Annotated in this window: 46 protein-coding genes and 1 pseudogene (2 of these 47 cut by a window edge); 18 read left to right on the top strand and 29 right to left on the bottom strand. The window is 74.4% G+C overall.

The genetic code is table 11. The annotated features are described in order from the left end of the window. Positions 1-876 carry the 3' portion of a hypothetical protein gene (locus ACF1ED_RS33700; protein WP_391767076.1) on the top strand. It extends 369 nt beyond the left edge of the window, so the window shows 876 of its 1,245 coding nt (coding positions 370-1,245); the start codon falls outside the window, past its left edge; it ends in the stop codon at positions 874-876. Positions 877-1,072: 196 nt separating this feature from the next. Then, a pseudogene (locus tag ACF1ED_RS33705) lies at positions 1,073-1,348 on the top strand (3'-5' exonuclease); the annotation flags it as partial. Between the two features lie 106 nt (positions 1,349-1,454). On the opposite strand, the gene ACF1ED_RS33710 reads toward ACF1ED_RS33705, so the two are convergent. The 5 genes from ACF1ED_RS33710 to ACF1ED_RS33730 form a co-directional block, all read right to left on the bottom strand. Then, on the bottom strand, positions 1,455-1,763 hold the full coding sequence (locus tag ACF1ED_RS33710; protein WP_391767078.1) for a hypothetical protein: 309 nt from the start codon (positions 1,761-1,763) through the stop codon (positions 1,455-1,457). Positions 1,764-1,869: 106 nt separating this feature from the next. Continuing rightward, positions 1,870-3,582, bottom strand: coding sequence for an N-6 DNA methylase (locus ACF1ED_RS33715; protein WP_391767080.1), 1,713 nt, complete (start codon positions 3,580-3,582; stop codon positions 1,870-1,872). 128 nt (positions 3,583-3,710) lie between these two features. Further along, positions 3,711-4,274 (bottom strand): exonuclease domain-containing protein, encoded by a 564-nt coding sequence (locus tag ACF1ED_RS33720; RefSeq protein WP_391767082.1) that lies wholly within the window; start codon positions 4,272-4,274, stop codon positions 3,711-3,713. Between the two features lie 61 nt (positions 4,275-4,335). Beyond that, positions 4,336-5,007: a GntR family transcriptional regulator gene (locus ACF1ED_RS33725; RefSeq protein ID WP_391767084.1), complete on the bottom strand. Its 672-nt coding sequence runs from the start codon at positions 5,005-5,007 to the stop codon at positions 4,336-4,338. Between the two features lie 73 nt (positions 5,008-5,080). Next, entirely contained in the window at positions 5,081-6,265 is a 1,185-nt protein-coding gene (locus ACF1ED_RS33730) for a CaiB/BaiF CoA transferase family protein (RefSeq protein WP_391767086.1), read from the bottom strand. Between the two features lie 291 nt (positions 6,266-6,556). Here ACF1ED_RS33730 and ACF1ED_RS33735 point away from each other — a divergent pair, with 291 nt between their 5' ends. Then, positions 6,557-7,741, top strand: coding sequence for an acyl-CoA dehydrogenase family protein (locus tag ACF1ED_RS33735; RefSeq protein WP_391767088.1), 1,185 nt, complete (start codon positions 6,557-6,559; stop codon positions 7,739-7,741). A gap of 60 nt (positions 7,742-7,801) precedes the next feature. Here ACF1ED_RS33735 and ACF1ED_RS33740 read toward each other — a convergent pair whose 3' ends face one another. Next, positions 7,802-8,305 carry an FBP domain-containing protein gene (locus ACF1ED_RS33740; RefSeq protein WP_391767090.1) on the bottom strand — a complete coding sequence of 168 codons (504 nt, stop codon included), beginning with the start codon at positions 8,303-8,305 and terminating at the stop codon, positions 7,802-7,804. Positions 8,306-8,362: 57 nt separating this feature from the next. After that, entirely contained in the window at positions 8,363-9,832 is a 1,470-nt protein-coding gene (locus tag ACF1ED_RS33745) for a PLP-dependent aminotransferase family protein (protein WP_391767092.1), read from the bottom strand. 135 nt (positions 9,833-9,967) lie between these two features. Between ACF1ED_RS33745 and ACF1ED_RS33750 the strand changes: the two genes are divergently transcribed. Beyond that, positions 9,968-10,132, top strand: a complete 165-nt coding sequence (locus ACF1ED_RS33750) for a hypothetical protein (RefSeq protein ID WP_391767094.1) — start codon at positions 9,968-9,970, stop codon at positions 10,130-10,132. On the opposite strand, the gene ACF1ED_RS33755 is transcribed toward ACF1ED_RS33750, so the two are convergent. The 10 genes from ACF1ED_RS33755 to ectA form a co-directional block, all read right to left on the bottom strand. Further along, the gene (locus ACF1ED_RS33755) at positions 10,117-11,352 is read right to left on the bottom strand and encodes a DUF6777 domain-containing protein (protein ID WP_391767096.1); all 1,236 of its coding nucleotides are present in this window, start codon (positions 11,350-11,352) and stop codon (positions 10,117-10,119) included. The two genes, ACF1ED_RS33750 and ACF1ED_RS33755, sit on opposite strands and share 16 nt — an antisense overlap. A 389-nt stretch (positions 11,353-11,741) precedes the next feature. Continuing rightward, complete coding sequence (locus ACF1ED_RS33760) at positions 11,742-12,305, bottom strand: type 1 glutamine amidotransferase domain-containing protein (protein ID WP_391767098.1); 564 nt, start codon at positions 12,303-12,305, stop codon at positions 11,742-11,744. A gap of 88 nt (positions 12,306-12,393) precedes the next feature. Beyond that, the gene (ehuA, locus tag ACF1ED_RS33765) at positions 12,394-13,218 is read right to left on the bottom strand and encodes an ectoine/hydroxyectoine ABC transporter ATP-binding protein EhuA (protein ID WP_391767100.1); all 825 of its coding nucleotides are present in this window, start codon (positions 13,216-13,218) and stop codon (positions 12,394-12,396) included. Next, positions 13,208-13,843: an ectoine/hydroxyectoine ABC transporter permease subunit EhuD gene (gene ehuD / locus ACF1ED_RS33770; RefSeq protein WP_391767102.1), complete on the bottom strand. Its 636-nt coding sequence runs from the start codon at positions 13,841-13,843 to the stop codon at positions 13,208-13,210. The genes ehuA and ehuD overlap by 11 nt, the downstream gene beginning before the upstream one ends. Continuing rightward, positions 13,843-14,535, bottom strand: a complete 693-nt coding sequence (gene ehuC, locus ACF1ED_RS33775) for an ectoine/hydroxyectoine ABC transporter permease subunit EhuC (protein ID WP_391767104.1) — start codon at positions 14,533-14,535, stop codon at positions 13,843-13,845. Before ehuC ends, ehuD begins: the two co-directional genes overlap by 1 nt. Then, entirely contained in the window at positions 14,532-15,443 is a 912-nt protein-coding gene (gene ehuB / locus ACF1ED_RS33780; protein WP_391767106.1) for an ectoine/hydroxyectoine ABC transporter substrate-binding protein EhuB, read from the bottom strand. Before ehuB ends, ehuC begins: the two co-directional genes overlap by 4 nt. A gap of 26 nt (positions 15,444-15,469) precedes the next feature. Next, entirely contained in the window at positions 15,470-16,369 is a 900-nt protein-coding gene (gene thpD, locus ACF1ED_RS33785; RefSeq protein ID WP_391767108.1) for an ectoine hydroxylase, read from the bottom strand. Between the two features lie 73 nt (positions 16,370-16,442). Next, complete coding sequence (locus ACF1ED_RS33790) at positions 16,443-16,853, bottom strand: ectoine synthase (protein ID WP_391767110.1); 411 nt, start codon at positions 16,851-16,853, stop codon at positions 16,443-16,445. Positions 16,854-16,878: 25 nt separating this feature from the next. Continuing rightward, entirely contained in the window at positions 16,879-18,135 is a 1,257-nt protein-coding gene (gene ectB, locus ACF1ED_RS33795) for a diaminobutyrate--2-oxoglutarate transaminase (RefSeq protein WP_391767113.1), read from the bottom strand. 42 nt (positions 18,136-18,177) lie between these two features. Beyond that, positions 18,178-18,726: a diaminobutyrate acetyltransferase gene (gene ectA, locus ACF1ED_RS33800; RefSeq protein ID WP_391767115.1), complete on the bottom strand. Its 549-nt coding sequence runs from the start codon at positions 18,724-18,726 to the stop codon at positions 18,178-18,180. Positions 18,727-19,101: 375 nt separating this feature from the next. On the opposite strand from ectA, the gene ACF1ED_RS33805 reads away from it, so the two are divergent. Continuing rightward, the gene (locus tag ACF1ED_RS33805; RefSeq protein WP_391767117.1) at positions 19,102-20,448 is read left to right on the top strand and encodes a streptophobe family protein; all 1,347 of its coding nucleotides are present in this window, start codon (positions 19,102-19,104) and stop codon (positions 20,446-20,448) included. A gap of 106 nt (positions 20,449-20,554) precedes the next feature. On the opposite strand, the gene ACF1ED_RS33810 is transcribed toward ACF1ED_RS33805, so the two are convergent. The 3 genes from ACF1ED_RS33810 to ACF1ED_RS33820 form a co-directional block, all read right to left on the bottom strand. Beyond that, the gene (locus ACF1ED_RS33810) at positions 20,555-21,556 is read right to left on the bottom strand and encodes a serine/threonine-protein kinase (RefSeq protein ID WP_391767119.1); all 1,002 of its coding nucleotides are present in this window, start codon (positions 21,554-21,556) and stop codon (positions 20,555-20,557) included. Continuing rightward, entirely contained in the window at positions 21,556-22,302 is a 747-nt protein-coding gene (locus ACF1ED_RS33815; protein WP_391767121.1) for a hypothetical protein, read from the bottom strand. Before ACF1ED_RS33815 ends, ACF1ED_RS33810 begins: the two co-directional genes overlap by 1 nt. A gap of 129 nt (positions 22,303-22,431) precedes the next feature. Next, a complete protein-coding gene (locus tag ACF1ED_RS33820; RefSeq protein ID WP_391767123.1) occupies positions 22,432-24,987 on the bottom strand; it encodes an FHA domain-containing protein in 2,556 nt (851 codons plus the stop codon). A gap of 127 nt (positions 24,988-25,114) precedes the next feature. Between ACF1ED_RS33820 and ACF1ED_RS33825 the strand changes: the two genes are divergently transcribed. Further along, on the top strand, positions 25,115-25,783 hold the full coding sequence (locus tag ACF1ED_RS33825; protein WP_391767125.1) for a TetR/AcrR family transcriptional regulator: 669 nt from the start codon (positions 25,115-25,117) through the stop codon (positions 25,781-25,783). On the opposite strand, the gene ACF1ED_RS33830 is transcribed toward ACF1ED_RS33825, so the two are convergent. Together ACF1ED_RS33830 and ACF1ED_RS33835 are read right to left on the bottom strand one after the other, a co-directional pair. After that, positions 25,747-26,553 (bottom strand): class II aldolase/adducin family protein, encoded by an 807-nt coding sequence (locus tag ACF1ED_RS33830; protein WP_391767127.1) that lies wholly within the window; start codon positions 26,551-26,553, stop codon positions 25,747-25,749. The genes ACF1ED_RS33825 and ACF1ED_RS33830 overlap by 37 nt on opposite strands. A gap of 105 nt (positions 26,554-26,658) precedes the next feature. Further along, complete coding sequence (locus tag ACF1ED_RS33835) at positions 26,659-27,504, bottom strand: DUF3626 domain-containing protein (RefSeq protein WP_391767129.1); 846 nt, start codon at positions 27,502-27,504, stop codon at positions 26,659-26,661. 182 nt (positions 27,505-27,686) lie between these two features. Here ACF1ED_RS33835 and ACF1ED_RS33840 point away from each other — a divergent pair, with 182 nt between their 5' ends. Then, a complete protein-coding gene (locus ACF1ED_RS33840) occupies positions 27,687-28,346 on the top strand; it encodes a ThuA domain-containing protein (RefSeq protein WP_391767131.1) in 660 nt (219 codons plus the stop codon). 126 nt (positions 28,347-28,472) lie between these two features. Next, complete coding sequence (locus ACF1ED_RS33845; RefSeq protein WP_391767133.1) at positions 28,473-29,870, top strand: NADP-dependent succinic semialdehyde dehydrogenase; 1,398 nt, start codon at positions 28,473-28,475, stop codon at positions 29,868-29,870. Positions 29,871-29,886: 16 nt separating this feature from the next. Here ACF1ED_RS33845 and ACF1ED_RS33850 read toward each other — a convergent pair whose 3' ends face one another. Both ACF1ED_RS33850 and ACF1ED_RS33855 read right to left on the bottom strand, forming a co-directional pair. Next, positions 29,887-30,483 (bottom strand): hypothetical protein, encoded by a 597-nt coding sequence (locus ACF1ED_RS33850; RefSeq protein ID WP_391767135.1) that lies wholly within the window; start codon positions 30,481-30,483, stop codon positions 29,887-29,889. 228 nt (positions 30,484-30,711) lie between these two features. Then, complete coding sequence (locus tag ACF1ED_RS33855; RefSeq protein ID WP_391767137.1) at positions 30,712-32,796, bottom strand: SpoIIE family protein phosphatase; 2,085 nt, start codon at positions 32,794-32,796, stop codon at positions 30,712-30,714. A gap of 186 nt (positions 32,797-32,982) precedes the next feature. Here ACF1ED_RS33855 and ACF1ED_RS33860 point away from each other — a divergent pair, with 186 nt between their 5' ends. The 4 genes from ACF1ED_RS33860 (at position 32,983) to manA (ending at position 40,380) form a co-directional block, all read left to right on the top strand. Next, a complete protein-coding gene (locus ACF1ED_RS33860; RefSeq protein ID WP_391767139.1) occupies positions 32,983-36,540 on the top strand; it encodes an ATP-binding protein in 3,558 nt (1,185 codons plus the stop codon). A gap of 168 nt (positions 36,541-36,708) precedes the next feature. Beyond that, positions 36,709-37,887: an acyl-CoA dehydrogenase family protein gene (locus ACF1ED_RS33865; RefSeq protein ID WP_391767141.1), complete on the top strand. Its 1,179-nt coding sequence runs from the start codon at positions 36,709-36,711 to the stop codon at positions 37,885-37,887. Positions 37,888-38,096: 209 nt separating this feature from the next. Then, positions 38,097-39,071, top strand: coding sequence for an ROK family protein (locus tag ACF1ED_RS33870; protein ID WP_391767143.1), 975 nt, complete (start codon positions 38,097-38,099; stop codon positions 39,069-39,071). A gap of 121 nt (positions 39,072-39,192) precedes the next feature. Further along, complete coding sequence (gene manA, locus ACF1ED_RS33875; protein ID WP_391767145.1) at positions 39,193-40,380, top strand: mannose-6-phosphate isomerase, class I; 1,188 nt, start codon at positions 39,193-39,195, stop codon at positions 40,378-40,380. 293 nt (positions 40,381-40,673) lie between these two features. Here the strand turns inward: manA and ACF1ED_RS33880 are convergent, their stop codons facing one another. Together ACF1ED_RS33880 and ACF1ED_RS33885 are read right to left on the bottom strand one after the other, a co-directional pair. Beyond that, entirely contained in the window at positions 40,674-41,720 is a 1,047-nt protein-coding gene (locus tag ACF1ED_RS33880; RefSeq protein WP_391767147.1) for a LacI family DNA-binding transcriptional regulator, read from the bottom strand. Next, positions 41,717-44,116: a glycoside hydrolase family 2 protein gene (locus ACF1ED_RS33885; protein ID WP_391767149.1), complete on the bottom strand. Its 2,400-nt coding sequence runs from the start codon at positions 44,114-44,116 to the stop codon at positions 41,717-41,719. Before ACF1ED_RS33885 ends, ACF1ED_RS33880 begins: the two co-directional genes overlap by 4 nt. Positions 44,117-44,391: 275 nt before the next feature. Here ACF1ED_RS33885 and ACF1ED_RS33890 point away from each other — a divergent pair, with 275 nt between their 5' ends. From ACF1ED_RS33890 to ACF1ED_RS33900, 3 genes are all read left to right on the top strand, one after another. Beyond that, positions 44,392-45,717 carry an ABC transporter substrate-binding protein gene (locus ACF1ED_RS33890; RefSeq protein WP_391767151.1) on the top strand — a complete coding sequence of 442 codons (1,326 nt, stop codon included), beginning with the start codon at positions 44,392-44,394 and terminating at the stop codon, positions 45,715-45,717. Between the two features lie 120 nt (positions 45,718-45,837). After that, positions 45,838-46,812: a carbohydrate ABC transporter permease gene (locus ACF1ED_RS33895; protein ID WP_391767181.1), complete on the top strand. Its 975-nt coding sequence runs from the start codon at positions 45,838-45,840 to the stop codon at positions 46,810-46,812. Then, on the top strand, positions 46,809-47,687 hold the full coding sequence (locus ACF1ED_RS33900) for a carbohydrate ABC transporter permease (protein ID WP_391767153.1): 879 nt from the start codon (positions 46,809-46,811) through the stop codon (positions 47,685-47,687). The genes ACF1ED_RS33895 and ACF1ED_RS33900 overlap by 4 nt, the downstream gene beginning before the upstream one ends. Before the next feature lie 67 nt (positions 47,688-47,754). Here the strand turns inward: ACF1ED_RS33900 and ACF1ED_RS33905 are convergent, their stop codons facing one another. Then, positions 47,755-48,801, bottom strand: coding sequence for a LacI family DNA-binding transcriptional regulator (locus ACF1ED_RS33905; RefSeq protein ID WP_391767183.1), 1,047 nt, complete (start codon positions 48,799-48,801; stop codon positions 47,755-47,757). A 394-nt stretch (positions 48,802-49,195) separates the two neighbouring features. On the opposite strand from ACF1ED_RS33905, the gene ACF1ED_RS33910 reads away from it, so the two are divergent. After that, positions 49,196-50,956, top strand: coding sequence for an ABC transporter ATP-binding protein (locus tag ACF1ED_RS33910; RefSeq protein WP_391767155.1), 1,761 nt, complete (start codon positions 49,196-49,198; stop codon positions 50,954-50,956). Between the two features lie 59 nt (positions 50,957-51,015). Here the strand turns inward: ACF1ED_RS33910 and ACF1ED_RS33915 are convergent, their stop codons facing one another. Beyond that, the gene (locus ACF1ED_RS33915; RefSeq protein WP_391767157.1) at positions 51,016-52,335 is read right to left on the bottom strand and encodes a cellulase family glycosylhydrolase; all 1,320 of its coding nucleotides are present in this window, start codon (positions 52,333-52,335) and stop codon (positions 51,016-51,018) included. A 440-nt stretch (positions 52,336-52,775) separates the two neighbouring features. On the opposite strand from ACF1ED_RS33915, the gene ACF1ED_RS33920 reads away from it, so the two are divergent. Beyond that, positions 52,776-54,125: a diacylglycerol/lipid kinase family protein gene (locus ACF1ED_RS33920; protein WP_391767159.1), complete on the top strand. Its 1,350-nt coding sequence runs from the start codon at positions 52,776-52,778 to the stop codon at positions 54,123-54,125. Between the two features lie 244 nt (positions 54,126-54,369). Here ACF1ED_RS33920 and ACF1ED_RS33925 read toward each other — a convergent pair whose 3' ends face one another. Next, positions 54,370-54,903 (bottom strand): GNAT family N-acetyltransferase, encoded by a 534-nt coding sequence (locus ACF1ED_RS33925; protein ID WP_391767161.1) that lies wholly within the window; start codon positions 54,901-54,903, stop codon positions 54,370-54,372. Positions 54,904-55,116: 213 nt separating this feature from the next. On the opposite strand from ACF1ED_RS33925, the gene ACF1ED_RS33930 reads away from it, so the two are divergent. After that, a protein-coding gene (locus ACF1ED_RS33930) for an ATP-dependent Clp protease ATP-binding subunit (protein ID WP_391767163.1) crosses the window boundary here: on the top strand, positions 55,117-56,909 show its 5' portion. The gene runs 724 nt beyond the window's last position; the window shows 1,793 of its 2,517 coding nt (coding positions 1-1,793); the start codon lies at positions 55,117-55,119; its stop codon lies beyond the right edge, outside the window.

The following is a 56,909-nucleotide window of genomic DNA, read 5'->3' on the forward strand; positions in this document are numbered from 1 at the left end:
CCGGTCACCGGCTCCGTGGGCATCGGGAAGGCGGGCACGTCCCCTTACGGGGAAAAGGACGGGAAGAAGCAGGGGAAAGAAAACCCTCCCCTCCCTCCCGCCGAGGCCGAGCCCCGGCTGCCCGCGCCCGAGGCGGCAAGGGAGGGCGAGAACGACTCCGCCACCGAGCCGGCGCCCACCACCGGGCCGGACCCCGCTCCCGCCCCGGACCGGAAGGCTCCCGGCGAAGCCCAAGAGGCCGAGGCCGCCCGCGTGTTGCGCCGCCTGGCCTCCGTCGACGCCCGGTTGCGGCTGTCCGCACGGCAGGTGACCGGGCTCGTCCCCGCCGTCGCCGACTGGCTCGACCGGGGCGCCACGGTCACCGAGATCATCGACGCCCTGACCGAGGGCCTTCCCCGGAAGCTGTACTCCGCCCGGGCCGTGCTCGCCGACCGCCTCGACCGCAAGCGCCCCGCCCCCAGGCGCCGCTGGAAGTCCTACGCCGACTGCGCCGACGGCTGCGGCGGGCTCCTGCCCGAAGGACAGGACTCCGGCTCCTGCGCCGCCTGTTCGGGGGACGCACCGTCCGACACCGGCCCTTCCGGCACCGCACCTTCCGATACCGCACCGTCCGGCACCGCACCTTCCGGCACCGGACCCTCCGACACCGGCCCCTCCGGCACCGCACCTTCCGGCACCGCACCTTCCGACACCGGACCGTCCGGCACCGCCCGCGCGTCCCTCCCCGGGAAGGCCCCGGGCCCCCTCGCCCCCGAAGGCTTCGCCGTCTTCCGCGCAGCCCGGGGCGCCCTCCTCGGGGACGGAGGGCGCCGTGCGGCGGTGCCCCGGCCCGGACGACCCCTCGCCCCACAGCCCGCCGCCGGTGCCCTCGTCTGATCGTCATTCCGTGTCCCTCGCCCCGTGAGGAGCCCCCGTCGTGCCCCAGCTCGTCTTCGCGCACTCCTTCCGGGAGAGCTACGACGCCCTGGAGAAGCAGGTCAAGGCGGGTGTCCGCAAGACGATGGCCAAGTTCCGGCTGCTGACCGTCGCCGAACTGCACGCGGACAAGGGGCTCCACCTCGAATCCGTCGACAAGGACGGCCCGACGGCCGCCACCGAAGGCGTGCGCCTGGCCGCCATGCACGCCATGAAGGGACTCGAGTTCCGCTGCGTGGCCGTCGTCGGCGTCACCGAGACCGCCGTGCCCTTCGCCCGCGAGATCACCCCCGAGAACGTCGACCGCCTCCAGCACGAGGCGGACACCCTCCGCGAACGCTGCTGCGTCCTCTTCGTGGCCTGCACCCGCGCCCGCGAGTCCCTGCACGTCTCCTGGAGCGGCAGACCGAGCCCCTTCCTGCCGCTCCCCTGAACTCCGACGCCGTCCGGCCCGGTGGCGGCAGGGCGTCCAGTTCGGACAAGGACCCCGCGACGAGCCCCTGGGGACCGGCCGGGGCGCCCCACCGGACGGAGCGGGCTCAGCCGCCGCAGCCTCCGCAGTCCTCCAGGCCCCGGCCGTTCAGGGGGCGATGCTCGGTGTCGGCCCAGGAGGCGGGCTCGCCGGTCCCGGGCTCGCCGGTCCCGGGCTCGTCGGTGCCGGGCTCGTCGAGGACGGCCATGCCCACGCCCGTGAGGGCGAGGGGCGCGATGGCGACGGCGATCATCCACCAGCCGATCGCCTCCTGGAGCCCCTGCAGGTTCTCGTCCACCAGGATCCAGCAGAGCGCCACCCACACCGCGAAGGAGAACCAGCTGCCGAACAGGATCCAGCGGTCCAGCCGGCTCATGCCCCACCCCCGTAGCCTTCGTCTCCGGCTTCGTTCCCCCGGCGGGCCGACGGAACACCCGGCTCCGGCCGGGGCTCGCGCCGCCGGCCGGCCCGCGCCGGCGGTGTCAGCTCGCGTCGGCGTCCGACGGCGGCAGCAGCGCACCGCTGGTGAGCCCGTCACGGGCCAGGACGGCGGCACGGCGGCTCAGTTCCGTGAGCTCGCGCACGCTCTCCTCGAAGGCGGAGAGTGTACGGAAGGCGGCTCCGTAGCGGCGCTGCTCGGCGATCCCCATCTGGGGGACGCGCGCCCCGCGGGCGTCCAGCCGGAACGTTCCGCTCGCACTGGTCGAACGGCGGTTGTTGGCCGCGCTCCGGAGGAAACCGTTCAGGTAGTCGCTGTCGAGCTGCCCGCTCGTCGACCGCGCCGCGTCCTCGGACAGCTCGATCAGACCGGCGCGCGCGAGCTCCGACAGACTCACGGACGCCCCCTCGGCCAGACCGCCCCCCGCCCCCGCCTCCATGGGGGGCAGCAGACCGTCGAGCAGCGCCGTCTGCCGGGCGATCGCCGCCCGGAGAGCCGCGTACTCGCCCGCGTAGTCGGTCAGCCGGGCGGCGACGTGCGCGGCGGGCGTCAGATCGACCGTGTCGTCGAGCAGGTCGATGCGGGGCACCTCGGTGCTCCGGCCCGACCCGCCGTCGAACGCCGCGTCCGCGTCCGGACCGCCGAGATCGGTCATCCGGACCGGGCCCGCCTCCCGTGGGGAGCCCGCGGGCCCGTCCGCGCTCCGGCGGAGCACCCACAGGTGGACCGGGAGGGAGTGCGAGGCCGCCAGGCCGGCCGGAAGCGCGATCACCTCCGTGAGCAGCCCGCGGCGCACGATCTCGGCCCGGATCCGCCGCCCCGCCTTGCGGTAGGCGACCGAGGTCGGCATCACCATGACGACCCGCCCGCCCGGCGCCGTGTGGGCGTAGCAGTGCTGGAGCCAGGCCAGCTCGCTCTCGGCCCGCGACGGCACCCCGAACTCCCAGCGGGCGTCCAGCAGAAGCTCCTCCCGCCCCCAGTCGGCCGCCCCGACCGGCGGTTCGCAGACCACGAGGTCCGCCTTCAGCTCCGGGTACGCGTCCTCGCGCAGCGAGTCGCCCGCCCGCACGGTCACGGAGGTGACGGCCGTGAGCCCCGCGACCCGGGCGCGCAGCCCGGCGAAGCGCGCGTGCCCCGGGACGACGTCCTGTCCGAACAGCCCGGTGGCCCGGTCCGCGAAGGCGAAGAGCAGAGAACCGATTCCGCACGCGGGATCGAGGACCGTCCCGGCCGGCGGACCGGCGGCGTACCGGATCGCCTCGATGAGCCGCGCCGACGTGACCCCCTCGGACCCCGCGCGCCCCGGCGCCTCGACCAGCCGCGCGGTGAGCTCGGCGAGGAGCGTGCCGGGGGAGACCCCGTCGGTGAGCTCGGCCACGAGCGCGCGCAGCGCCCCCGCGCCCTCGCCGCCGTCCGGGCCCGGTGCGACGGTCCCGCCCGCCGCGCCCTCCGCCAGGATCTCGGCGACGGCCGTCAGCCCGCCGAGCGTGTCGTCCCCGTACTCCGCCCGCAGCCGCTCCCACAGCCTGACCTCGGCGGACGCCTCCCGCCCCTTCCGCTGGCCCTCCAGCCAGGAGCGGACCTCCGGCAACGAGAAGAGCGGACTGCCCGTCCCGCCCCCCACCGGAACCGGGAAGTCCCCATGCCGCCTGCGCCAGTTGGAGACGGCCGCGCGCGTGACCCCCGCGAGCCGGGCGATCTCGGCCGCCGTCACGACGCCGTCCGTGCCTTCCGGGCGTACGGGCTCGTCCTTCATGGCCCCCAAGGTACACGCAGGGGTGCGAAGCGCCCCCGAGCTCATGTGTTGGCGATGTAAACGAGTGGTGGAGGCGACGGGGGAGGCGGGAGCCGGGGCCGGGGCCGGGGGCCGGCGGGGCGTGCGGCTCAGTCCGCCGCGGGCCAGGCGCCCCGGTTCGACAGGTCCAGGACCAGCGCCGCGATGTTCCAGGCGTCGTCCTCGCCCCGGTGGTGGCGGCCCTCCAGGGGGAGGCCGGCATGGGCGAGGGCCTGGGCCATGCCGGGACGGCGGCGCAGGGCGTGGGCCTCGGTGAAGACGGCCTTCGCGTTGGTGTGGCGGCGGCCGAAGGGGTACGGAGCGCCCGCCGCCTCGCACTGGCGGGTGAACTGCTTGCGGTCGTAGTCGCCCCAGCTCGCCCAGGGGCGCGTACCGGCCGCGTGGTCGCGGGCGAGGATCCGGCAGGCGGTCGCGAAGTCGGTGCCGGTGTCCACCTCCGCCTGCGTGAGCCCGGTCAGTTCGGTGCAGAAGGCGCTCACGCGGGAACGCGCCGGCCGGACCAGGATCCGGTGGCGGCCCACCCGCTCGCCCGCCGCCAGGTCCACCACGGTCAGCCCGATCTCGATGATCTCGTTGACCTGGCCGGGCGGCGGCGCCGTGTCCCAGCAGGTGGCCTCGACATCGACGACGTTGATCAGATGAGGGGAGTCCATGCCGGGAGCGTAGGAGAGCGGTCCGGTCGCGGGCACCCGGATTTCTCCGGGCGGCGCTCCGTCAGCCCGCCGCCGGGGACAGCACCTTCCGCAGGGCCGCCACGGCGTGGGCCCGGTGGTCGTCGAGTTGGCGCAGGACGGTGTCCCCGCTTCCCCCGCGCAGGGCGGCGAGCACGACCCGGTGGTCCTTGACGGCCTCGATGCGGTGCGCGGGGTCGGTGTAGTAGAGGGAACGGTAGGCGTCCGTGGCGTCCCAGAGCGTGGTGATCATGCGCACCAGCCGGGGCATGCCGCAGGCCTCGATGAGGGTGAGGTGGAAGCGGCGGTTGGCCTCGGCCATCGCCGTCACGTCCCCTGCCTGGGCGGCCCGTTCGACCTCGCGCTGGATGGCCGCCAGGGTGTCGTTGAGCCCCTCCGGCCGGGCGGCCATGGCCCGGCTCACCGCCTCCGTCTCCAGGAGGGCCCGGATCCGGTAGATCTCCTCCAGGTCGGCGAAGGACAGCTGGGCGACGAAGTAGCCGCGGTGGACGTGATGGACCACCAGGCCCTCGGCCTCCAGGGTCTTGAGGGCCTCCCGGAGCGGGACCCGGCTCACCTCCAGGCGGGCGGCGAGCGCGTCCTGCCGTATCGGGGCGCCCGGGCGGAGCGCACCGCTGGTGATGGCGCCCCGCAGCTCCTCCAGGACGAACTGCTGGGCCGTCGGGGGCCGTCGCCTCTCCACCGCTCCGCTCATCGATCCGACCTTCCGCCGCATGTGCTCGTGGACCGGCGGCCTTCGCCGCCGGTGACCGTCATCTTCCTACGGATCACAGACCCGCGTTCGAGTTGTCCACAGGGGTGATTCCGGCCAGGACCTCGTCGGTGTGCTGGCCGAGACGCGGGGGAGCGGAGCGGTACGACGGCGGGGTGGCGCCGAAGCGGACCGGGTGCGCGACCTGACCCGGCCCGGCCGGGTCCCCGGGGAGCCGGGCGCCGAGCCCGAGCCGGTCGGCGAGCGCGAACGCCCCGGCCAGGTCGTTGATCGGGCCGCAGGGCACGCCGGCGGCGGTCAGCTCCTCGAACCAGGCGTCGGCGGTCCGGGCCGCGAGGGCGCCGGAGAGCGCCGCCGTCAGCTCCTCGCGGTGGGCGACCCGGGCGGTGTTGGTGGCGAACCGTTCGTCCGCCGCCAGTTCCGGCCGGCCGATCCGCTCGCACAGCGCCCGGAACTGCCGGTCGTTGCCCACCGCCAGGACCAGCGGCCGGTCCCGCGCCTCGAAGACCTCGTACGGCGTGATGCTCGGGTGCCGGTTGCCCATCGCGCGCGGCACGACGCCCGCGCCGAGGTGGGCGGCGGCCTGGTTGGTGAGGGCGGAGAGCAGCGAACCCAGCAGCGAGACCTCCACGCGCTGGCCCTCACCGGTCCGCTCCCGGTGGCGCAGCGCCGCGAGGACCCCGAGTCCGGCGTGCAGGCCGGTGATGACGTCCACCAGCGCCACCCCCGCCTTCGTCCCCTGACCGCCGGGCTCGCCCGTGACGCTCATCAGCCCGCCCATGGCCTGCACGAGCAGGTCGTACCCGGGGAGCGCGGCACCCCCGTCGCTCCCGAAGCCGGTCACCGAGCAGTAGACGAGCCCGGGGTTGGTCCGGCGCACCTCCTCGAAGCCCAGGCCCAGCTTCTCCATCGTGCCCGGCCGGAAGTTCTCCACCAGCACGTCCGCCCGGTCGACGATCGCCCGCGCCGCCGCCAGACCGTCCGGCTCGGCGAGGTCGAGGGCCACGGACCGCTTGTTGCGGTTGACCCCCAGGAAGTAGGTGGCCTGCCCGTCCGCGAACGGCGGCCCCCAGGCCCGCGTGTCGTCCCCGCCGCCCGGCCGCTCGATCTTGATGACGTCGGCGCCGAGGTCCGCCAGGAGCATCGTCATGTAGGGGCCGGCGAGGACCCGCCCGAAGTCGGCGACGACGATGCCGGACAGGGCGCCGGGGGTGGGCTCGTGGGGGTGGTCGGCGGGCATTCCGGGCTCCCTCGGTCGCGACGTCGGATCCAGTGCGCTGAATCGTGGATCCAGCGCACTGGGTCGTGGATCCAGTCCGTTGGACCGTGGATCCAGTGCCCCGGATCGTGGATCCAGTCCGTTGGAACACGGATCCAACACACTGGAGATTGGATCCCGGAGATTGGATCCAATCGGACCGTAGGGGTCGGGTAATGGATTTTCAATACTGGATCCAAAATCCAATCTGCCGCTACGCTTCGGCTCGCCACGCCGAGCACGACCCTCGTCACAGCCGCCAGGAGGCCGCCCGTGAAGTCCTCGCCGTCCACTCCCACCCACCCCCTCGCCCTCCTCGCCGTCGACGGCCTGCTCAGCGACGAGGAGCGCGAGATCCGTGCCACCGTCCGCGCCGTCGCGGACCGCGAGCTGCGCCCGCACGTCGCCGGCTGGTTCGAGAAGGGCGAGATCCCGGCCCGTGAACTCGCCCGCACGCTGGGCGAGTTGGGGGTGCTGGGCATGCACCTGGACGGGTACGGCTGCGCGGGCACCAGCGCGGTGGCGTACGGCCTGGCCTGCATGGAGCTGGAGGCCGTCGACTCCGGGCTGCGCTCGCTCGTCTCCGTGCAGGGCTCGCTCGCGATGTACGCGATCTGGAAGCACGGTTCCGAGGAGCAGAAGCAGCGGTGGCTGCCGAAGATGGCGGCCGGCGAGTACATCGGCTGCTTCGGCCTCACCGAGCCCGACGCCGGTTCCGACCCGGGCGCGATGCGGACCAACGCCAAGCGGGACGGCTCCGACTGGATCCTCAACGGCACCAAGATGTGGATCACCAACGGGTCCGTCGCCGACGTCGCCGTCGTCTGGGCCCGGACCGAGGAAGGCGTCCGGGGCTTCCTCGTCCCGGCCGGCACGCCGGGCTTCAGCGCCCCCGAGATCAAGATGAAGCTGTCGCTGCGGGCCAGCGTCACCGCCGAGCTGGTCCTGGACGACGTCCGGCTCCCCGCCGACGCGATGCTGCCCGGCGCCCGGGGCCTCTCCGGCCCGCTCGGCTGCCTCAACGAAGCCCGCTTCGGCATCGTCTTCGGCGCCCTCGGCGCCGCCCGCGACTGCCTGGAGGCCACGATCTCCTACGCGCGGGACCGCACCGTCTTCGCCCGCCCCCTCGCCTCCTACCAGCTCACCCAGCAGAAGCTCGCGGACATGTCCGTCGAACTCGGCAAGGGCATGCTGCTCGCCCTCCACCTCGGCCGCCTCAAGGACGCCGGCGAGATCACCCCCGAGCAGATCAGCGTGGGCAAGCTCAACAACGTGCGCGAGGCCATCGCCATCGCCCGCGAGTGCCGCACCGTCCTCGGCGCCAACGGCATCACCCTGGAGTACCCGGTGCTGCGCCACGCCAACAACCTGGAGTCCGTCCTCACCTACGAGGGCACCAGCGAGGTCCACTCCCTCGTCATCGGCAAGGCGCTCACCGGCGAGCAGGCCTTCCGCTGACCCGGGCGGGCACGCGAAAGGGGCGGCCCGTGGGGGCCGCCCCCGTTCCCGTACCGCTCCTCAGCCCGCCGTCACCCGCGCGAGGAACGCGTCCAGGTTCCCCGTGGCGCGCTCCACCCGCTCCGCGACGGACAGGGTCTCCTCCTGCCGGAAACCCCGCAGCTTCGGGACGCGCCTGCCGCGCAGGTAGAGGGAGCAGGCCAGGTCGGCGCAGATGTAGATGCCCACCGTGTTCCCCTCCCGGCCCCGGGCCCCCGCCAGCGGGGCGGCCAGCAGGGTGACGCCCGAGGAGGCGTGCCCGGTCATGCAGATCTGGCACATGCTCGTCTTCACGGCGCTGGTCCGGCCGGTCGCCGGCACCCGCAGGGACACCCCGAGCGGGCCGTCCTCGCGGCGCACCACCAGGTGGGCCCGGAGCGGCGCGCCCGGATCCACCCACCCCAGGAAGTCCAGGTCCTCCCAGGGCGTCCCGGCGAAGTCCAGCGGCAGCCGCAGCCGTGCGGCATCCCCCTTCGTCGCGTTCACGAACGACGAACGGATCTCTTTCTCAGTCAACGGTTCCACTCGTTGGACCGTACAGGCATGTCCGCCGGCCGGGCATCCGGATATTCGACCCGAGGCTCAGGCCACCCACTCCGGCAGCGCCGGATCCGTGAACCGCCCCGGCGCCCCCTCCAGCGCCGCCGCCAGCCGCTCCGCCGCCGTCTCGTACACCTCCTCCGGCAGCGTGTACGGGATCCGCAGCCGGTGCTCGTGCGTCCCGGGATCCACCCCGAACCGCGCACCGCCCTCCACCCGCACCCCGTGCCGCAGGGCCCGCGCCGCCAGCTGCGTCGCCACCGGCCGCCCCAGGTCGATCCACAGGCACATCCCGCCCGGCGGCACCGACCACCGCCACTCGGGCAGATGCCGGGCCAGCGCCGCGCCGAGCGCCTCCCGCCGCTGCCGCAGCTCCGCCACGCGCGCGTGCACGATCGGCTCCAGGCGCCGCATCAGCGCCACCGCCACCAGCTGGTCCAGCACCGAACCCGACAGGTCGGCCGTCACCCGGGTCCGCGTCAGCTCCGTCACCACCCGCGCCGAGGCCCGCACCCAGCCCACCCGCATCCCGCCCCAGCAGCTCTTGCTCAGCGAGCCGATCGACACGATCTGCTCCCCGGCCCCGACCCCCGCCGCCGAGGCGAACGGCGCCGGGGCCGGCACGTCGAGGGCCATGTCCGTCAGCGTCTCGTCCACCACCAGCCACGTCCCCGTCGCCCGCGCCGCCCGCGCCAGCTCCCGGCCCTGCTCGCGGGGCATCAGCCGCCCCGTCGGGTTGTGGAAGTCCGGGATCAGATACGCCAGCCGCGGCGCGGTCTGCCGCAGCGCCGCGTCCACGAGCCCCGTGTCCCAGCCGCTCTCCGTCACCGGCACCGGCGTCACCCGCATCCCCCGGCCCCGCATCGCGTCCAGCGCGTTGGTGTACGAGGGGTTCTCCGCCAGCACCCGGTCGCCCGGCCGTCCGAACTGCGCGAGCACCAGCGACAGCGCCTGCTGCGCCCCCGTCGTCACCAGGATCTGCTCGGGCCGCGTCGGCAGCCCCCGCTCGGTGTACCGCTCCGCGACCGCCGCCCGCAGCTCCGGCAGGCCGTACGGGTGGTAGCCCGGCGCGGAGGCGTACCGCGGCAGCTCCGCGGCGGCCTCCGCCAGCGCCTCCGCGAGCTCGGCCCGCGGCCCGGGCGGCGCGGCCAGCGCCAGGTCGATCACCTCGTCGGCGCCGTCCGGGAAGGCGCCCAGCGAGGTCGGCGTCTGCCCGTCCGGCAGCGCCGTCCAGGTCCCCGCGCCCCGCCGGCTGTGCGCGTACCCGCTCTCCCGCAGCAGGTCGTACGCCCCCGTCACCGTCGTCCGGCTCACCTCCAGGACCTGCGCCAGCTCCCGCTCGGCGGGCAGCCGCAGCCGCAGCGCCACCCGCCCGTCGAGCAGCGCCCCCCGCACCGCCCGCGCCAGTTCGCGGTAACCGAACCGGCCCTCTGGCGGCCGGGTGAGCAGGGAGGCGAGCTGACGGCCGGACAAGGTCCGGTCCGCGGTGTGGACCACACGGCTCTCCGCCATGCCAATCACTCCTTATTGGCTCTGCTGTCCGGGCCAATAAGGCTACAGAATCCCTTTCAGTGGCCTGGTGGTGCGTCCGAGGAGGCGCCACCGGTCCACGTCTCCCGCACCACGCCCACCGAGAGGACCACGACGATGACCCCGCGTTTCACCGACCGTGACGAGCGCCTGTGGCAGCGGCACGCCGAGGAGCGGCCCGCCCGCCCCCTGCCCGTGAGCGCCTGGCTGCGCACCCTGCGCGCCACCCTCCGGACCCACCGGCCCGTGCCGGAGGGGCCGGGGCGTCAGGCCACGGGCTGACGGCCCGGGCCCGGGGCCGGGGCCGGCGGGGAGGCGGAGCCGGAGGAGCTCAGCGGCGCCAGGCCGGAGGGCGAACCCGCCGAGGCGGACCGGCCGTCGGTGGCCCTACCGTCGGTGGCCCCGCCGGTCGTGGCGTCGGTCGTCGTGCCCGTCGTCGTGTCGGTCGAGCCGGTCGAGCCGGTCGTGCCGTCCGTCGTCGTGTCGGCCCCGCCGGTCGTCGTGCCGGGGCTGTCCGAGGGGGAGTCCGGCGGCGGGTCCGAGGGGGAGTCCGACGGGGTCTCGGACGTCGGTGACGTCGTGTCCGTGGAGGGCGACGGCGTGGGGGTCGTCTGCGTCGGCGAGAGCGTGGACGGGCAGGGGGACGGCGTCACGCACGGCGCCGGCGAGGTCGTGGTGGCCGACGGCGACGTGGACGACGTGGACGGCGACGGGGAGGTGGTGGTCGGCGTGGGCCGGGGCGGCGGCGGGGTCGGCTTGTCGTGCCGGCCGGTGTCGCCGTGCTTCCGCGCGAACCAGGCGTCGTCCTCGGGGTCGTACACGACGAAGACGTTCACCACGGTCACCGACGGGGCCACGACCACGACCTGGGAGGCGTTGTAGCCCTGCCACGGGGTGCCGGTGGTCCGCGGCTGCCGCTGGGCCACCGGGTCGGTCAGCGGGTTCCCGCAGGCGCAGCGCACCCGGGGCACGCCCCGCCCGTCGACGAGGACCGCGGTGCCCGCCTGGAGGACCGCCTGGTAGGTGGTGGCGGAGCCGTCCTTGTAGCCGTGGTTGGTCACCCGGGTGTCCACCCGGAGCTGGAGCGGGGTCAGGGAGCGGAGGTAGCCCGGCACGGCGTCCGCGTCCAGGCCCAGGACCCCGGCGAAGGCGGCGTTCTTGGCGGGCTCGGCGCCGAGGAAGCGCACCTGCCGCTCCACGTCGCAGCTCGCCGTCCGTCGGGTGCCGCCGTACAGGCCGGGCGTGGAGCCCGAGACCTGGGGGGTGGCGCTCTCCGCCGTGCCGGTGCGCGGGGGCAGCGAGGCGGTTCCCGAGGCGTCGTCGGTGCGGGCGGTGGAGGCGGTGAAGGGGTCGGGGCCGGAGGCCGAGGTGTTCTGCAGGAAGACCTCCCCGCCGCCGCCCGAGCCCGCCGTGTCGCCCTTGTCGTCCGACCGGCCGACGAGGACCACGGTCAGCGCGACGGCCGCCACGACGGCGGCGGTCAGCGAGGCCACCTTCGGCACGGACCGCCACCACGGCGTCTTCCCGCTGCCGCCGCCCATGGTGGAGCCGCCCCCGCCGGAGCCGCCTCCGCCGGAGCCGCCTCCGTCACCTCCGCCGCCCCCGCCGGAGCCGTCGTGCGGCGGCGCGGGCGGAGCCGGGGGGCCGGCGACCCCGGGGCGGGTGGCCGCGCCGGAGAGCGGCCCCGAGGGCGGTCCCGTGGGCGGACCGGAGGGAGGGACCGACGGAGGACCGGACGGCGGCGGGTGGGAAGTCACTTTTTTCCCTTTCTTCCGTTCGGCGCCATTCTCGGCGCCGAACGGGCGCCCCGCACCCGCAGGCTCCGCCGACGGGATGGCGGGGGCGCGGGCCCCGCGGGGAGCCCTGAGGCGCCCGCCGGGACGGGCGGTCCTCAGGCCGCCGCGTCCCGGACGGCCTCGACGAGGGCGGCGGAGAAGGCCTCGACGTCGTCCGGCCTGCGGGAGGTGATCAGCGGGAAGGAGCCGTCCGTGTCGACGACGACCTCCCGGTCGACCCAGCTGCCGCCGGCGCCGGAGAGGTCGGGCCGCAGCGACGGGTAGGAGGTCAGTTCGCGGCCCGGGAGCAGGCCCGCGTCGGCCAGCAGCCAGGGGCCGTGGCAGATCGCGGCCACCGGCTTGCCCGCCTCGGCGAGCGCCGTCACGAGCCGCCGCGCGTCCTCGTCGGTGCGCAGGGTGTCGGCGTTGACGGTGCCGCCGGGCACCACCACGGCGTCGAACCCCTCGGGCCCGACGTCCGCCATGCGCGCGTCCGCCGGGACCTCGGCGCCGGGCCGGCGGTCGGAGACCAGGGTCTGTACGGGCTTCTCCTCCTGGGCGGCGACGGTGACGCGGGCCCCGGCCTCCCGCAGCACGGCCACGGGCTCGCGCAGCTCCTTCTCCTCCGTGCCGTAGTTCGTGGTCAGCACCAGGACGTGCCTTCCGTCCAGCAGAGACATGACCGACTCCTCCCGTGGATGGTGTACGAGGTCGTCCCAGCGCCTCACCGCTCCCACCGGCCTCAAACACCGGCCCCGGCCACCGCCCTCACCCGATCGACCGGAGGAAGGCCCGGGTCCGCTCGTGCTCCGGGGCGTCGAGCAGCCGCCCCGGAGCGCCGGACTCCAGCACGCGGCCCCCGTCGAACATGAGGATCCGGTCCGAGACGTCCCGGGCGAAGCCCATCTCGTGGGTGACGCAGAGCATCGTGATGTCGGTGGCGTCGGCGACGTCCCGCAGCACGTCCAGGACCTCCGCCACCAGCTCGGGGTCGAGCGCGGAGGTCACCTCGTCCAGGAGGAGCAGCTCCGGGCGCATCGCCAGGGCCCGGGCGATGGCGACCCGCTGCTGCTGGCCGCCGGAGAGCCGGGTCGGATGCTCGTCCTCCTTGTCGGCGAGGCCGACGAGCCCCAGGAGGTCCCGGGCGCGGGCGGCGGCCTCGTCCGCGTCGAGGCCAAGGACGTGCCGGGGCGCCTCCGTCACGTTCGCCAGGACGCTCATGTGCGGGAAGAGGTTGAACTGCTGGAACACCATCCCGACGCGCCGCCGGCGCGCCGCCAGATAGCGCTCGTCGGCGGGGACGAGCCCGCCGCCGGCACGGCCCGACGGCATGTGGGAGTACGGCTCCCCGTCCAGGTGGACGACGCCGTCCGTCACCCGCTCCAGCGTCATCAGCAGCCGCAGGATGGTCGTCTTCCCGGAGCCGCTCGGGCCGATCAGGGTCACCCGCTCGCCCGGCGCGACCGTCAGGTCGAGCCCGTCGAGCACGGTGTGGTCCCCGAACCGTTTCGTCACCCCGGTGAAGCGGACCTTCTCCGCGGCGCGCGCGTGCGCCGCCCCGGGGACGGATCCGCGTTCGGTCTCAGTGGGCAAGGCGGGCCTCCAGTCGGCGGACGAGCACGGACGTCGGCCAGCTCGCCAGCAGGAAGACGGCGGCGGCCAGGGTGAAGCTCTCCAGATAGGCGAAGTGGGTGCTGCCGAAGGTGCTCGCCTCGTGCACCATCTCGTTCACCGTGATGACCGAGAGGAACGGCGTCTCCTTGAACATGGAGACCGCGTAGTTGCCGAGCGACGGCAGCACCTTCCGCACGGCCTGCGGCAGCACCACGGCCCGCCACACCCGCCGCCGAGGCAGCGACAGCGCCGTGCACGCCTCCCACTGCCCCTTCGGTACGGCGTCGATGCCGGCGCGGTACACCTCGGAGAGGTACGTGGCGTAGTGCAGGCCCAGGACCAGCACCCCGAGCGTCAGCGGGTCCAGGCCCGGCACCAGCACCCAGGCGGCGAACAGCTGCACCATCACCGGCGTCGAGCGCACGAAGGAGGCCAGCGCGCCCACCGGCAGGGCGATCCACCGGGCGCCGGAGCGCTGGACCAGGGCGACGCCGAGCCCGGCGACCAGCGCGACGGCGAAGCCGAGCACCGTCGCCAGCAGGGTGACGCCGAAGCCGGACAGCACGACGGGCAGCGCGGCCCGCGCCGCGTCCATGTCCCACATCACGCACCACCGCCCACGACGCCGAGCCGCGCCTTCGCCCGCCGCTCCAGCGCGTTCATCCCCGCCCCGAGGAGCGCGGCGACCGCGAAGTACAGCAGGAGCAGCAGCAGGTAGGCGGCGGCCGTGCCGCCGGTCGCGGACCGCAACTGGTCGATCTGGAAGGTGAGGTCGGTGACCGTGACCAGGGACAGCAGCGGCGTCGCCTTGAGCAGCTGGATCAGCAGGTTCTTGAAGGGCGGGACCATCAGGGCGTACGCCTGCGGCAGCACGATCCTGCGCAGGCGCAGCCCCGGCCCCATGCCCAGCGCGACCGCCGCCTCCGTCTGGGCCGCGGGCACGGCCGCGATCGAGCCGCGCACCACCTCCGCGCCGTACGCCCCGTAGTTGAGGCCGAAGGCGAGCACTCCGCAGGCCATCGGCTCCAGCCGGAAGCCGAGCATCGGCAGCGCGAAGAAGAGCCAGAACAGCTGGACGTACAGCGAGGTGCCGCGCAGGAACTCCACGGTGACGCGGGCCGCGCCGCGCACCACGACGGAGCGGGAGCGGGAGGCCAGGCCCAGGGCGAAGGCGACGAGCAGCGCGAGGGCCGCGCCGAGCACCGTCGCCTCCAGGGTCACCAGGAGCCCCTCGCCGATGCCCGGCAGCGCCCGGCCCAGCTCGGAGAGGAACACGGCCGTTCCGGATCCGGTCATCCCGCGCACAGCTCCGCGGTGCGCAGGGTGCGCGGCGGCACCTCGCGCTCGGTGAAGCCGTACTTCCCGATCAGCTCCACGTACCGGGCGGGGTCGCCGGTGATCCGTGCGAGCTCGTCGTCGAAGGCCTCCCGCAGCGAGACGGCGCCGGTGCGGAAGACGGCGCCGCCGGGGCTGTACCGCTTCACCCCGTCGACCACCGGCACGAACGGCTCCAGGACCTCCACGGCGGCGCCGCCGTTGGTGCGGGCGAGCCAGCGCAGCGAGATGCCGGTGAGCGCGAAGGCGTCGATCCGGCCGGCGAGCAGGGCGTCCAGTCCGTCCTGCTGCTTGCCGACCGTCACCACGGACCCGTCCGGGACGCCCGCCGCCTTCGCGTACCCGCTCTCGACGGCGGCCGTCAGGACGCCGACGCGGGCTTTCCTCCGCGCGCAGGACACCAGGTCGCTCAGGTCCTCCGGGTTCCCCCTGCGGACCATGAGCGCGGTGGGGGAGATGAACTCCGGCTCGGAGAAGGCGACTTTGGCGCAGCGCTCGGGGGTGATGGCCATGCCGGCGCTCACCACGTCGAACCGTCCGGCGAGCAGCCCGGGGATGAGGGCGCCGAACTCGGTGAGGGTGGGCCGGAGTTCCGGGACGCCGAGGGCGGTGAAGATCTCCCGGTGGAGGGTGGGGGCCTCCCCGGCGAGTTCGCCGCCGTCCTGGAAGCCGTACGGCGCCTCGCCGGCGAAGCCCACCCGGACGTGGCCCTGTTTCCGCAGCCTCGCCAGCAGGTCCGCGTCGCCGGCCGGGGCGCCGGTGCCGGCCTCCGTCCGGCTGCACGCGGCGAGGGGGGCGGAGACGGTGAGCAGCCCGCCGAGCACGGCGGCGCGGGCCAGCAGGCGTCTGCGGGAGGGGTGCGTCGTCATGTGCGTCCTTTCGCGGGGTCCGGTGTTCAGCCGAGGGGCGTGGTGTCCCGGGCGGCGATGTAGGAGGGCCGGCGGACGGGGGCGGCGAAGGGCAGCTCCGGGGCGTTCTCCACGCTGTTGAAGACGAGGAAGACGTTGCTGCGGGGGAAGGGGGTGATGTTGTCGCCCGACCCGTGCAGCGCGTTGCAGTCGAACCAGACCGCCGACCCGGCGTCGCCGGTGAAGTGCTCGATCCCGCAGGCCTCGGCGAAGGTCGTCAGCGCCTTGTGCGAGGGGGTGCCGGCGTCCTGCATCCGCAGCGACTGCTTGTAGTTGTCCTTCGGGGTCTCGCCGGCGCAGCCGAGGAAGGTGCGGTGCGAACCCGGCATGATCATGAGGCTGCCGTTGGTGGTGAAGTTCGGCGTCAGCGCGATCGACACCGACACGGCCCGCATCAGGGGGAGTCCGTCCTCGGCGTGCCAGGTCTCGAAGTCGGAGTGCCAGTAGAAGCCGCTGGCGCCGAAGCCGGGCTTCACGTTGATCCGCGACTGGTGGACGTAGACGTCGGAGCCGAGGATCTGCCGCGCCCGGTCGACGAGCCGGGGGTCGGCGGCGAGCCGGGCGAACACCTCGCTGATCCGGTGCACCTCGAAGACGGAGCGGATCTCCTGGGAGCGGGGCTCGACGATCGCCCGGTCGTCCTCGCGGATCCGCGGGTCGGTCACCAGCCGGTCCAGCTCGGCGCGGAGTTCGGCGACCTCCTCCGGGGAGACGAGGGCGTCGACGGCGAAGAAGCCGTTGCGCTCGTAGTCCTCCAGCTCGCGCGGCCAGAACGGGCCGGGCGTGCCGGGCTCGGACCAGACGACGGGCTCCTTGCGGTAGACGAGGGCCTCCTCGGTGCCGCGGGTGGGGTACGGGTCGACGGGGCGGGCGGGAGCGGTGGTCATCGCGGTGCTGGCCTTTCTCGTACGTACGGTGGAGGGGGTGGGGGCGAGGGGGGGAACCGGCAGGGGCCGGGGCTCAGGCGCCGTCGGGCCCGGGTTCGGTGAGCAGCGGGTAGACGCCGTTCTCGTCGTGGTCCTCGCGGCCGGTGACCGGCGGGTTGAAGACGCACAGGCAGCGGAAGTCCTCCTTGACCCGGAGGGTGTGCCGCTCGTGGCCGTCGAGGAGGTACATCGTCCCGGGGGTGATCGTGTACGTCGTCCCGGTCTCGTGGTCGGTGAGCTCGGCCTCGCCCGCGGTGCAGACGACCGCCTCGACGTGGTTCGCGTACCACATGGCGGTCTCGGTCCCGGCGTACAGGACGGTCTCGTGGAGGGAGAAGCCGACGCGCTCGCGGGCGAGGACGATGCGCTTGCTCTCCCAGGTGCCGGAGGCGGACCTCACGTGCCGCTCGGTGTTCTCCAGCTCCGCGAAGGTGCGGACGATCATGAAGGTGGCCTTTCCGTACGGGGTGTCAGGCGGTGTGGCGGACGGCGCGCGCGAGGATGCCGAGGCCCTCGTCCAGCTCGTCGTCGGTGACGGTCAGCGGGGGCAGCAGCTTGACGACCTCGTCGCGCGGCCCGGACGTCTCCACGAGCAGGCCCAGCTCGAAGGCGCGCCGGCAGACGGCCCGGGCCCGCTCCCCGTCCGGGAACTCCAGTCCCCACACGAGCCCGCGCCCGCGCGGCACGGAGCCCGGGACGAGGTCGCCCAGCGCGGCCTCGACCGTGGCGGCCCGCCGGAGGGTGCGCTCGCGCAGGGCGGAGTCCCGCCAGTACGCGTCGAGGGCGGCGGTGGCGGTGACGAAGGCCGGGTTGTTGCCGCGGAAGGTGCCGTTGTGCTCGCCTGGCTCCCACACGTCGAGCTCGTCGCGGAACAGGCAGAGGGACATGGGGAGTCCGTAGCCGCTGATGGACTTGGAGAGCGTCACGACGTCCGGGGTGATGCCGGCCTCCTCGAAGGAGAAGAAGTCGCCGGTGCGGCCGCAGCCCATCTGGATGTCGTCGACGATCAGCAGCATGTCCCGGCGCCGGCACAGGTCGGCGAGGCCGCGCAGCCACTCGGCGCGCGCCACGTTGACCCCGCCCTCGCCCTGGACCGTCTCGACGATCACGGCGGCCGGGTGGTCGAGGCCGGACCCGGAGTCCTCCAGGAGCCGCTCGAACCAGAGGAAGTCCGGGGTCCTGCCGCCGAGGTAGTGGTCGAACGGCATCTGGGTGGTGTGCGTCAGCGGCACGCCCGCCCCGGCGCGTTTGCCGGCGTTGCCGGTGAGCGCGAGGGAGCCGAGCGACATGCCGTGGAAGGCGTTGGTGAAGGAGACGACCGTCTTCCGGCCGGTGACCTTGCGGGCCAGCTTGAGCGCCGCCTCCACGGCGTTGGTGCCGGTCGGGCCCGGGAACATCACCTTGTAGGGCAGGCCGCGGGGTTCCAGGACGGCCGAGCGGAAGGTCTCCAGGAAGCGCCGCTTCGCCGTCGTCGACATGTCGAGGCCGTGGGTGATGCCGTCGCTCCCGAGGTAGTCGAGGAGCGGGCGCTTGAGCGCGGCGTTGTTGTGGCCGTAGTTGAGCGAGCCCGCGCCGGCGAAGAAGTCGAGGAAGGGACGGCCGTGCTCGTCGAACAGGCGGCTCCCGGTGGCCCGTTCGAAGACCGTGGGCCAGGCGCGGCAGTAGCTGCGCACCTCCGACTCGACGGTCTCGAAGACGGTGGGGGCGGATCCTGCGATGAGCGTCATACGGGACTCCAGTACGTGGGGTGTGGTGGAGAGGGGGCCGGGTCAGAAGGCCAGCGGCGCGATGCGGTGCAGCACCTCGGCCTCGTGGCCGGGCGCCGGGAAGGCGGCGGAAGGGAAGAGGACCGTCCGGCTCACCCGCGCGCCGTGCCGCCGGGCGTAGGAGCTGAACAGGCGCTCCGAGGCCTCGTTGTCCGGGGTGATGGTCGTCTCGACGGCGTCCAGCGGGTACGTGCCGGCGACGCGCTCCGAGAGGTGGTCGAGCAGCGCCCCGGCGATGCCGTGGCCCCGGTACGCGGCGTCGACGGCGACCTGCCACACCAGCAGCGTCCCCGGCGCGTCGGGGCGGAGGTAGCCGGTCACGAAGCCCAGTGGCCGTCCGTCCGCGTCGCGGGCGACGGCGGAGGTCTCGGCGAAGTCCCGGCACCACAGGAGGTAGCTGTAGGAGGAGTTGACGTCCAGGGTCTCGGATTCCCGTGCGAGCCGCCAGAGTTGGGCGCCGTCGCCGACCCTGGGCCGTCCGATGGTCCAGTCCCGGGCGGAGACCGGCGCCGCGAACCGGACCTGTTCCGGTGCTGTGTGAGCTGTGGTCATGGGCGCCGAAGTTACCCAGCGCAGCCGTGAACTTCCTGGCCCTGAGGGGTTCCGGAAGGAGGCGGTCCGTGGTATGGCCCGAGGCTCATGAGTCGAAGGGTGGACGACCATCTCATGGATTCGGGGGTGAGAAAGTCGCGCGAAACGGACCAAATCTTCCGTTTATAACGACGACGTAACACCTTCGATCCGTCTCGCGTCGTTGTCGGAGCGTTACCGCATCGTCGGTAGACGGCCCGTTTGGCGGAGCCGTATCCGGTTAGGGATGCCTCCTATGGGCCCACGTTCACGCAGTGTCACCGGCGCCGTGACACCTCCTCACCCCCCGTCCGGACGGACCGCACCCGCAGGCGGAGCCGCCCGGGCCGGACTAGCGTGGGCAGAGTGAGCACCCGGCTCCCCCACACCCCGCCCCCCGCCACCGGCCCGGGCGCCCCCCGCGGCGCCCCGGCCCCCGCGGGGCTCCGCATCGCCGCCCAGGCCCTCGCCGCCGTCCTCGCGGGCTACGCCGCCATGGGCGTCACCGCCGCCCTCGGCCTCTGGGCCGCCGGCGCGGCCGACCTCCCCGGAGGCTTCGCCGCCGTCCTCGCCGCGGTCGTCGTCATGGCCGCCGGCGGACAGGTCGAGATCGCCGGCTCGGCCGGCTCCCTCGCCGGCACCCAGGGCGAACTCACCGCGATGCCCCTCACCGTCACCCTCGTCGGCGCGCTCGTCACCGGCGCGGTCTTCCTCCGCCCGCTGCGCCACCACGCGGTCGCCAGGACCGGCGACCTCGCGGCCCGCGCCGCCGCCGTCACGGTCCTGTGGCTGGCTGCCCTCGCCGGGCTCTGCGCCGCCGCCCGCCACGACTTCCCCCTCGACCTCGGCGTCGGCGACTCCCAGGAACCCCTCGCCGACCTCTTCGGCGAACTCATCGACGCGGCCGACCCCAGCGTCGGCTTCCGCACCCTCGTCGGCCCCACCCTCGGCCACGGCCTCCTGTGGATCCTCGGCGTCCTCCTCGTCGCCCTCCTCGTCTCCCGCCGCAGCCCCCTGCCCGCACGCGTGCTCCGCCACCAGGAGGCCGTGCGGCCCGCCGCCTCGGCGATGCTCCTGCTGCTCCTCGCGTACGTGGCCGTCGGCCTGGTCATCGGCCTGGTCGTCGCCGCCACCAAGGGGCACGCCGCCGAGACCTTCGCCGTCCTCCTCCTGGGCCTGCCCAACGTCAGCTGGCTCGCCCTCGGCGTCGGCATCGGCGGCTCCTGGGAGGGCAGGGCCGACGGCCCCTTCGGCCTGCCCATGCCACAGGTCCTCGACGCCGTCCTGCGCGGCGGCGACGGCGCCGACCTGTCCACCGTGGACCTGTCCTCGCTCGCCGCCCAGGACGGGCGCGCCTGGTGGCTGCTGCCCGTCGCCGCCGTCCTCGTCCTCGGCGCGGGCTTCGTCGCCGCCGTACGCTCCCCGGCCCGCGTCCGGCCCTGGCGGCACGCCCTGCACCTCGGCGTCGCCTTCGCCCTGACGATGCTCGCCGTCGCGCCCCTCACCCTCGTCGAAGCCCGCTTCGGCCTGTCGATCCTCGGCATCGGGGACCTGGGAGGCCTCGGCGGCGAGGTCGTGCTCCGCCCCCACGTCTGGCGCACCGCCGGCCTCGCCCTCCTCTGGGGCCTCGTCGCGGGCTTCCTGACCGGCCTGCTCGCCACCCGCGTACGGCACCGGGGCCAGGTACCGCCGGACGACGACTGAGACGACGGCCGCGCGGCACCGGCCCCGCCCGGGTCCGGCCCCACCGCCCCGCCCGGGTCCGGCCCTACCGCTCCGCCCGGGCCCACCGCCCAGCCCGGGCCCGGCCTCATCGGCGGTGGAACACCGGCCGCGCCCACGCCGGGGGTTCCGGCGGCGGACCCGGCGCCCGGGGACCCGCCCCGGACGTCGGCACCGGGCCCCCGCCCGGCACGCGCGCGAGTGCCGCCCGCAGCTCCGCGACGAACTCCAGGCACGTCCCGTACCGCTCCTCGGGCGTCTTCGCGAGCGCCCGCGCGAACACCGCGTCCACCGCCCCCGGCAGCCCCGGCCGGCGCTCGGCCAGCGGCGGCGGAGGGTCGTACTGCTGGGCCCACAGCACCGCCCAGTCGGTGTCCCGGCGGAACGGCGGCGCCCCGGCCAGCGTCTCGAAGACCACGCACGCCAGGCTGTAGACGTCACAGCGCCCGTCCACCGGCTTCCCCGAGATCTGCTCCGGCGCCACGTAGTCCAGCGTGCCCACGAACTCGCCGACCGTCGTGAACCCGGTCAGCGACAGCGACTTCTTCGTCAGCCCGAAGTCGGTCAGGTAGACGTGCTCCGGATGGTCACGGTCGGTGCCCTCCGCGACCAGGATGTTCCCCGGCTTCACGTCCCGGTGGACCAGGTCGTGGGCGTGCGCCGCGTCCAGGGCCGACGCGACCTGCGCCGCGATCCGGCCCGCCGTCGCGGGCGGCAGCGGACCCTCCCGCGCCAGCAGCGCCACCAGGTCCTGCCCGGCCACGTACCGCATCGCGATGTACAGCACCCCCTCCGTCTCGCCCGCCTCGAAGACCGGCACGATGTGCGGGTGGTCGATCGAGGCGGCCACCCGCGACTCGTGCGCGAACCTCTTCCGGAAGGTGTCGTTGCGCGCCAGCTCCGGCGCGAGCAGCTTCAACGCGACCGTCCGGTCCAGCCGCAGGTCCCGCGCCCGGTACACGACGGCCATCCCGCCGCGCCCGATCTCGGCCTCCACGCGGTAGCCCGCGATCTCCTTCCCCGCCAGCCCCGACGGCCGCCCCGCCGGGAACCCGGCGTCCCGCGCCCCGCCGGCGTCCGCGCCCGCCATCAGCGCCCGCCCTCCGCGTCAGGAGGCCGGTCGACGACCTGCGTGGGCGGCGGCCCGGCGGCCACCGCCGGGTCCACCTGAGGCACCACCTGCGTCGGCTCGTACGCGACGGGCGCCGGCTCCGCCTCCGGTACGGGCTCCGCCTCCCGTACGGGCCCCGCCTCCGCCCCGGGCTCCGCCGCCCCGGGCTCGGGTTCCGGCTCCGGGCCCGGGTGGAGGTCCGGGGCGGCGGTACGGGACGGGCCGGAGGCGGCCGCGTACGTCGTCAGGCCCACCCCGTCGCAGAACACCCAGCGCTCGTGCTCCGCGTCGTACAGCCACACCGACTCCCCGTCGACGACCATCCCGACCCGCAGCCCGCGCGTCCGCCGCCGGAAGCCCTCCCCGTCCGACCGCCCGGCCGCCAGCTCCTCCACGGCCCGCCGGTACCGGCCCAGGGCGTCCTCGGCGCGCGCGATGAGCGGCCGCGGATCCGCCGTGCGGGCGGGCGCCGGGCCCGCCGCCGGCGGATCGTCGGGGACCGTGACCAGGAGCCGCGCGTCCACCCACGCCGTCCAGCCGTTGGAGCAGAGCACCCGCCCCCAGTCACCTGTCCGTTCCACGAGCCGCACCGGGAGGAAGGCGTCCAGCGGCACCGTCGGGTACGCCGGGTCGGGCGCCTGCCAGGTGGGGAGGCCGCCGCGCGGGACGACGTGGGTGGGGCGGAAGTCGACCGCGTACATGACGTCGGATCCAATATTCGACATGTTGGATCCGTTGTCCGACAGGCTGGATCCAGTATTCGGCGTACTGGATCCAGGGTTCTGCATATTGGATCCGGATCCGATGTCCGATCCGGGGCCGGGAACGCTCACCGCCTCACCTCCTGCTCGCGGTCACCGGCGCATCACGACGGGTTCGTGACGGCGCAGCAGCCGGGACACGGCGAGGCCGAGGAGCAGGCAGAGCACGACCAGCATGCCCATGTCGAAGAGCCAGGCCGCCGCCGTGTGGTCCATCAGCGGATCGGCGGTCTTCTCGCTCGGCGCCACCGCCCCGATGTCGATCGTCGCACCCATCGCCGCGAACGCCCACCGCGACGGCACCAACCAGGCCAGCTGCTCCAGCACCGGGGTGCCCCGCACGTTCAGCAGGGCGCCGCAGAACACCACCTGGACGATGGCGAGGAGCACGAGGAGGGGCATCGTCACCTCCTCCTTGCGGACCAGCGCCGACACCAGCAGGCCGAGCATCATCGCGGTGAAGGCGAGGAGGGCGACGGCGAGCGTGATCTCGACGAGCGGGGGCATCAGCACGCCCTTGCCGTCGGGCACGTTGAGCGGCACGCCGACCAGGGCGACCAGGGTCAGCACCACCGCCTGCACGACCGTCACCGTGCCGAGGACGACGACCTTGGAGGCGAGGTAGGCGGAGCGGGACAGGCCGACGGCTCTCTCCCGGCGGTAGATCGACCGCTCCTTCACCAGCTCGCGGACGGCGTTCGCCGCGCCGGTCAGGACCCCGCCGACGCAGAGGATCAGCAGCACGTTCAGGGTGGACTCGGGGTTGAGGCTGCCTTCGGACAGGGCCCGGGCCATGGCGCCCATCACGAACGGCAGCGCGACCATGATGGCGAGGAAGGTGCGGTCGGCGGCGAGCGCGGCGGTGTAGCGCCGCACCAGCGTCCGCAGCTGCCCGCCCCAGCTCTGCGCCTTCGGCGGCGGGGCCGGCGCTCCCGAGGGCGCCGCCGAGGCCCCGGCGCCCCCGGCGGCGGGCACGGGGGCGTACGGCCGGACCGTCGCGTCCTCGATGTACCGCCGGTGGGAGCGCGACTCCCGGTACTGCCCCGCCCAGTCGCGGTCCCGCTCCGTCTCGAACGCCTCGAAGGCCTCCGGCCACTGCTCGAAGCCGAAGAAGGACAGGGCGTCGCCAGGCGGCCCGTAGTAGGCGACCCGGCCGCCCGGGGCGAGCACGAGGAGCCGGTCGCAGACGTCGAGGCTCAGCACGCTGTGGGTGACCACGACGACCGTGCGCCCGTCGTCCGCGAGCCCGCGCAGCATGTGCATCACCGAGCGGTCCATGCCGGGGTCGAGGCCGGAGGTCGGCTCGTCGAGGAAGAGCAGCGAGGGCTTGGTCAGCAGCTCCAGGGCGACGCTGACCCGCTTGCGCTGCCCGCCGGAGAGGCTGTGGATCGGCTGGTCGGCCCGCTCCGAGAGTCCCAGTTCGCCGATCACCTCCGCCACGCGCGCGTGGCGCTCGGCGGGCGCGGTGTCCCCGGGGAAGCGCAGCTCCGCGGCGTACGCGAGGGCGCGCCGGACGGTCAGCTGGAGGTGCAGGATGTCGTCCTGGGGGACGAGTCCGATGCGCTGGCGCAGCTCGGCGTAGTCCCGGTAGAGGTCGCGGCCGTCGTAGAGGACCGTGCCCCGGTCGGCCGGCCGCTGCCCGGTGAGCGCGCCGAGCAGCGTCGACTTGCCGGCCCCGGACGGGCCGACGACCGCGAGCAGCGTCTTCTCGCCGACCGGGAACGACACCTCGTCGAGGAGGGTCTTGCGGCCGTGGTCGACGGTGACGGCCAGCTCCTGCACGTCGAGCGAGATCTCGCCGGTGTCCGTGAACTCGACCAGCTGCCCGCCGGCCAGGCAGAACGCGCTGCGTCCGATGCCGACGATGTCGTCGGTCGTGACCCGGACCGGCTCGACGACGGGACGGCCGTTGAGGAAGGTGCCGTTGTGGCTGCCGAGGTCGTGGATCCAGTACGTCCCGTCGGGCCGGGCGAGGAGTTCCGCGTGGTGCCGTGAGACCACGAGGTCGGCGACGACGACGTCGTTGTCCGGCGCCCGCCCGATCCGCACGGTGTGCTCCGGCAGCGGCCGCACCGCCGTCGGCCGCCGGAAGGTCCCCGTCGCCCCCGGCCGCGACACCCCCGCGGGCCGTGGCGTCCCCGCCTCCGCCCCGCCGCCGCCCCGCACCGCTTCTTCCCCTACGGGCTCCGCGGGTGCGGGTGCGGGTGCGGGCGGGGGCGGCGCGGGCGCGGGCCGCTCGGGAGGCGGCGCGGGTTTCAGGGGCCGCTCCACGGGCCGCTCCACGGCCGCGGCGGGCCGTCCCGGGGCGGCGGCCCCGGGTTCGCCCGGTGGCGCGGCGAGGACCCCGCGGGGACCGTCCTGCGGGTGGCCGAAGCGGACGACCGTGCCCGGGCCGACGACCCGGGGGAGCCGCACCCGCACGCCGTCCGCGTAGGTGCCGTTGGTGCTGTCCTCGTCCGTGAGCGTCCACTGGCCGCCCGCGGCGCGGAGCACCGCGTGGTGCCAGGACGCCCGGGCGTCGGCGAGCACGATGTCGCTGGTGGGATCACGCCCCACGCGATAGACCCGGCCCGGGTCCATCCGCGTCGTGATGCCGTCGACGAGGAGGACCAGACCGGGTGCGGCGGGCGCGACCGGCCGCTCTCCCATGCGTGAATTTTATCCGCCGGGGCCCGGGACCGCCCGGCGCCGGAGCCTGGGGCGGGGTGCCGCACGCGGGTAGGGTGGGCGCCGGGCGGCGCGGGGAGCGGCGCCGGACGGACACAGGGAGGCGGACGTGCCGAAGGGCGTCACGAGGCGGCGGCCGCGCACTCGGGCGGCGCTCCTGAAGGCCGCGCTGGAGGCCTTCGCCGAGCACGGTTTCCACGCCACCACCATCGAGCAGGTCTGTGAGCGCGCCGGCTACACCCGGGGCGCGTACTACTCGAACTTCGCGAGCAAGGAAGAGCTCTTCCTCGCCCTCTTCGACGAGCACAGCGAGCGCACCGTGGCCCGGCTCGCCGCGTCCATCGACGCCCTCACCGCGGAGGAGTACACCCTCGCGCGGCTCGCGGAGCTGGCCGCCACGATCGAGCCGGACGAGCGCGACTGGTACCTGGTCACCACCGAGTTCACCCTGCACGCCATCCGCGACCCGCAGGCCGCCTGGGTGCTGGCCCGGCACGACGAGCGGCTGCGGGCCGAGATCGCCCGCGGCCTCACCCTCGTGCTGCGCCGGGCGGGCCGCGAACTGACCGTGGACGCCGACCGGTTCGCCCGGCTCCTCATCGCCCTGCGCGAGGGCGGCCTCGCGCAGAGCTACGTGGAGCCGGAGGCGCTGCCGCCGGGCGACCTGGAGCGGGAGTTCCTGCCTCCGCTCCTGGAGGCATCGACCCGGCCCGCGCCGCCGTCCCGGCCGAAGTCGCCGTCTCAGTCGAAGAGGTCGGGGTCGGACGCCACGATCTGATCCCACAGCGGCCGGGCCTGGAACCAGCCGGCCAGGTGGCCGCCGACCTGCCCGCGGGTGAGCAGCGCCGTCTCCCGGTCGATGAGCCGCGGCGTGCCGGCGGCCATGGCGAGCAGCTGCGCCTGGCAGGACCGCTCCATGGTGACGAACCACCAGACCGCCTCGGCGACGGAGTGGCCCACCGTCAGCAGCCCGTGGTTCTTCAGGATCACCGCCTTGTGGTCGCCGAGCGCCTTGGCGACCCGCTCGCCCTCCTCGGTCTCGTTCACCACGCCCCGGTAGTCGTCGTAGATCCCGTGGTCCTCGAAGAACGCGCAGGCGTCCTGGGTGATCGGGTCGAGCGGGACGCCCAGGCTGGAGAACGCCTTCCCGTGCAGCGAGTGCGAGTGCGCCGCCGCGACCGCGTCGGGCCGGGCCGCGTGCACGCGCGAGTGGATGACGAAGGCGGCCCGGTTCACCGGTCGGCGCCCCTCCAGGACCCGTCCCTCGTGGTCCACGAGGATCAGGTCGGAGGCCTTGATCTGACTGAAGCTCATACCGAAGGGGTTGACCCAGAAGGCGTCCGGGTCGCCGGGGTCCCGGACGGTGATGTGCCCGGCGACCCCCTCGGAGAACCCGAACCGCCCGAAGATCCGGAATCCCGCGGCGAGTTGCTCCTTGCGGTACCGGCGCTCCTCCTCGACGCTCTCGAAGGTCGGCGGGAGCGGCAGCTCCACCCCGTCGGGCAGCGGTCCCACGGCGGCGGCGAGGGCGGGCGGCACGGTGCTCATGGCGACTCCAGGGGATGCGGAGGAAGGTGCGCGGCGCGCCGAAAAGATACAGCGGTGTATCCGATACATCAATGCATCGCATGCGCCGGAGGCCGCCGGCCGGGGTCAGGCGTCGGGCGCCCCGAAGCGGGCCAGGTAGTGCCAGACCTTCTTGACGTCCTGGGGGTCGTACGCCCCCGAGAGGGACGCGTCCTGGACGATCCGCGGGTCCAGGTGGCCGTCGACGGCGATGCGGGCGCCCAGCTCGACGTACTCGGGGCCGCGGAAGTCCGGGTGGCGGCGCAGCTCGGCGACGGCGAGCCGGAAGCCGCCGTGCCACTCGACGGGGCACGGCAGGCGGCGGGCCGCCTCCTCCACCTCGGTGCCCCGGTGGCTGGGGTCCAGGACCAGCGCCTCCACGTCCCGCGCGAGTTCGACCGGTCCGTGCACCTGCGCCTCGACGTAGTCGTCCAGCAGGTCGCTCTCGTCCGCCTCCGCCAGCGCCACCAGCGCCATCCGGGACGCCACCCCGAAGTCCGTGGGCTCCAGGAAGCTGTCGGGGTAGCAGAAGCTGGTCCGGGTCGTGGCCTCCGGCGTCAGCCGCAGATGGGCGGAGCCGAAGCGGGGCGCGGCGCCGTACGGGCGGCGGCGGAAGTCCAGCGCGCCGTAGACCGGCCGTTCGTGCGCGGGCGCCTCGTCGTACGCGCCGCCGAAGATCCGGCTCTCCCAGTTCCAGCGGTCGCCGCCGGGCCGGGCGGTGAGCCCGCCGTTGCCGGTGCCGGTCACGAACTGCGAGCGGTAGACGCCTTCGTCGGCCAGCCGGTCCAGGAAGTGCGGGTGGAAGTTGAGCGTCACGCGCAGCGCCGGGTCCACCGGACCCCCCGACGAGCGTGCCTCCACGTGTGCCAGTGCCCGCCGGGCCGTGTCGTGGAGCGGGGGAGGGGCGAGCCGGGATGCGGAGGTCGTCGTCATGTGGTGAGTCTGCCCGAGCCGACAGGCTTGCGGCGCGGGGTTTTCGCTGGTTACGGTCGCACCGAGGGGAGGGGAAAGCGCTTACCGTCGAGCTTCCGCCACAGACGCCCGCCGCCCGTGGACCCCGCCCGCGCCGGGCCCGTCCCCCCGCCCCCGCCCCCGCCCCGACCCAGGAGCCCCCCGTGCCCACCGCCGACGTCCTCGTCTACACCCGCACCGCCGGGTACCGGCACGACTCCATCCCCGACGGCGCCGCCGCGCTCGCCGGGCTCGCCGCCGCGCGCGGCCTCACCGCCGAGACCACCGAGGACCCCGCCGCCTTCTCCGGCGCGGGACTCGCCGGCCGGGCCCTCGTCGTCCTGCTCTCCACCACCGGCACCGTTCTCACCCCGGAGGGCCGCACCGCCCTGGAGGCGTACCTGCGGGCGGGCGGCGCCCTGCTGGCCGTCCACGCCGCCGCCAACGCCGAACCCGACTGGCCCTTCTACGGCGAGCTCCTCGGCACCCGCTTCGCCGGCCACCCGCCCCTCCAGCCCGGCGCCGTCCTCGTCGAGGACGCCGGTCACCCCGCCTCCGCCCCGCTGCCGCGCCGCTGGGAGTGGACGGACGAGTGGTACGAGTACACCTCCCACCCGCGCGCCTCGGGCGTCCACGTCCTGCTGTGCGCCGACGAGGCCGCGTACGAGGGCGGCACGCTCGGCGACGACCACCCGCTCGCCTGGTGCCGGACCGTCGACCGGGGCCGTTTCCTCTTCACCGCTCTCGGCCACGCCCCGGAGGCGTACCGCGACCCCGTCCTCCTCGCCCACCTCGACGGAGCGCTCGCCTGGCTCCTCGGCTGAGCCACGCGCGTGCGCCACCCCACTGGGCCACGCGCGCGTGCGTCACCCCACCGCACCCGTCCCCCTTGCGCCCCGGCCCCGGAAGCGGGAAGTTTCCCGTGGGGGCCGACGCATGAGGAGAAGGCCATGGCCATCGCCACGGTGAACCCCGCCACCGGTGAGACGCTGCGCACCTACGACGCGCACGGACCGGAAGAGGTGGAGCGGCGGATCGCGGCCGCCCACGAGGCGTTCCGCCACTGGCGCACCACCCCCTTCGCCGAGCGGGCCCGGCTGCTGCGCGCCGCCGCCACGCTCCTCGACGAGGACACCGAGGACATCGCCCGCACCATGACGCTGGAGATGGGCAAGCCGCTCACCGCCTCCCGCGCGGAGGCGGGCAAGTGCGCCAAGACCATGCGCTGGTACGCCAAGCACGCCGAGGAACTGCTCGCCGACGAGCACCCGGCCGAGAGCGACGTCCGGGACTCCGGCGCCGACCGGGCCCGCGTCCACTACCGACCCCTCGGCCCGGTCCTCGCCGTGATGCCGTGGAACTTCCCCCTCTGGCAGGTGATCCGCTTCGCCGCCCCCGCCCTCATGGCCGGCAACACCGGACTCCTCAAGCACGCCTCCAACGTGCCCAGGACCGCCCTCTACCTCGGCGACCTCTTCCGCCGCGCCGGCTACCCCGACGGCTGCTTCCAGACCCTCCTCATCGGCTCCGCCGAGGTCGAGGACGTCCTCCGCGACCCCCGGGTGGCCGCCGCCACCCTCACCGGCAGCGAGCCCGCCGGCCGGGCCGTCGCCGCCGTCGCCGGGGACGTCGTCAAGAAGACCGTCCTGGAACTCGGCGGCAGCGACCCGTACATCGTGATGCCCTCCGCTGACATCGTCCGGGCCGTGAAGACCGCCGTCACCGCGCGCGTGCAGAACAACGGCCAGTCCTGCATCGCCGCCAAACGGTTCCTCGTCCACGAGGACGTCTACGAGGACTTCACCGAACGCTTCACCGCCGCCATGAACGCCCTCACCGTCGGCGACCCCCTCGACGAGTCCACCGACGTCGGCCCGCTCGCCACCGAGAAGGGCCGCGCCGACCTGGAGGAGCTCGTCGACGACGCCGTACGCCTCGGCGCCACCGTCCTGTGCGGCGGCCGCCGCCCCGAGGAGCCGGAGTTCGCCCGAGGCTGGTACTACCGGCCCACCGTCCTCACCGGCATCACCCCCGCCATGCGGATCCACCAGGAGGAGACCTTCGGCCCCGTCGCCACCGTCTACGCGGTGCGGGACGCCGAGGAGGCGGTCGCCGTCGCCAACGACTCGCCGTTCGGGCTGAGTTCCAACGTGTGGACCCGGCGCGACGAGGACGTCGACTTCTTCGTCCGCGACCTCCAGGCCGGCGGCGTCTTCGTCAACGGCATGACCGCCTCCCACCCGGCGCTCCCCTTCGGCGGCGTCAAGCGATCGGGCTACGGCCGCGAGCTGTCCGGCCACGGCATCAAGGAGTTCTGCAACGCCACCACCGTCTGGCAGCGCGCCTGACGCCGCCCGCCGGGCGTCACGCGAACCACTCCCGCACCACGTCCTTCGCCCCGTAGTGCTCGCGGAACTCCCGGCGCCGCTCCTCGCACGGGCTCTCCAGCCCCTCCGCCTCGGCGACCGCGCGCCGCCACCGCGCGTCGCCCGAAGCCCGGTCGGGCAGCTCCTCCGCCGCTCGCACGTCATAGGACGACTCTCCCGTGAACCTCGGCGGGGACAGCGACAGGGCGTAGCGGCCGCCCGGCTCCAGCGTCGCCCAGAACTCCTCGTGCTCCCCGGCGGTCCACTCCACCTCCACGGTGCTCCCCGGCGCGAACCCGCCGGCGACCGGGCTCCCGTGCCCGAACCGGGTGTCGATGGTCACCCGGGCCCGGACCACCCGCTCCTGAGCGCCGCCCCCGCCGCCCGGCCGCCGGTACGTCCGCACCTCCCCGACCGTCCCCGCCACCAGGGCACGGGAGTCGGCGGCGATGTGCGCCGCGTCCTCGCGGCCGTACTCGCAGAAGCAGAAGACGACGTCGGTGCCCGCCGCGACCTCGGCGGCGTACCACCACGTCAGGCCGCCGGCGGCGAGGGTGATCCCGAGCGAGGACAGCAGGAGGGCGCGCTTCTTCACGGACCGCTCAACGAGCGGCCGCCGCCCCGGTCGCGCCGGCCGCCCACGCGTCCGGGCCGGCGGCGGGTCCGGGCCGGCGGCGGGTCCGCGCCCCCCCCCGTGCGGACCACCCGTCCGGCCGGTACGCCGCAGCCCTCCCGCACTCCAGCCGAAACGCGCTCCAGCCGAAACGCGCTCCGGCACGACGCGATCCGGCGCGACGCCGCCCCGGGGCCCACGGCCGGCTCCTCAGCCGCCCGGCCCCGACACGTCCGCCCCCACCCGCGCCGGGCCGATCTCGCACCACACCGCCTTGCCCTCGCCGCGCGGCTCCACGCCCCAGCGCGAAGCCAGCGCGTCCATCAGGAGCAGCCCCCGGCCCGAGGTCGCCGCCTCGCCCGGGGTGCGCCGCCGGGGCCAGGCGCTCGACCGGTCCTGCACGGACAGCCGCACCCGCCGCACCGGCTCGGGCAGCACCTCCAGCGTGAGGACCGCCCCGCCCTCGGTGTGCAGCAGCACGTTCACCAGCAGCTCGCCCGTCAACAGCTCGGCGTCGTCGGCGAGTTCAGGCATCCCCCAGTCCCGCAGCGCCTGCCCCACGGCCGCCCGCGCGTCCGACAGGCCCTGCGGATCGGCCTGGTGGATGTACTGGTGGATGCGCGGCGCCCCCTGCGTCCCCGGGTCCGGGCTCCGCCGCAGCACCAGCAGAGCCACGTCGTCGCCCGCACCCCACCGCTCCCACAGCCGTTCCGACAGGTGGTCGGCCAGCGCCTCCGCCTGCGGAGGTCCGCTGCTCACCGCCTCCGACAGGGCCGCCAGCCCCGTCTCGATGTCGGTGCCCGGCTGCTCGACGAGACCGTCCGTGCACAGCACCAGCGTCTCGCCGGGCACCAGGTCGAGCCGGGTCTCCGGGAACTCCTCGTCACCGAACACGGTCGCGAGCCCCAGCGGCATCCCGCCGCGCAGCTTCGGCTGCCCCACCCGCCCGTCGGTGTGCCGGATCAGCGGCCCCAGATGCCCGGCCCGCACCGCCCGCACCGTGCCGCTCGCCAGGTCCACCTGCGCGTAGGTGCAGGTCGCGAACCGGTTGGTGTCCAGTTCGGCGAGGAAGCGGGAGGCCCGGGCGAGCACCGTCGACGGCGCGTGGCCCTCGCCCGCGTACGCCCGCAGCGCGATCCGCAGCTGACCCATGATGGCCGCCGCGTGGGTGTCGTGGCCCTGCACGTCGCCGACGACGATCCCGACCCGGCCGCGCGGCAGCGCGATCACGTCGTACCAGTCCCCGCCGACCTGCCGGCCGCTCCACGCCGCGTGGTAGCGGACCGCGATCTCCCCGCCGGAGATCTCCGGGATCCGGCGCGGCAGCATCGTCTCCTGGAGCCCGGTGGCCAGCTCCCGCTCCTCGTCGAAGAGGATCGCCCGCTGGAGCGACTGGGCGACGATCGCGGCGAGCCCCAGCGCCAGGTTCCGCTCGTCGGCCGTGAACGCCGTCCGGCCGCGGTAGAACAGCGCCATGCCGCCCAGCGAACGCGCCTGCGCCACCAGCGGCAGGTAGCACGCCGCCCGGAACGGCAGGTGCTCCAGATACGGCGCCAGCTCCGGGAAGTCCCGCCCCAGCGAGGCGAACGAGGACGCGAACCGAGGCCGGCCGCTCAGCACCGCCTCCGCCAGCGGCAGCCCCCGGTCGAGCCGCCGCGTCCGCAGCCCGTCCAGCACGTCCAGCGAGTCCCCGCTCAGCGCGATCACGTTCAGCGAGCCGTTCTCGACCAGACCGAGCGCGAGACCGTCCGCCCCCAGCCGCGCCAGGCCCCCCGGCCCCGTCAGCGACGCCGTCACGTCGTCCACCGTCACGGCCCGGGACAGCGCGTGCGTGGTCCGCTCCACGATGCTCGTCTGCAGCTCGCGGCGCTTCTCCAGCTGCTGCACGAAGGCCGCGTGCGACACCTCGGCCGTGGTGTCCCGCACCGCCCCCACGATCCGGTGCGCCCGCCCGTTTCCGTCCCGCAGGATCCGTGCCAGCACATGCGTCCAATGGGGTGTCCCGTCGTCCTGCGGGATCGGGAAGTGCGTGCTGTACGAGGCGTGGCCGCCGGTCACCGCCGTCCGCACCACGTGGTCCAGACGCATCCGCTCCGCCGGGTCGAGCCGCGCCACCAGGCTCGTCGGCCGCCCGTCGAAACCGTCCGGGGGCACGCCGAAGACCAGCAGCCCGGACGCGTCGACATCGATGGTGCCCGTGTCGAGATCCCAGTCGAAGCTGCCGGTCCGGTTCATGGCGAGCCACTCGGCGGGCCCGATCCCGCCACTGTGCGCACGCGGATCGTCGTCGCTCATCCTCCCCATTGTCGAACCCGCGCCCCGCCGACGCCATGGCTGCGACACGGCGTGGCGCACCGGGCACCGGCCCGGCGGAGGAGGGAACGCGGCGCCCGGAGGGGCCGGACGGAGCCGTACGGGCCCGCCCGCCGGCCGGGCCGGAGCGGGGCGGGCCCGCCGGGGCGGCCGGGGCAGAATGGGGCGGTGCAGCCCCTCTACCGCGTCCTCGGTCCCGGGCGGGCCCGCCGCGCCGACGGCACGGAGGGCCCCGTCCGCGGCGCCCGTCTCGCCGCCCTCTTCGCGGCGCTCGCCGCCGCCGGAGGCCGGCCCGCCGCGCCCGCCGCCCTCGCCGCCCGGGTGTGGGCCGACGACACCGCCGTTCCCGAGGACCCCGCCGCCGCCCTCCAGGCCCTCGTCGCCCGGCTCCGCCGGACCCTCGGCGCCGGGGCCGTCGTCTCCGAGCCGGGCGGCTACCGCCTCGCCGCGACGGCGGAGGACGTCGACCTCTTCCGTTTCGAGCGGCTGGCGGCGGAGGGTGCCGTGGCGCTGGCCGCCGGGGAGCCGGGGCGGGCCGCCGGGCTGCTCGACGAGGCGCTGGGCCTGTGGGCCGGGCCCGTCCTCGCCGACCTGCCAGGCCGCACCACCGACCCCCTCGTCGTGCGCGTCGAGCGACGGCACGCGGAGGCCCGCCGCGACCGCCTCGCCGCCGACGTCGGCCTCGGCCGGGCGGTCGAGGTGCTGCCCGAGCTGACCGCGCTCTGTGCCGGCCGGCCGCTGGACGAGCCGCTGCAGGTGCTGCGGATCCGTGCGCTGCGGGAGGCGGGGCGGGCGGCGGAGGCGCTGGCGGCGTACGAGGAGGTGCGCCGGACGCTCGCCGACCGGCTCGGCGCCGACCCCGGTCCCGGGCTCCGCGCCCTCCACGAGCGGCTGCTCGCCGGTGACGGCCCCGAGGCCCCCCGGCGCCGGGCCTCTCCCCTCCCCGCCCGCCTCACCTCCTTCATCGGCCGCGACGAGGAACTCGCCTCTCTCTCCGCCGAGTTGACGTCCGCACGTCTGGTGACGCTGCTCGGCCCCGGCGGCGTCGGCAAGACCCGGCTGGCCCTGGAGGCGGCGGAGGCGTACGAGGGCGACGGCACCGTCCATCTCGCCGAACTCGCCTCCGTGCGCGAGGAGTCGGAGGTCCCGGGCGCCGTCCTGACCGCCCTCGGCGCCCGCGAGACGGTGCTCCGAGGCTCCGACGGACTCCTCGGCGGTGATCCGCTGTCGCGTCTGGTGGAGCACTGTGCGGGGCGGCGGATGCTGTTGCTGCTGGACAACTGTGAGCATGTGGTGGGTGCGGCGGCGCGGTTGGCGGAGGCGGTGCTGGCGCGGTGTGCGGGGGTGCGGGTGCTGGCGACGAGCCGGGAGCCGTTGGGGGTGCCGGGGGAGCGGCTGCGGCCGTTGGGTCCGTTGCCGGAGGCGATGGCGTTGCGGTTGCTGGGGGAGCGGGGCGCGGCGGCGCGGCCGGGGTTCGAGGTGGCCGAGGACGTGGTGTCGGCGGGGGAGGTGGTGCGGCGGCTGGACGGGCTGCCGTTGGCGATCGAGCTGGCGGCGGCGCGGTTGCGGGTGTTGTCGGTGCGGCAGATCGCGGAGCGGTTGGACGACCGCTTCCGGCTGCTGACGTCGGGGGCGCGGACGGTGCTGCCGCGGCAGCAGACGCTGCGGGCGGTGGTGGACTGGTCGTGGGAGTTGCTGGAGGAGCCGGAGCGGGCGGTGCTGCGGCGGCTCGCGGTGTTCACGGGCGGGTGTGATCTGGAGGCGGCGGAGGCGGTGTGCGCGGGTCCGGAGGGTGCGGACGTGCTGGGCGTGCTGGGTGCTCTGGTGGACAAGTCGCTGGTGGTGTCGGCGCCGGGGGAGCGGGGGATGCGGTTCCGTCTTCTTGAGACGGTGGGGGAGTACGCGGCGGAGCGGTTGGCGGAGGCGGGGGAGCGGGAGGCGGTCGAGCGGGCGCACCTGACGTACTACCGCGAACTCGCCCGCACCCGGGACCCCGCCCTGCGCGGCCCCCGCCAGGCCCTCACCCTCGCCCTCTTCGAGCGCGAGCACGACAACCTGCGGACCGCCCTGCGGACGGCCGTCGCCGCCCGCGACGAGCAGGAGGTGCTGTGTCTCGTCCACTCCCTCTCCTGGTTCTGGCAGCTCCGCAACCACCAGCACGACTCCCGCACCTGGTCCGGCGCCGCGTGCCGCTTCGGACCCGACCCCTTCGACCCGCCCGTGCGGCCCGCCGAGCCCTTCCACGGCCGCTGCCACGACGTGCCGCCGCCGTGGACGGGCGAGCGGCTGCGGGAGGCCCGGCGCGGTGTCCGGCTGTACGCGCTCGCCGCCCAGGGCGGGTCCGGGGCCACCGCGGTGGAGCAGGACGCCGGGGCCCGCGAGCGGCTCCACCGGGTCGTCGCCGCCTACCGGCCCGGCCTGCCGCAGACCTGCCGCCAGCCCGGCGCCGTCTGGTTCTTCGCCCGCCTCATGACCGGCGGGCTCACCGGCCTCGACACCACCCTCGCCCTCGTCGTCGCCGCCTGCCGCGCCCACGGCGACCCCTGGGACCTGGCCTTCGCGCTGCTCATGCGGTCCCGGCTGGCCGGCGACGGACCCGAGGAGGCCGCCGAGGCCCTCGCCCTCTTCGAGGCGGCGGGGGACGCCTGGGGCATCGGGGAGTCGCTGGCGGCCCGCGGCGAGGCGTACGAGAGCGCCGGGCGGCTCACCGAGGCCGCCGAGGACTTCGCCCGGGCCGCCGCGGCGGCCGGGGAGGCGGGCGCCCGCTCCCAGGTGCCGGTCTTCACCGCCCGCCTCGCCGCCGTACGCCTCCGGCTCCGTCCCGACGGCGACGAGGAGGCGGAACGGCTCCTCGCCGCCGCCGCCGAGGAGGCCGCCCGCTGGGGCGCCGAGGCCGTCGGCAGCGGCCGGCTCCTGCTCGCCCAGCACTACGCCCACACCGGCCGCACCGGTCTCGCGCAGGAGCAGCTGGGCCGTGCCGAGGCCGAGTTCGGCGACCACGTCCCCGCCCTGTTCCGGGGGATCGTCGGCGGGATGCGGGCCTGGACCGACTGCCTGGACGGCGCCCACGACCGGGCCCTGGCCCGGCTCGGCCGCGCGGTCGAGGACCTGGAGACGCTGGCCCACCTGGTGGCGCCGTACCTGCTCGTCGCCCAGCTCGCCACCGGCGCGTGGGCGCTCGGCGGCCGCGGCGGCCCCGGCGACGCCCGCACGGCCGCCCGGCTCCTCGGCGCGTACGACGCCCACGCCGGAGCGGGCCCGGGCGGCTTCCGCGCGTACACCCCGCAGACCGAGGCGCTGATCCGGCGGAGTGCCGAACCCGCCGTGCGGGCCGCGCTCACCCCCGAGGAGTACGCCGGCGCGCACGGGGCCGGCCGGGCGCTCCCGGTGGCGGAGGCCGTCGCGCTGCTGCGGCGGGCGGCGCGGGGAGCCGGGCCCGCGCCGGGCGCCCGGATGCGGGGCGCGGGGGCGGACACGAGAATGGCCAGTGCCGGGACCCACCCGCAGAAGCATGGAGGAGACGGCATGAACGCTGAGCCCGACGAGAAGTCCCGGGGGGACCGACCGACCCCCGACCGGCTGCTGCACTCCGGTTCGGAGGGCGATTTCACGGCGGAGGACCTGGTGCTCGCCTCCGGCCGCGACGTGACGCCCCAGACCCTGGCCTGGGCCGAACGCAGAATGGCGGAGAAGGGCCGCGCCTCCCTGGACGAACTCCTTCCGTAGACACCCGCGAGACCCGTGGGTCCTTCCCGGGGCCCCGTACGGGCAGGGGCCCGGAAGCGGCGCGGCACCCGGCGCCGCCCCGGGCCTTCCACATTTGTGGAACACGTTCTACCGTGACCGCCGTCGTGCCGAGGACGCCGACGCCGACAGCCGTCACGGGAGGCCGGGATGCACCTGCAGTACACGCCGGAACAGAACCGCCTGCGCGCCGAGCTGCGCGCCTACTTCGCGGAGCTCGTCCCCGAGGACGTGCACGGCCGGTACGGGGACCCGGCCGCCCAGAAGCGCTTCTACCGCGAGACCATCCGCCGGCTCGGCGCCGACGGCTGGCTCGGCGTCGGCTGGCCCGTGGAGTACGGCGGGCGCGGGCTCACGCCCATGGAGCAGTTCATCTTCTTCGACGAGGCGGCCCAGGCGGGCGTCCCGCTGCCGCTCATGGCGCTGAACACCGTCGGGCCGACGATCATGCGGTTCGGCACGGACGAGCAGAAGGCGTTCTTCCTGCCCGGCATCCTCTCCGGCGAACTGGACTTCGCCATCGGGTACAGCGAGCCCGACGCCGGCACCGACCTCGCGGCCCTGAAGACCCGGGCGGTGCGCGAGGGGGACGCGTACGTCGTCAACGGGCAGAAGATCTGGACGACCAACGGCGACACCGCCGACTGGGTCTGGCTCGCCGTCCGCACCGACCCCGACGCGGCCCCCCACAAGGGCATCACCATGCTCCTCGTCCCGACGAGCGACCCCGGCTACTCCTGCACGGTGATCAACACCCTCGCCTCGCACGACACCACGGCCAGCTACTACGACGACGTCCGCGTCCCCGTCACGCGCCGCGTCGGCGAGGAGAACGGGGGCTGGCGGCTGATCACCAACCAGCTCAACCACGAACGCGTCACCCTCGCCGCCCACGGCACCATGGCGATCCGCGCCCTCCACGACGTCCGCCGCTGGGCCGCCGACACCCTCCTCTCCGACGGCCGCCGCGTCATCGACCTCCCCTGGGTCCGCCGCGCCCTGGCCCGCACCCACACCCGCCTCGACGCGATGAAGCTCCTCAACTGGCGGATGGTCAACGCCGTCCACCACGGCACCCTCACGCCCCAGGACGCCTCCGCCGTCAAGGTCTACGGCTCCGAGGCCCGCCGCGACGCCTACGCCGCCCTCATGGAGGTCGTCGGCGCGGCGGGCGCCCTCAAGGAGGGCTCCCCGGGCGCCGTCCTCCACGGCGAACTCGAACGCGGCTACCGCTCCGCCGTCATCTTCACCTTCGGCGGCGGCAACAACGAGATCCAGCGCGAGATCATCTCCTGGATCGGCCTGGGCATGCCCCGAGTCCGCCGCTGACGGGGGACGCGCCGTCGGCGTGCGCGGGTGATGACGGCGCGGGTGACGACGGCGCGGGCGCGGGTGAGGAGTGCTCTCACCCGCGCCGGTCGGGCCGGGCAGGCGTCGTGTCCGTTCCCCAACCGGCTCCGTTCCTCTCTAGACAACGTTGTCATGGCTCGGCAGAGTAGTGCTCGCACAGTTCGGACGGTTGTGGAGAGGTTGGGCGGATGGTGTACGGAGCGCTGGACATCGGCGGCACGAAGATCGCCGGGGCGCTGGTCGACGCCGAGGGGCGCGTCGTGGCGAGGGCGCAGCGGCCGACGCCCGCGCGCGGGTCCGCCGAGGCGATGGCGGCCGCGGTGACCTCGGTGGTGGACGAGCTCGCCGCCCGCCCCGAGTGGGCCTCGCTGTCCTGCCTGGGGATCGGGAGCGCCGGCCCCGTGGACACCTTCGCGGGCACGGTGAGCCCGGTGAACATCCCGGCCTGGCGCTCCTTCCCCCTGGTGCAGCGGGTGCGGAGCCACCCCGCCGTCCCGGAGGGCATCGAGCCGGTGCTCGTCGGCGACGCGGTCGCGATGGCGGCGGCGGAACACTGGATCGGCGCGGCGAAGGACGCGGCGAACGCCCTGTGCATGGTCGTCTCGACCGGGGTCGGCGGCGGCCTCGTCCTGGGAGGTTCCGTCCACGCGGGGACGACGGGGAACGCCGGTCACATCGGGCACATCACCGTCGACCAGAACGGCCCCGTGTGCCCCTGCGGCGCCCGGGGATGCGTCGAGCGCTACGCCAGCGGCACGGCGATCGCCGCCCATGCGCTGGAATCGGGCTGGACGCCCCCGGCCGGCCTCCCCGCCACCGCCCGCGAGGTCGGGGCCTCGGCCCGGGCCGGCGACCCGAGGGCGCTCGCCGCGTTCGACCGGGCCGGCCGCGCCCTGGCCGCCGCCATCGCGGCGACGGCCGCGCTCGTCGAACTCGACCTGGTCGTCGTCGGAGGCGGGGTCTCCCAGGCCGGCGACGTGCTGTTCGCGCCGCTGCGCCATCACCTGAAGTCGTACGCCGTCCTCGACTTCACCCGTGACGTCCCGGTGGTGCCCGCCGGACTGGCCCTCGACGCCGGACTGATCGGCGCGGCCGCCGCGGGCGTCGCCGCCTCCGGGCCGCCCCGCGCCGGCGCCGGCGCGGGGGGCCGGACGGCCACCTGAGCCCCGGCCCCCCGCCGCCGCGGGCGGGCCCCTCCCGAGGCGCCCGCCCGGGCGCCGGGCGCCCCGGCGCGTCACGGCGCCCCCGCCCGTCCCCTCACCGCACGCACTCCGGGAATCGACCATGGACCTCCTCCACAACACCGTCCGGCCCTACGACTGGGGTTCCCCCGCCCTGCTGCCCGAGCTCATGGGCGTGCCGCCCACCGGGGCGCCCCAGGCCGAGCTCTGGATGGGCGCCCATCCGGCGGCGCCCTCCCGGCTGTCCAGGGGCGGGGTCCCGACCTCGCTGGACCGGGTGGTCTCCGAGGACCCGGAGGGCGAACTCGGAGCGGGCACCCTGCGCCGGTTCGGGCCCCGGCTCCCGTTCCTGCTCAAGCTCCTGGCCGCCGACGCCCCGCTCTCCGTCCAGGTGCACCCCGACCTGGCCCAGGCCCAGGCCGGGTTCGCCCGGGAGAACGCGCTCGGCGTGCCCCTGGACGCACCGCACCGCAACTACCGCGACGACCAGCACAAGCCCGAGATGATCGTCGCCCTCACCCCCTTCCGGGGGCTGTGCGGCTTCCGGAGCCCGGCGGACACCGCCGACCTGCTCGCCTCCCTGGAGGTGCCGGCGCTGCGGCCGTACGCCGAGACCCTGCGGGCCGTTCCCGGACCCCGGGCGCTCGCGGAGGTGTTCCGGGCCTTCCTCCGCCCCCCGGACGGTCTGGTCGACGCCGTCGCCCGGGCGCTGGCCGTCGCGGCGGCGGGCGCGGACGAGGCCCGCACCGCCGCCTACGCGGACATCGCCCGGTCCTGCCCGGGCGACGCCGGGCTGCTGTCCGCGCTGATGCTCCGGTACGTCGAACTGGGCCCCGGCGAGGCGCTGTTCCTCGGGGCCGGAGTCCCCCACGCGTACCTCTCCGGGCTCGGCGTGGAGATCATGGCGAGCTCCGACAACGTCCTGCGGTGCGGGCTGACCTCCAAGCACGTCGACGCGGAGGAACTGACCCGGGTCGTCCGCTTCGACGCGCCCCCGGCCCGCGTCCTGACCCCTCGGGAGGAAGGGGGTGAGGAGGTGTACCCGGCGCCCGTGGACGACTTCCGCCTGTCGCGGTACCGCCTCCGGGCCGGCGGGCCGCGGCGGCGCGTCACGTCGGACGCCCCGCAGATCGTCCTCTGCACCGCCGGGACGGCGACCGTCTCCTCGGCGGGGGAGGACCTCGCCCTCGGCCCCGGGCGGGCCGTGTACGTGCCTGCCGGCGCCGAGGCCGTACTGGAGGGCGCCGGCACGGCCTTCCGTGCGACGACGGGCACCGCCGAACACCTCTGACGAACGGCGGGGGATGAAAACCCCACTGAACTTAACCGGTTATGCGTAGGCTATTGTTCTCGGCCGCCGCGGCCTCTAGCCTCGACTCGGCCGCCAGGAAACGGCAGGAGAAATCGCCGAAAGAAGAAGGCGACGACCTGAACCGCGTCCGTGGCCGATCCCCACCGCCCGGGACCGAGCCGCAGCAATTCCCGGGCGGTGGGGCCCGGCGGCGGCCCGTCCGCCGCCCCCGGGGAGGCACGACGTCGAGGGGCCGCCCGCACGGGCGGCCCCTCGACGTCGCGCCCGAGCGCCTACGCGCGCCGGGGCGGGCCCGTCGACCCCCTCGGCGTCAGGGACGGCGTGGGCACCTGCCGGGCGCCCTTGTGGGTGCCCTCGATGATCCCGAACAGGGCCCGGGCGACCTCCTCCCCGAAGTGGTGCACGTCGTGGCTCATCGCCGACAGCGGCGGGTGGGTCAGCCGGCACAACTGGGAGTCGTCCCACGCCAGGAGGGACACGTCGTCGGGGACCGAGAGCCCCATCTCCGAGGCGACCGCCGCCCCGGCGACGGCCATGATGTCGTTGTCGTACACGATCGCCGTCGGCCGGTCCGGGGACATCAGGAGGCTGCGGGTGGCCCGCGCCCCCTCCTCCCCCACGAAGCCGGTCGCCACCTGCCGTCCGCCGTCCAGGCCCAGTTCGGCCATGGTGGCCTCGAAGGCGGTGGCCCGGATGCCGCTGTGGCCGAGGCCGGCGGGACCGCCGACGCGCGCGATGCGCCGGTGCCCGAGCGCGGCCAGGTACCGCACCGCCTCCGCCGCCGCCGAGGCGTCGTCCGTCCAGACCGACGGGAACCCGCCGGTCAGCGACGGGTGTCCGACGGCCACCGCGGGCATGCCGAGGGCCCGCAGGGGCGGGATCCGCGGGTCGTCCCGGTGGAAGTCCACCAGGATCGCCCCGCCGACCGTCCGGCTGCGCCACCACTCCTGGTAGAGGGCGGTCTCCTCGTCCAGGTTGCGGACGAGCCGGAGGAGGAGGGAGCAGGAGTGCTCGGCGAGGACGTCCTCGATGCCGGAGATGAACTCCATGTAGAAGGGTTCGAGGCCGAGCAGCCGGGCCGGCCGGCAGATCGCCAGGCCGACGATGCCCGCCCGCCGCCCGGAGAGGTTGCGCGCGGTCTGGTTCGGGCTCCAGCCCAGCTCCCGGGCCGCCGCGAAGATGCGCTCCCGGGTCGTCGGGGACACCCCCGGACGGTTGTTGAAGGCGATGGAGACCGCGCCTTTGGACACCCCGGCCAGCGCGGCCACGTCGTTGATCGTGACGCGCCGGCCGGGGGCCGGAGAGACCGGGGCGCTCACACCGCTCCCACGCTGAACAGGGCAGCCCGTACGGCCTCCGGGTCGTCGCCCGCCCAGCCGCGCACCGCGATCCGGACCTCCTCGCCCGGCAGCAGGGTCACGAGTCCGCGGTCGGCGCTCGCCGCCGGGGCCAGCCGGTCGGCCTGGAGCAGGAGGTCCCGCACGAGGGTGCGGGCGGTGACCGTCACGACCGCGCCGCCGTCGCCGGCCGGCTCGACCAGGACGTCGTACACGGGCGCCGGGTAGGCGAAATCCTTGTCGAAGACCGGGAGGTGGACCGCCCGCAGACCGTCCGCGTCGGCCACCAGGAGCTCCTTGCCGGAGTCGGCCGAGGGCAGCAGCGAGGCCGGGACGACCATCCGCACCACCGTCCGGGGGGCGGCCTCCAGGTCGAGCGGGGCCTCCTTCAGCACGGTGCCGTCCGCGGCGAGCCGGCGCAGGGTGACGGTGGTCCGCCAGGTGGTGCCGGACTGGTTGTCGAGGGCGAGCACGGGGCCGCCCTCCGCGGGGACGAGGCCGAGGAGCCGGTCGGCGTAGACGCGGCGCAGCTCGTGGTAGAGCGGCTTGAGGTGCCCGTCGCCGTCGATCGCGGCCCAACTGCTCACCGGCCAGCAGTCGTTGAGCTGCCACACGACCGAGCCCGCGCAGACCGGCCAGTGGGAGCGCCAGTGCTCGATGCCGGCCGCCACCGCGCGGGCCTGGACGACCTGGGCAAGGTAGTGCCAGCGGTCGAAGTCGCCCTCGGGCAGGCCGAAATGGCGCTCGATGCCGCGGTTCAGCTTGCCGTTGCCGTCCTCGGCCTTCTGGTGGTGCAGCATGCCGGGGGAGCCGGGGGCCAGCTCCTCGCCGGGCAGGGCGCGCCGCAGGGTGCTGATCGCGGGCGGGGCCTGCCAGCCGAACTCGGCGCAGAAGCGCGGGACGTCGGCCCGGTACTCGGCGTAGTCCTGCCGGTTCCACACCTCCCACGAGTGGTGGGTGCCGTGCCGGGGGTCGTTGGGGTGGTGGTCCCAGGAGCCGGACCAGGGGCTGCCCGCGGCGTAGGGGCGGGTGGGGTCGAGCTCGGCGACGATCCGGGGCAGGACGCCGAGGTAGTAGCCCTCGCCCCAGGAGTCGCCGGCCAGCGGGGCCTCCCAGTCCCAGTCGCGGAAGCCCCACAGGTTCTCGTTGTTGCCGTTCCACAGGACGAGGCTCGCGTGGGGCATTAGGCGGACAACGTTGTCACGCGCCTCCGCCTCCACTTCCCCGCGCAGCGGCTGCTCCTCGGGGTAGGCGGCGCAGGCGAAGAGGAAGTCCTGCCAGACCATCAGGCCCAGCTCGTCGCAGGCGTCGTAGAAGGCGTCGTCCTCGTAGATGCCGCCGCCCCAGATCCGGACGAGGTCGATGTTGGCGTCGGCGGCCTGGGTGAGGCGGGCGCGGTAGCGCTCCGGGGTGACCCGGGAGGGGAGCACGTCGTCCGGGATCCAGTTGACCCCGCGCGCGAAGATCCGCACGCCGTTGACGACGAAGGTGAAGCCGGTGCCGTGCGCGTCGGCGGAGCGGTCGACGGTGACGGTGCGGAAGCCGATCCGCCGCGACCAGGAGTCCAGCGGCGCCCCCCGTCCGTCCAGGAGTTCCACGTCGAGCCCGTACAGCGGCTGCGCGCCGTAGCCCCGGGGCCACCACAGCCCGGGCTCGGGCACCTCCAGGCGCAGGACGGCCTCGGTCCCGTCGAAGGCGGTCTCGGCGGCCGTGCCGGCGACGGCGGCGCGGAGGGTGAGCGGCCGTCCCGTCCCGCTCGCGGTGCGCTCGACGCGGACCCGGAGTTCGACGTGGCCGGCCGTGCCGTCCACGGTGACCAGCGGGCGGACCTCGGCGAGCCGGGCGGTCGACCAGCGCTCGATCCGCACCGGCCGCCACATGCCGGCGGTCACCACGGTGGGGCCCCAGTCCCAGCCGAAGGAGCAGGCCATCTTGCGGATGTACTGGAAGGGCTCGGGGTAGACGTTGGGCCGGTCGCCGGTGAGGGCGCGGACCCGCTCCGCCTCGTCGTAGGCGGAGCCGAAGCGCACCTCCAGCGGGCCGCTCCGTCCGGTGACGTCGAAGCGGTGGACGCGGTGCATGTTGCGGGTGGAGCCGAGCGGTTCGCCGCCGACCAGGACCTCGGCGGCGGTGTCCAGCCCCTCGAAGACCAGCTCGCTCCGCTCGTGCCCGCCGTCGCCGGCGGCCAGGTCCGTGACGTACGACCAGGCCCGGCGTCCCACCCAGGCGATCCCGGTCTCGTTCAGCCCGAGGAACGGGTCCGGTATCACTCCTGCGGCGAGCAGGTCGGTGTGGACACAGCCGGGCACCTGCGCGGGGAGCAGTGCGTCCTCGTGGCGCAGGCTCCACCCTTCGTGCAGCGGGGTGACGTCCTTCATGGTGTGCGGCTCCAATCGCCTGGCGGCGGGCGGGATGCGGGTACGGGCCGACAAGTTAGCCCTACATTTACTTAACTGTCCATGAACCGGTGAAGCGAACAGCTCATGGAAAGCGTGATGCCCGGGACGCGGGGATTCGCCGGGCTTTTCGGCGGGTCGGTCCGGTAACGATTGGGCATCACGCTGGAAATCAGCACTTTACCGGTTCACGACTGGCTGACATAGTGCCGTCATCCCACCGATGACCTGAGCCGTGACTTTGAAGGAGTTGGGCCATGGGGAACAAGAAGACGACCGCGTTCTCGGCCGCCGTGCTGGCCGCCGCGATGCTCGCGCTGTCGGCGTGCGGCGGCGGAGGCGGCGGTGCCACCGGAGAGGTGGCCGCGCCTCCGTCGGACCCGAAGGAGGTCTCCGGCGAGATCAAGGTCCTGACCCAGCGGACCGACCTGGTGCAGAGCGGGGCGCTGCAGGAGTACGCGGCCGAGTTCAACAAGGTCTACCCGAAGGTGAAGGTCAAGTTCGACGGCATCACCGACTACGAGGGGGAGGTGAAGATCCGCATGAACACCGAGGAGTACGGCGACGTGCTCCTCATCCCCGGCGCGGTGGCCAAGAGCGACTACCCGAAGTTCTTCGCCCCCCTCGGCACCACCGCCGAGCTGTCGAAGTACCGGTTCGCCGACAAGACCGAGGTGGACGGCAAGGTCTACGGCATCGCCCAGTTCGGCACCGCCAACGGCTTCGTCTACAACAAGGAGCTGTGGAAGCGGGCGGGCGTCACCGCCTGGCCGAAGACCCCCGACGAGTTCCTGGCCGGCCTCCAGGCGGTCAAGGACAAGACCGGCGCCACCCCGTACTACACCAACTTCAAGGACGGCTGGCCGCTGGTCCAGTGGACCAACAACCTCGGCGTCGTCGGCTGCGACGCCGAGGCGGGCAACGCGCTCGCGGGCGCGGTCTCGCCCTGGAAGACCGGGAGCGAACTGCACGCCATCGACGGCCTGCTGTACGAGATCGCGAAGCGGGGCCTGTCGGAGAAGGACCCGACGACCACCAACTGGGAGACCTCCAAGGCGCTCCTCGGCGAGGGCAAGATCGCCACGATGATGCTGGGCTCCTGGTCGATCACGCAGATGCGGGACGCGGCGAAGAAGGCGGGCGGCTCGGCGGACGACATCGGCTTCATGCCCTTCCCCGTCCAGAAGGACGGCAAGCACTGCGCGGCCCTGGTCTCCGACTACCAGCAGGCCGTGAGCATCCACTCGCACAACAAGCCGGCCGCCCGCGCCTGGGTGGACTGGTTCACCGAGAAGTCCGGCTTCGCGGAGAAGGAGGGCGTGGTCTCCGCGGTCAAGTCCGCCTCGATGCCCGCCACGCTCAAGGACTTCGTTGACAACGATGTCACCTTCTTCGACCGGTCCGAGGCGAAGACCGCCGCCGTCAACGACATCGACGAGGCGGCCGAGATCGGCCTGAACAAGCAGGACTACCGCCAGAAGCTGATCGACACGGCCCGCGGGGCCGCGAAGGGCAGCCTGGAGGACTTCTTCGCCGACCTGAACAAGAGGTGGGACGAGGCGGCGAAGACCGCCGGTAGCTGATACCGGCGGAGCGGGCCCCGGCCGCACGACACCGGCCGGGGCCCCCTGGACCTTCCGCAGTCGCGGACACGAAAGGCCGACATGACCCAGACCACCGACACCGCACCAGAGGGCGCCGCCATGACAGGGCGATCCAGCACGGACACGAAGACGGACCCCGGGAGCCGGGCGCGCCGCACCGGGCGCCGCCGGAGCGGTCCATCCGCCGGACGGACACGGTCCTGGCGCGACTCGCCGCTCCGGCGGATCACGCCCTGGCTGTTCCTGGCGGCCCCCCTGGCCTTGCTGATCACGTTCACGTACGTCCCCGTCGCGAGCATGATCTCGTACAGCTTCACCGACTGGGACGGGGTGAGCCCGGACCGGGAGAACGTGGGGTTCGACAACTACGTCCGGATCTTCACCCGGCCCGAGCTCTTCCGCGTCTTCTTCGTCAGCGGCTACTACCTCGCGGCGTCCGTGGTCCAGATCGTGGTCGCGCTGTACTTCGCGGTGATCCTCAGCTTCGACCTGCGCTTCCGGAACTTCTTCAAGGGGATCCTCTTCTTCCCCTACCTCGTCAACGGCGTCGCCATCGGCTTCGTCTTCCTGTACTTCTTCCAGGACGGCGGCACCCTCGACTCCGTGCTGGCCTGGCTGGGCGTGACCACCGACCACCCCTGGCTCGGCGACCCGACCTCCGCGAACGTCTCCCTGGCCGGCGTCTCCGTCTGGCGCTTCACCGGACTGAACTTCGTCCTCTTCCTCGGCGCCATCCAGTCCATCCCCGGAGAGCTGTACGAGGCGGCGGAGCTGGACGGGGCCGGGAAGTGGAAGCAGTTCCGGCACATCATCGCCCCGAGCATCAAGCCCGTGATCAGCCTCAGCGCGATCCTGGCGATCTCCGGCTCGCTGTCGGTCTTCGAGATCCCCTACATCATGACCGGCGGCGCCACCGGCACCCAGACCTTCGTCATCCAGACGATCAAGCTCGCCTTCCAGTTCAACAAGACCGGCCTGGCCTCGGCCGCGGCCGTGGTGCTGCTCCTGATCATCCTGCTGATCACCTGGATCCAGCGCCGGCTCGTGCCCGACGACAAGGTGGACCTCGTATGACCTCCCCCGACCTCACCGCCGCCACCGTGAAGGGGCCCCGCGCCTCCCGCCGCCGGCCGCCCGTGGGGGGCGTGCTGACCTACCTGTCGCTCCTCGTGGCGTCCGCGGTCGTCCTGATCCCGCTGGTGGTCGTCTTCCTGACCTCGCTCAAGACCTCGGAGGAGGTCGGCGACGGCAGCGCGCTCTCCCTGCCGGGGAACTGGTTCAACTTCGACAACTACGTCACCGCGTTCAACGACGGCAAGATGCTCATGGCCTTCGGGAACACCGCGTTCATCCTCGTCTTCTCCATCGGCGGCACGGTGGTCATCGGCTCGATGACCGCCTACGCCGTCGACCGCTTCGACTTCCGCGGCAAGAAGCCCGTCATGGCCGGCTTCCTGATCGCCACCCTCGTGCCCGGCGTCACCACCCAGGTCGCGACCTTCCAGGTGATCAACGGCTTCGGCCTGATCGACACCCGCTGGGCACCGATCCTGCTCTACATGGGCACCGACATCGTCTCGGTCTACATCTTCCTGCAGTTCATCCGGGGCATCCCCGTCTCCCTCGACGAGGCCGCCCGGCTCGACGGCGCCAACGCCTTCACCATCTACCGGAAGATCATCTTCCCGCTGCTCAAGCCGGCGATCGCCACCGTCGTCATCATCAAGGGGATCACCACCTACAACGACTTCTACATCCCCTTCCTCTACATGCACTCCGAGGACCTGGGGACCATCTCCACCGCGCTCTTCCGCTTCAAGGGCCCCTTCGGAGCCCACTGGGAGGCCATCTCGGCCGGAGCGGTCCTCGTCATCGTCCCGACGCTGATCGTCTTCCTGCTCCTCCAGCGGTGGATCTACAACGGCTTCGCCCAGGGAGCCACCAAATAGCGGGACCGCGGCGCGGGGCCGGGCCGTCCGCGCGGACGGCCCCGCACGCTCCCCCGCGCACCGGCGGTCAGCGCACGGGCGGTCGGCGCGGGGCCGGCTCCGGCGGCGGGGGAGAGGTACTGCCCCGGGGGACGAAGTGCGCGTAGCCGTCGCGCACGCTGGCCACGTCCTCGCCGCCGATCAGGGCGAGCAGCGCGGTCGCGGAGCGGGCCCCGTACGCCGGGATGTCGCGGCTGACGGCCGACAGCGTCGGGCGCACGACCTGCGTGAGCGGTGACTCGTCCCAGGCGACGACGGACAGGTCGGCGGGGATGGAGAGGTTCAGCTCCTGGGCCACGGAGAGCGCGGCCACGGCCATGATGTCGTTGTCGAAGACGATCGCCGTCGGCCGCCGGGGCGCGATCAGCAGCGCCCGCGCGGCCCGCGCGCCCGCGTCCCCGGTGTAGTCGGTGTGCACCACCGTGGCCTCGGGGATCCCGGCCTCCCGGCACGCCTCCACGAGGGCGGCGTCGCGGACCGCCGTGTGCGCGAGCGCGGCGGGGCCCGCCACGCGCGCGATCCGCCGGTGCCCGAGCGCCGCCAGGTAGCGGACGATCTCGTGGACGCTGGCGCCGTCGTCGGACCAGACGGCCGGCAGGCTCCCGGCCACCTCCGGCGGGCCGATCGCCACCGCGGGCAGGTCCATGCCGCGCACGGCGTCGACCCGCGCGTCGTCGGTCTGCAGGTCCATGAGGAAGACGCCGTCGACCCGCCGCTCGCCCCACCAGCGCCGGCAGACCTCGATCTCCTGCTCCTGGTCCGCCACCATCTGGAGCATCAGCGCGTACGCGTGCTCGGCGAGCACGGTCTCCACCCCGCTGATGAACTCCATGAAGAACGGCTCCACCCCGAGCGTCCGCGCCGGCCGCCGCACGATCAGACCGACCGCCCGCGCCCGCCCGCCGGTCAGCGCCCGGGCGGCGCTGTTGGGGCGCCAGCCCAGCTCCTCGGCGATGGACTTGATCGAGGCACGGGTGGTCTCCGACACTCCGGGCTGGTCGTTGAGCGCGTACGAGACCGCCACCTTCGACACACCCGCCCGACGCGCGATGTCCGCCATCGTCGGCCGCTTCACTGCCACCCCAGCTCCATCCTGAACCCTCGGTACCCCGACCCTACCGCCAGGTCACGCGCACGGCGGCGGACCCCGGGGCGCTCCCGGCGGGCGGCCCGTCACCGCCGGCGGCCCGTCCCGCGGCGACCCGCGACGGGACGGCCCGGTTCAGCCAGGGTTTCGCAAAACTTCGGAGCGGGCCCGCCGGCACTGGAATCGGAAGGCCCGCGCGCCGCATGCTTCTACGAGAGCACGCCGCCGTCCTCGCCCCAGGGAAGAACCCGGCCGTCCCACGGCCGCGGAACCGGGCTGCCCTCGTACGCGGCGGGCCCGGGCCCTGGCCCCCACGCCGCCACCGGACGCGTGCCACGGCGAGAGGCGCGGCCGGCCCCGACGAAGGAAGCCCGCAGCAGCCATGAACCACAGTCCGCTCGACCACCGTTACCGGGGCGAACACCCGATCCGCACCGTCCACTACCTCTTCCGGCCCGACCGGGCACGGCTCGCCGGGGCCGTCGCGGTCTTCTTCGCCAAGCACGCGCCCGTCTGGCTGCTCCCGCCGGTGACGGCGAACGTCATCGACGTCGTCGTCGAGCACCGGCCGGTCTCCGAACTGTGGTGGAACTGCGCCGTGATGCTCACGGTCCTCCTCCTGAACCCGCCCCTGCACCTGCTGTACGTCCGCTGGGCGCACGGCGCGGTCCGCCGCCTCGGCCGCGACCTGCGGTCCGCGCTCGTCACCCGCATGCAGCAGCTCTCCATCGGCTTCCACAGCCGCACCAGCTCGTCCGTGCTGCACGCGAAGGTGGTCCGGGACGTCGAGACGCTGGAGACGGGACTCCAGCAGACCGCGGACAACGGCCTCACCGCCGTCGCCACGCTCGCGGGCGGCCTCGCCGTCATCGCCGTCGTGACCCCGGTCTTCCTCCCGGTCTTCCTCGTCCTCGTCCCCGTCGCGGTGCTGCTCATCGGCGCCCTGCGCGCGCGGCTGGGCGAGGGGAACACCACGTACCGGCGGTCGGTGGAGCGCATGTCCGCCTCCGTCAGCGACATGACCACCCTCATCCCCATCACCCGCGCCCACGCCCTGGAGCGCACGGCCCTCGGCCGGGTCGGACGCGAGCTCGACCGGGTGCGGCGGGAGGGGACGCGGCTCGACCTGCTCAACGCCCGCTTCGGGTCGCTCTCCTGGGTCGTCTTCAACGGACTCGGCACCGCCTGCCTCGCCGGCGCGGCGCTGGTCGCCTACTACGGATGGGCGTCGGTCACCCCGGGCGAGGTCGTCATGCTCAGCGCCTACTTCTCCACCCTCACCGGCGCGGTCACCAGCCTGCTCGCCCTGGCGCCCGTGGTGGGCAAGGGGGTCGAGTCCCTCAGGTCCGTCGGAGAGGTCCTCCAGGCGCCCGACCTGGAGGTCAACGACGGGAAGCGGCGGGTGGACTCGGTCACCGGGGCGTTCCGCTTCGAGGGCGCCGGCCTCACCCACGGCGACGGCGGCGAACCGGCCCTGAGCGACGTGGACCTCGACGTGCCGGTCGGCACCACCCTCGCGATCGTCGGCGGGTCCGGAGCGGGGAAGTCCACGCTGCTCAACCTCGTGCTCGGCTTCCACCGCCCCACGGCGGGCCGGGTCCTCCTCGACGGCGAGGACATGGCCGGACTCGACCTGCGGAGCTTCCGCAGGTTCGTCTCCGTCGTCCCCCAGGAGTCCGTCCTCTTCGAGGGGAGCATCCGGGAGAACGTCACCTACGGCATGGAGCGCGTCGACGAGGAGACGCTGCGGCGCGCCCTGCGCGACGCCAACGCCGCCGAGTTCGTCGACGCGCTGCCCGACGGCCTCGACACCGTCGTGGGGGAGCGCGGCACCCGGCTCTCGGGCGGTCAGCGCCAGCGGCTCGCGATCGCCCGGGCCCTCATCCGCGACCCCCGGGTCCTGGTGCTCGACGAGGCCACCTCGGCGCTCGACGCCCGCTCCGAGGCGCAGGTCCAGGAGGCCCTCGCCCGCCTGGTCGCCGGCCGGACGGTCTTCGTCGTGGCCCACCGCCTCTCCACGATCAGGCGGGCGGACCGGATCGTGGTGCTGGAGCGGGGACGGGTGGTGGAGTCCGGAAGCCACCGGGAACTCCTCGAACGCGACGCGGCCTACGCCCGCCTGCAGTCCACCCAGCTGGCCTGAACGCGGTACGGACGCGCGGCGCCCTCCCGACGCGGGGGACGGGAGGGCGCCGCCGGTGCTCAGTGGTCGGCGGCGCTGCCGCGCACGACGCAGGAGCGGTTGTCCTCCCAGCCCCAGCCGTCGCCGTCGGGGTCGGAGGCGCTGCCGTTCACGCAGTACGGGTAGCCGTTGGGGGCGGTGCCCCCGGTGTTGCCGCCGCCCGATCCGGTGTCGGCGGCGCTGCCGCGGACGACGCAGGAGCGGTTGTTCTCCCAGCCCCAGCCGTCGCCGTCGGGGTCGGAGGCGCTGCCGTTCACGCAGTACGGGTAGCCGTTCGGAGCGGTGCCGCCGGTGTCGCCGCCGCCTTCGTTGCCGCCGCCGCCCCCGCCTCCGAAGATCGTGGCGCGCTTCGAGGTGGTGGAGATGCCGTCGGCGCCGTTGAAGAAGCGGTTGCCCCAGGCGGTCAGGGAGCCGGCGTCGAAGCCGTTGACCATGTCCAGGTACTCGACGCCGCTGCCGTTGCCGCTCCAGGACCAGCCGAGGTAGCCGACGCGCAGCGAGCGGGCGGTGGCCATGATGGCGTTCTCGTCGGGGTTGCCGTCGCTGTGGTTGTCGCCGAACTCGCCCACCACGATGGGCAGTCCGTTGTTCACGAAGTGGTTCAGGTAGCCCTGGACCTCGGCGGCGGTGTCGTACACGCCGTACATGTGGATGGAGAAGATCGTGTTGCGGCGCGGGTCGGAGGCGAAGACCGAGGCGGCGTTGTCGCGCATGGTGTTCGACCAGTCCTGGCCCCAGTTGGGTGCGTCGACCATCAGCGCGTTCTCGATGCCCGCGTTCCGCAGCTTCACGATGGCGTTCTTCGTCGCGCCGGTCCAGGCGGCGTAACCGCTGTTGCCGTAGGGCTCGTTGCCGATGTTGACGACGACGTAGTCCTCCTGGCCCTGGAGGGCGCTCCTGACGCCCACCCAGTAGTCGGCGGCCTGGTCGAGGGTGGCGGCGGCGCCGTCCTCGCCGTAGCCGGTGGTGTCGTGCACCTCCAGGACGCAGATGACCTTGTTCGTCTTGCAGTCGTCGATGATGGAGGACACCTGGGAGGCGCTCGTCTCCGTCCAGCGGTCGCCGCTGGAGAGGACGACGCGGACGGTGTTGGCGCCCTTGGCGGCGATGTCGGCGATGGCGCCGGTCTCGCCCGGGTACCAGGCGTGCGCGTGGTTCACCCCGCGCATCACGAACTCGCTGCCGTCGGCCTCGTACACGCGGCCGTCGCTGACGTGGATGCCGCTCTCGGCGGCCTGGGCGGCTCCGGCGGTGCCGAAGACGGGCAGCAGCAGCCCGGCGACGCCGGCGAGAGCGCTGCCTGCGGCCGTGAGCCACGTCCTGTGCGGTGACTTGGTCATGCCTCTCCTCGTGGGAAGAAGGGGGAAGGAGCCCCGTCCGCGCAGAACTCCGATGACTAGACAACGTTGTCAGAGTTCGATGACCGAGCCGCTGGTCCGCACGCCGGGGGTGCCCCCATGAGGCACCCGTGGCCGGATCCGTGTCAAGCGGGAGGGACGCGTTTATCGCGACGGCACGAGACGGTGAAGCCGGTTCAGTGAACCCGCGCTGAACGTACGGTCCTTCTCGTGGTCCGGACGCCGCGCGTCCGCCGCTCGTCCACTGAACCGCGCCTCACCCGGTCGCCGGAAACGAACCGCGTCTTCCCCGGCCGTCGGAGCGGGCGTGGGCCCGCGGGCGCCTCATCCGCGTGGGCCCGCCGGGATGCCGCCCGCCACGCGCGCGTGCAGGCTGGTGCCTCGGGCTGGGCTCGGGGGCGAGAGGGTCGGGTGAGGCACGCATGGGCGCGACGCGGGAGACGGACACCGGCGCTTCGGGGGCCGCGCGGCTCCTGGCGCGACTGGCCCTGCTGGCCGCGGTCGGCGCGCTGGCCGTGCTCGCGCTCGCCCTGGGCGAGGGCGGTCTCCTGGTGGTCGGGGCCGGACTGCTCGGGCTGGTCCTCTGCGCCGTCGGCGTCTGGTGGTTCGTGGCGCACCGGGGCCCGCTGCGGCTGATCGGGGCGCTCCTCGTCGTCCTCGCCCCGGCCGGGATCGTGGTGCTCTTCGCCCACGACGGACTGTGGCTGACCGCGCTGATCCTGTGCCTGTGCTGGGCACTCGCCCTGTTCTGCGCCCGGGCCGCGCTGCGCCGGTCACGGCCGGAGCGGCCGAGGGAGACGATCGTGGCGGCCAGACCGCGCAGACCGGTCCTGATCATGAATCCGAAGTCCGGCGGCGGGAAGGTCGGCAGGTTCGGCCTCGTCGAACGGGCGGAGGAGCTGGGAGCGCGGGTGATCCTCCTCGACCCGTCCGCGCCGGCCGACGTCGCCGCGCTGGCCCGGGAGGCCGTGGCCGACGGCGCGGACCTGCTCGGGGTCGCGGGCGGCGACGGCACCCAGGCCCTGGTCGCGGCGGTCGCCGCCGAGCACGGCCTGCCGTTCCTGGTGGTCTCCGCCGGCACCCGCAACCACTTCGCCATGGACCTCGGACTCGACCGCGACGACCCCGCCCGCTGCCTCGACGCCCTGACCGACGGCGAGGAGCTCCGCGTCGACCTCGGCGACGTCTCCGGGCGGGCCTTCGTCAACACCGTCTCCTTCGGGGTGTACGCGGACGTGGTGCAGCGCCCCGAGTACCGCGACGACAAGGCGGGCACGGCGCTCAGCCTCATGCCGGACCTGCTGCTCGGCGACGGCGTACGACGGCTCGACTCCCTCGTCGACGGCGAGCCGCTCGACGACCAGCAGGCGCTGCTCGTCAGCAACAACCCCTACTTCTCCCCCGACGAGCTCAGCGGGGCCGGCCGCCGCCCCCGGCTCGACGACGGGGAGCTGGGAGTGCTCGGGATCCGGGTGGAGGACGCGGGGCAGGCGGCCGAGCTGGCCGTACGGGGCTCCCAGTCCAGCGGCCTGACCGTGCTGAGCGCCCACCGGGTGGAGGTGACCGTCACGGGCCAGGCGGAGATCCCCGTGGCGGTCGACGGCGAGGCGCTCCGGATGCCCACCCCCGTCGTCTGCACCCTCCGGGCCGGCGCGCTGCGGGTCCAGGTCCCGCGCGACCGGCCGGGCGTCGTGGCGCCCCCGCCCGCCGTCGACTGGCGGCGGATCCTCCACCTCGCCTTCGGCCGCCCCCGGCGGACGGCAACCGGGTGAATGGGCGGCAACCCGGTGAATGGGCGGCGGCCCGGTGAACGGGCCGCCGCCCGCCGGGTGCGCCGCCCGCCGGGTGCGCCGCCCGCCGGGTGCGCCGCCCGCCGAGTGCGCCGAAGGCCGGACCGCCGTCCGCCGGGTGCGCCGAAGGCCGGGACGCCGCCCCGCGACCCGACGGCGTCACCGGGCCAGACCCCGCCCCGCCGGGGGAGCTCACGGCCGGGGGCCGAACGGGGCCGCCGCCCCGCTACGGCGCCGGGACGGGCCCCTCCTCCGTCAGCGTGAGCTGGAGCAGCACCGTGTCCAGCCACCTGCCGTGCTTGTGGCCGACCGCCTTGAGCCGGCCCGCCTCGGTGAAGCCGAGCCGGCGGTGCAGCGCCTGCGAGGCGGCCGTGCCGGAGTCCGCGACGACCGCGATCATCTGGTGCGCCCCGGCGCCGGCGCAGGCGGCGATGAGGGGCCGCATGAGCAGGGTGCCCAGGCCCCGGCCCGTGGCCTCCGGGGCGAGGTAGACGGAGTTCTCGACCGAGTGCCGGTAGGCGGGCTTCGGCCGCCAGGGCGAGGCGTACGCGTAGCCCGCGACCCGGCCCGCCACCTCCGCCACCAGGAAGGGCAGGCCCCGGGCCGTGAGGTCCGCCAGCCGTTCGTGCCAGTACGCGACGGGCGGCGCGGTCTCGTCGAAGGTGACGACCGTGTGGAGGACGTAGTGGGCGTAGAGGGAGGCGACGGCCTCCATGTCCGCCGGGACGGCGGGGCGGATCAGCGGCTCGGGCGCGGTCATCCGCCGATCGTAGGGGGCGCGGACGGGGGGGGAGGGGGTGGTACGGGCCCATGGAGAGGACGGCCGGGAGCCCGCGTGGGCGCCCGCGCGCGAGGCCCCGGGCGGGCCGCCCCGCCGTCCGGTTCCACGGCCACCGCGCCCGTTCCGTTTGCGGAGCCGGAACGGGCGGGTTTCAGTGTGGGGGACCCCCCACGCCCTTTCAGGAGCACAGACATGTCGATGGCGTTCGGTTCCCCCTTCGGCCCCTCCGACCCGTTCGGCGACCTGCTGAACCGCTTCTTCGGAATGTCCCCGGCGTCCTCGCCGCCGGCGGTCCAGCGGGTCCCCATCGGCCGTCTCCTCACCGAGTCGTCCCACGAACTCCTCAACACCGCCACCGCCAGGGCGGTGGCGGACGGCACCACCGACCTGGACACCGAGCACCTCCTGTGGGCCGCCACCCAGGTCGAACCCACCCGCCGGCTGCTCGCGCGCGCGGGCGTCGACCCCGACGGGCTGGCCGACCGGATCACCAAGGTGCTGCCGCACGAGTCCGAGGAGCCCTCCGCCGAGCCGGGCCTCACCCCCGCCGCCAAGCGGACCCTCGCGCTCGCCCACGCCACCTCGCAGGCCGCGGGCGTCTCGTACATCGGCCCCGAGCACATCCTCGGCGCCCTCCTCGGCGACGCCGACTCCGGCGCCTCCCGCTTCCTGCGCGCCGAGGACCTCGACGTCTCCAAGCTGCGCGGGGTGACCGACCAGGCCGCCCGGGGCGGCGACACCGCCGCCCCCGCCGCGCCGAAGCAGCCCGCCACCACCCTCGACGAGTTCGGCCGCGACCTCACCGAGGAGGCGAGGGCCGGAAAGCTCGACCCGGTCGTCGGCCGCGCCGAGGAGATCGAGCAGACCATCGAGATCCTCTCCCGCAGGTCCAAGAACAACCCCGTCCTCATCGGCGAGCCCGGCGTCGGCAAGACCGCCATCGTCGAGGGCCTGGCCCAGCGGATCGTGGCCGGCGAGGTCCCCGACACCCTCAAGGACAAGCGGGTCGTCTCCCTCGACCTCTCCGGCATGGTCGCCGGCGCCCAGTACCGGGGCCAGTTCGAGGAGCGCCTCAAGAAGGTCATCGAGGACGTCCAGAAGTCCGAGGGCGAGATCGTCCTCTTCATCGACGAACTGCACACCGTCGTCGGCGCCGGCGCCACCGGCGAGGGTTCCATGGACGCCGGGAACATGCTCAAGCCCGCCCTCGCCCGCGGCGAGCTGCACGTCGTCGGCGCCACCACCATCGACGAGTACCGCAAGTACATCGAGAAGGACGCCGCGCTCGAACGCCGCTTCCAGCCCGTCCTCATCCCCGAGCCGACCGTCGAGGAGACCGTCCAGATCCTCGAAGGACTCCGCGACGCCTACGAGGCCCACCACCAGGTCCGGTTCGCCGACGGCGCCCTCGCCGCCGCCGCCGAACTCTCCGACCGGTACGTCAGCGACCGCTTCCTCCCCGACAAGGCCATCGACCTGATGGACCAGGCCGGGGCCCGCGTACGGCTCCGCAGCGCGGGCCGCTCCACCGAGGTGATCAGCCGCGAGGACCGGCTCGCCAAGCTGCGCCGCGAGAAGGACCAGGCGGTGGCCGCCGAGGAGTTCGAGAAGGCCAAGCAGCTCAAGGAGGAGATCGCCGGGGTCGAGGGCGAACTCGCCGGCATCGAGGAGCGCCGCGAGGGCGTGGTCTCCGTCACCGCCTCCGACATCGCCGACATCGTCTCCCGCCGCACCGGCATCCCCGTCGCCCAGCTCACCACCAGCGAGAAGGAACGCCTGCTCAGGCTGGAGGAGGAGATGCACGCCCGGATCGTCGGGCAGGACGAGGCCGTCACCGCCGTCTCCGAGGCCGTCCGCCGCAACCGCGCCGGCATGGGCGACGAGAACCGGCCCGTCGGCTCCTTCCTCTTCCTCGGCCCCACCGGCGTCGGCAAGACGGAGCTCGCCAAGACCCTCGCCGAACTGCTCTTCGGCGACGAGGACCG

The organism is Streptomyces sp. NPDC014656 (genome assembly GCF_043084305.1).
Taxonomy (GTDB): domain Bacteria; phylum Actinomycetota; class Actinomycetes; order Streptomycetales; family Streptomycetaceae; genus Streptomyces.

Bases quoted from the DNA above. Each gene is read 5' to 3' on its own strand.
- ACF1ED_RS33710 (WP_391767078.1), bottom strand. From the start codon at position 1,763: ATGAGCCGGCTGGACCGCTGGATCCTGTTCGGCAGCTGGTTCTCCTTC.
- ACF1ED_RS33715 (WP_391767080.1), bottom strand. From the start codon at position 3,582: ATGAAGGACGAGCCCGTACGCCCGGAAGGCACGGACGGCGTCGTGACG.
- ACF1ED_RS33720 (WP_391767082.1), bottom strand. From the start codon at position 4,274: ATGGACTCCCCTCATCTGATCAACGTCGTCGATGTCGAGGCCACCTGC.
- ACF1ED_RS33725 (WP_391767084.1), bottom strand. From the start codon at position 5,007: ATGAGCGGAGCGGTGGAGAGGCGACGGCCCCCGACGGCCCAGCAGTTC.
- ACF1ED_RS33730 (WP_391767086.1), bottom strand. From the start codon at position 6,265: ATGCCCGCCGACCACCCCCACGAGCCCACCCCCGGCGCCCTGTCCGGC.
- ACF1ED_RS33745 (WP_391767092.1), bottom strand. From the start codon at position 9,832: ATGGCGGAGAGCCGTGTGGTCCACACCGCGGACCGGACCTTGTCCGGC.
- ACF1ED_RS33750 (WP_391767094.1), top strand. From the start codon at position 9,968: ATGACCCCGCGTTTCACCGACCGTGACGAGCGCCTGTGGCAGCGGCAC.
- ACF1ED_RS33760 (WP_391767098.1), bottom strand. From the start codon at position 12,305: ATGTCTCTGCTGGACGGAAGGCACGTCCTGGTGCTGACCACGAACTAC.
- ehuD (WP_391767102.1), bottom strand. From the start codon at position 13,843: ATGTGGGACATGGACGCGGCGCGGGCCGCGCTGCCCGTCGTGCTGTCC.
- ehuC (WP_391767104.1), bottom strand. From the start codon at position 14,535: ATGACCGGATCCGGAACGGCCGTGTTCCTCTCCGAGCTGGGCCGGGCG.
- ehuB (WP_391767106.1), bottom strand. From the start codon at position 15,443: ATGACGACGCACCCCTCCCGCAGACGCCTGCTGGCCCGCGCCGCCGTG.
- thpD (WP_391767108.1), bottom strand. From the start codon at position 16,369: ATGACCACCGCTCCCGCCCGCCCCGTCGACCCGTACCCCACCCGCGGC.
- ACF1ED_RS33790 (WP_391767110.1), bottom strand. From the start codon at position 16,853: ATGATCGTCCGCACCTTCGCGGAGCTGGAGAACACCGAGCGGCACGTG.
- ectB (WP_391767113.1), bottom strand. From the start codon at position 18,135: ATGACGCTCATCGCAGGATCCGCCCCCACCGTCTTCGAGACCGTCGAG.
- ectA (WP_391767115.1), bottom strand. From the start codon at position 18,726: ATGACCACAGCTCACACAGCACCGGAACAGGTCCGGTTCGCGGCGCCG.
- ACF1ED_RS33810 (WP_391767119.1), bottom strand. From the start codon at position 21,556: ATGGCGGGCGCGGACGCCGGCGGGGCGCGGGACGCCGGGTTCCCGGCG.
- ACF1ED_RS33815 (WP_391767121.1), bottom strand. From the start codon at position 22,302: ATGTCGAATATTGGATCCGACGTCATGTACGCGGTCGACTTCCGCCCC.
- ACF1ED_RS33820 (WP_391767123.1), bottom strand. From the start codon at position 24,987: ATGGGAGAGCGGCCGGTCGCGCCCGCCGCACCCGGTCTGGTCCTCCTC.
- ACF1ED_RS33830 (WP_391767127.1), bottom strand. From the start codon at position 26,553: ATGAGCACCGTGCCGCCCGCCCTCGCCGCCGCCGTGGGACCGCTGCCC.
- ACF1ED_RS33835 (WP_391767129.1), bottom strand. From the start codon at position 27,504: ATGACGACGACCTCCGCATCCCGGCTCGCCCCTCCCCCGCTCCACGAC.
- ACF1ED_RS33845 (WP_391767133.1), top strand. From the start codon at position 28,473: ATGGCCATCGCCACGGTGAACCCCGCCACCGGTGAGACGCTGCGCACC.
- ACF1ED_RS33855 (WP_391767137.1), bottom strand. From the start codon at position 32,796: ATGAGCGACGACGATCCGCGTGCGCACAGTGGCGGGATCGGGCCCGCC.
- ACF1ED_RS33865 (WP_391767141.1), top strand. From the start codon at position 36,709: ATGCACCTGCAGTACACGCCGGAACAGAACCGCCTGCGCGCCGAGCTG.
- ACF1ED_RS33870 (WP_391767143.1), top strand. From the start codon at position 38,097: ATGGTGTACGGAGCGCTGGACATCGGCGGCACGAAGATCGCCGGGGCG.
- manA (WP_391767145.1), top strand. From the start codon at position 39,193: ATGGACCTCCTCCACAACACCGTCCGGCCCTACGACTGGGGTTCCCCC.
- ACF1ED_RS33885 (WP_391767149.1), bottom strand. From the start codon at position 44,116: ATGAAGGACGTCACCCCGCTGCACGAAGGGTGGAGCCTGCGCCACGAG.
- ACF1ED_RS33890 (WP_391767151.1), top strand. From the start codon at position 44,392: ATGGGGAACAAGAAGACGACCGCGTTCTCGGCCGCCGTGCTGGCCGCC.
- ACF1ED_RS33895 (WP_391767181.1), top strand. From the start codon at position 45,838: ATGACAGGGCGATCCAGCACGGACACGAAGACGGACCCCGGGAGCCGG.
- ACF1ED_RS33900 (WP_391767153.1), top strand. From the start codon at position 46,809: ATGACCTCCCCCGACCTCACCGCCGCCACCGTGAAGGGGCCCCGCGCC.
- ACF1ED_RS33910 (WP_391767155.1), top strand. From the start codon at position 49,196: ATGAACCACAGTCCGCTCGACCACCGTTACCGGGGCGAACACCCGATC.
- ACF1ED_RS33915 (WP_391767157.1), bottom strand. From the start codon at position 52,335: ATGACCAAGTCACCGCACAGGACGTGGCTCACGGCCGCAGGCAGCGCT.
- ACF1ED_RS33920 (WP_391767159.1), top strand. From the start codon at position 52,776: ATGGGCGCGACGCGGGAGACGGACACCGGCGCTTCGGGGGCCGCGCGG.
- ACF1ED_RS33925 (WP_391767161.1), bottom strand. From the start codon at position 54,903: ATGACCGCGCCCGAGCCGCTGATCCGCCCCGCCGTCCCGGCGGACATG.